We start from the raw sequence: 53359 nt of genomic DNA, 5'->3' as shown, positions 1-53359 counted from the left end.
TCACCACAGGCCCCACTCCGCGCTCGGAGCACTACCACCCATCAGCAGGATCGAGAACAACCTGCCTGGACATCACACCTAGCCGGCCGTACCAACGCGTCGCATCGGCACGTGGAGGATGCCTGCCTCCATGAAGTTCTCGCCGCACCGCTCGTATCCGAACGAGGCGTACCACTGCTCGAGGTACGCCTGGGCGCCGAGCCGGATCTCCTCGTCGCCCCATCGCTCGTGCACCGCGCGCAGCAACGCGCTGGACAGACCGCGGCCGCGATGTTCGCGACGCGTCGCCACGCGGCCCACTTTCCGCACACCGTCGGCGCCGACGTAGGTCCGCAGGTAACTGGTGGGGCCGAGGTCGTCGGCAAACCACAGATGGGTCGTCGTCGAAATCAGATCGAGGCCGTCGACGTCGGGTTCGTCGCACTGCTGTTCGACGGCGAAGACGATGTCGCGAATGCGCCAGATGCCGTACACGTCCTGGGCGGTGAGATCGTCGCCGTTCTTGACGTACGGCGTGCCGGTCATGCGGCCTCCTTGTGGGCGCGGGTGATGAGCGCATCGGCCTGGTCGATGAGGCGGCGGCGCAGCGGCTCCGCTCGACGGGCGAACTCGCGTTGGTGCCGGACGTACTCTGCCTTGCCCTCGGTGGTCTCGATCGCGATGGGCGCGTAGCCGTGGTCTCGCAGGTCGTAGGGCGAGGCACGCATGTCGACCTCCCGGATGTCCGACGCGAGCTCGAACGCGTCGGCCACGAGAGACGACTCGATGAACGGGAGCATCCGGAAGGCGATCCGGTACAGATCCATGTTGGCGTGCAGGCAGCCGGGCTGCTCCAGCTCGAGCTGACGCTCCCGCGTGGGAGTGGGGCGGTTCAACGGCCGGGCGGCGTCGGTGTAGAACCGGAACGCATCGGCGTGGGTGCAGACGAGCTTGTGCGACTCCACGACCTCGTCGGTACCGGCAGCCCCGAGCCGCAGCGGCACGGCGTGACGGCGCTCCTGCGGCTCGCGGTACACCATGGCCCATTCGTGCAGACCGAAGCACTGCAGCCGCGGAGTGCGGCCGGCGGTCCGGCTGAGCAGGTCGCGGGTCCACCGCAGCCCCGGAAGGCGCGCGGCGAGCCGGGAAGCGTCGACTGTCACGCTGTCGTCGTCCCGGACGATGTAGGCGCTGGCAGCGCGGTACTCCGGGGCATCCGCCAAGGCGACGTCGAGGCCGGGGTGCCACCGTTCCAGCGCGCCGGGGGAGAGGTTGTAGTACTCGAAGAGGAAGTCGTGGACCGGGTGGGACTCACCGCGCTCGCGTCGCTCCACGCGGGCGCGCGTCCAGGGGAGGACGCGTGCACGATGGGCCGCGGCGCGTTCGGTCCAGTCGGCGCGGCTTAGGACGCGCAATCCCCGCACGTCCCGAAGATCTCGAGCGTGTGCTCGACGTCGCGGAACCCGTGGTCCTCAGCGACCGCGTCGGCCCAGCGCTCGACCGTCGGGCCCTCGACCTCGACGGTGCGTCCGCACACCCGGCAGACGAGGTGGTGATGATGCCCGGAGCTGCACCGCCGGTACAGGGTCTCGCCATCGTCGTTGCGCAAGGCATCGAGCAGATCCGCGTCGGCGAGCGCCTGCAGGTTGCGGTAGACGGTGGAGAGCCCGACCGACTCGCCGCGCTGCTTGAGGATGTCGTGGATCTGCTGAGCGCTCGCGAAGCCCTCGAGGTCAGCCATGATCGCCGCGACGGCGCGGCGTTGGCGGGTGTTGCGCTGGGGCGACTCGCTTGTGGTGCTCATCGAGGCCAGTGTAGTCAGCGACCGCGCAACGCGGTCACCCCGCGAGCCAGAGCCGCCAGCGCGAACAAGCCGAGCGCGAGCACGACGATCGTCGGGCCCGGCTGCGTGTCGATCTCGTAGCTCGCGACGACGCCACCGGTCGCGGCCACGACACCGACGATCATCGACACGAGGTGGGTCGCCCGGAAGCTCCGCGTGAGTTGCTGCGCTGCCGCGACGGGCACCACCATGAGTGCCGAGACCAGGAGGAGACCCACGGTCCGCATGGCCACGGTGATGGTGATCGCCGCGAGCACGGCGACGAGGAGTGTGTAGAGCCGGACGGGCACGCCGCTGACCCGGGCGTGGTCCTCGTCCTGGCACACCGCGAACAACTGCGGTGACAGCCCGAGCGCCGCGACGATCACGACGACGCCCAGTACGAGCACCGCTACGAGGTCGCTCATCGAGATGGTGGTGATCGCCCCGAACAAGTAGCGGTTCAACGTCGCGGCGGATTCGCCGGCGAGGTTGGTCAGCAGCACGCCCCCGGCGATGCCGCCGTAGAAGAGCATGGCCAAGGCGACGTCTCCGCTGGTCTTGGCGTACATGCGCAGCAGCTCGATGACGACCGCCCCGATGATCGCGACGATGACGGCGGTGATGGTCGGTGTGACGTGGGTCAGCAGACCGAGCGCCACGCCGGTCAATGCCACGTGCCCCAGTCCGTCACCGAGCAGGGCGAGCCGCCGCTGCACGATGTATGTGCCGATCGCCGGCGCCGCGAGCCCGGTGACGACCGCAGCGGCGAGCGCGATGCGCATGAAGTCGTACGAGAGCAGCTCGCTCATCCGAGCGGTCCCTCCTCCTGCACCGGACGGATACGCTCGGGCGCTCCGGAGTGGGGGTGATCGTGCGGATGGTCGGAGGGGATGTCCTCGACCCGCCCCTCGTAGGCGACGCGGCCTGCGTCCACCACCACCGCGCGGTCGACGAGGGGGCGCATCGGACCGAGCTCGTGCGCCACGAGCAACACGGCCATCCCGTGATCGCTCACCAGGTGCCCGATGAGACCGGCCAGCACCTCAGCGCTCTCCGCGTCGACGCCGGCCGTCGGCTCGTCCATGACCAGCAGTTGCGGATTGGCGACCAGCGCGCGGGCGATGTAGGCGCGCTGCTGCTGGCCGCCGGACAACTCCGTGATCGGCTGGTCGGCCTTCGCGGTCAGCCGGACGTGCTCGATGGCCTCGGTCACGGCGACCCGGTCGGAGCGCGATGCGAAGCCCATGACGGGGCGGTGGGAGAGCCGGCCGCTCGTCACGATCTCGCGAACGGTAGCGGGCACGCCCGCTGCGCTCCCGGGCCGTTGCGGGACGTACCCGAGGCGCCAGCGTTCGCGAAACCGCGTCAAGGGCGTGCCGAACAGCTCGATCGTGCCGCGGGCCGGGATCAGGCCGACGAGCGCGCGGACGAGTGTGGACTTGCCCGAACCGTTGGCGCCGAGCAGAGTGACGAACTCGCCTGTTCCGACAGTGAGGTCGATGCCCTTCACGACCGGCCCTCCCGCGAGGTCGACTTCGACGCCACGGGCGAGCAGGGGCGGTGTCATCGGCAGTCGTTGGCCTTCTGGAGGGCGGCGAGGTTCGCGCGCATGATCGACAGGTAGTCCTGGTCGGAGGTCTCGTCGGCGAGGCCTTCGATCGGATCCAGGGTAGCCGTCGTGGCTCCGGTCTCGCGGGCGACCGTCTCGGCGAGCGCGGGCGAGGCGAGCGTCTCGGTGAAGATGGTCGTGATGCCCTCCGTCTGCACGAGTTCGGTGATCTCGCCGAGTTGGGCCGTCGTGGGCTCGGCGCCCGGATCGATGCCGGCGATGGGCAACTGGTGCAGGTCGTACGCGTGAGCCAGGTACGCGAAGGCCGCATGACTGGTGACGAAGTCGCGGCGCTCGCAGGTGGCGAGCCCGGTCGCGAACTCCTCGTCGAGGGCGGTGAGGTCGTCGACGAGCTCCTGAGCGTTCGCCGCGTACTCGTCGGCGTGGTCAGGATCGGCCTCGGACAGCGCGTCGGCGAGCGACTTGGCGGCCGGCTCGAGGTTCGCCGGGTCCAGCCACAGATGGGGATCGACGTCGCCATGATCGTGACCGTGGTCGTGCGATTCCTCGCTCTCGTGGCTGTGGTCGTGCGACTCCTCGCCCTCGTGGCTGTGCTCGTGGTCGTGGGGATCCTGGGCGTCGAGCAGGTCCACCCCCTCGGCGAGATCGACCGTCGTCGCGGCGTCGCGGTCCGCCTGCTCCACCGCCTCGTCGACGGCTGTCTGGAACCCGTCGAGGTACACCAGGACGTCGGCCGACTGCACCGCACCGATCTGCTTCGCGGTCAGTTCCAGATCGTGCGCCTCGCCGCCTGGCGAGGTCAGCGTCTCGATGTCGACGAGGTCGCCGCCGACGCGCTCGGCGATGAACTGCGCGGGGTAGAACGACGCGACGACGCGCACCCCGCCGCCTCCGTCCTCGCCGGACGTGCCGCCGCCGCAGGCGGACAGGGCGAGAGCAGACACGACGAGGGCAGGGAGGGCCGAACGCTTCATGGGAATCATCGTCACTACTGCCGGGAACGATTGTCAAATCCGTCTGGACCCGTCGACCGGCGGACGTCCTCGAGCCCGCGCCGAGTACGCTGGTCCGGCCAGGGGCGCGGAGCGTTACGACGCACCGCACACGCCCTCCGACACCCAGCCGGAACGGAAGTCCTCCCATGCCGAACTCAGTCCTCGACACCGTCATCAGCCTCTGCAAGCGCCGCGGCTTCGTCTACCAGTGCGGTGAGATCTACGGAGGTACCCGCTCGGCGTGGGACTACGGCCCGATGGGTGTGGAACTGAAGGAGAACATCAAGCGCCAGTGGTGGCGTTCGATGGTCCAGGGCCGCGACGATGTCGTCGGTCTCGACTCTTCGGTCATCCTCCCGACCCCGGTCTGGGAGGCCTCCGGACACCTGGCCGCGTTCGTCGACCCGCTCGTGGAGTGCCTCGCCTGCCACAAGCGGTACCGGCAGGACCACCTCCAGGAGGCCTACGCGGAGAAGAAGGGTCTGGACGACCCCGACGCGGTCCCGATGAGCGACATCGTCTGCGCGAACTGCGGCACGCGGGGGCAGTGGACCGAGCCGCGGATGTTCAACGGCCTGCTGAAGACGTTCCTCGGCCCGGTGGAGTCCGAGGAGGGCCTGCACTACCTGCGCCCCGAGACCGCGCAGGGCATCTTCATCAACTTCTCACAGGTCATGACGACCGCGCGGAAGAAGCCCCCGTTCGGCATCGGCCAGATCGGCAAGAGCTTCCGCAACGAGATCACGCCGGGCAACTTCATCTTCCGCACGCGCGAGTTCGAGCAGATGGAGATGGAGTTCTTCGTCGAGCCGGGCACGGACGAAGAGTGGCACCAGACCTGGATCGACACGCGCCTCGCGTGGTACACCGAGCTCGGCATCGACCCGGAGAACCTGCGTCTCTACGAGCACCCGGCCGAGAAGCTCTCGCACTACTCCAAGCGCACCGTCGACATCGAGTATCGCTTCGGTTTCGCCGGCTCGGAGTGGGGCGAGCTCGAGGGCGTCGCGAACCGCACCGACTTCGACCTGTCGACCCACAGCAAGCACTCGGGCACGGACCTCTCGTACTTCGATCAGCAGAAGAACGAGCGCTGGACGCCGTACGTGATCGAGCCCGCAGCCGGTGTCAACCGCTCGATGATGGCGTTCCTCGTCGACGCGTACACCGAGGACGAGGCTCCGAACGCCAAGGGTGGCGTCGACAAGCGCACCGTGCTCAAGCTCGATCCGCGGCTCGCCCCGGTCAAGGCCGCCGTCCTGCCGCTCTCGCGCAACGAGGACCTGTCGCCGAAGGCCCGCGATCTGGCCGCGGAGCTGCGCCGCAACTGGAACGTCGATTTCGACGACGCCCAGGCGATCGGCAAGCGCTACCGCCGTCAGGACGAGATCGGTACCCCGTTCTGCATCACCGTCGACTTCGACACACTCGACGATCAGGCCGTCACGATCCGCGAGCGCGACACGATGAGCCAGGAGCGGGTCGCGCTCGACCAGGTTCCGGCGTACCTCGCGGCGCGCCTCATCGGCGCCTGATCGGCCGTCGTGCACGCTGCTGTCGTGAGAAGGACATGGCGCGTCACCGGACCGGTGCTGACTGCGGTACTGCTCCTGACCGCCTGCTCGGGAGAAGACGAGGAGAAGGAACCGGCCGGTCTCGAGTTGCCCAAGGGCGTCACGCTGACCGAGGGTGGCACCGAGCTCGACCCGGGGGAGCCGGCCACGGTCGCCTACCCCGAGGACGAGAAGGGTGCCACGGCACTCACCGTCGCGGTCGAGAAGATCAAGCAGGGCCGCATCGAGGACTTCGCGCTCTTCTCGCTGACGCCCGAGGACGCGGCATCGACGCCGTTCTACGTCACGCTCTCCGTGGTGAACGAGGGGCCGGGCACGCCTGGAACGACGGCTCTGCCGGTGTTCGCCAACGACGGAGAGAACACGCTGATCTCGCCGAACGCGATCGTCGGGACCTTCGAGCCCTGCCCGCCGGCAGCGCTTCCCGCCGACCTGCCCGCAGGTGATGAGGCCTCCCAGTGCCTGGTGTACCTGATGCCGAAAGGCGCGTCGCTCGCATCGATCGATCTGCAGATAGCGGACGCGGCCGACGCAATTCGCTGGCGTCCGGAGCAGAACGCGCCGTAGTATGTCACGCAGCAGTGCGCGAGAAAGGCGACGACATGAGCTGGGTGACTCCCCGGATCGAACCGGGACACAGTCTGCGTGAGCAGATCGAGGAGTCGCTGACGGCGGCCATCATCGCCGGGCAGGTACCCCCGCACGAGTTGCTCACGGTGCCGGTGCTCGCACAGCAGTACGACGTCTCGGCCACCCCGGTCCGCGAGGCGATGCTCAACCTCGCGCGGCGCGGCTTCGTCGTCCCGGTGCGCAACCGTGGCTTCCGGGTGCGTGAGGTCAGCCGCGACGAGCTCGTGCACCTCGTCCACACCCGCCGCATGCTCGAATGCCCGCCGATGCACGAGGTTGCCCAGGTCTTCGACGCCTCCGTGCGCTCCCGCTTCGACGAGCTGGTCGCCGCCATCAACGACTCCGCTGAGGCGCGCGACTTCGCCACGTACGTGCGATCGGACAAGGCCTTCCACCTCGGACTGCTCGGCTTGCTCGGCAACCCGGTGCTGGTCGACGTCGTCGGCAACCTGCGCGATCAGACCCGCACGGTCGGCATCGCCTCGAAGATCACCCCTGAGCAGTTGCGTGCCTCGATCGACGAGCATGCGATGCTGCTCGATCTGCTCGAGGCGGGCGATGGTCAGGGGGCGGCCGATCTCATGGACCGCCACATCGGGCACGTCCTCGGCTGGTGGAGTGGCGAGGCCGAGGAAACGGCCGCCACCGCAACGAATTGACTTTCGGTGACTTTCGCTGAAATCGTTCCGTCACCTGCGTCACATGGTATGTAATGTGTCACATTGCAACTTCGTTGGCGCTGGCTCGGGGACGCGCCCGGCAGAAAGGCACACGTATGACCAGCATTCGCTCCACCCGCGGGTGGCAGCGCGCTCGCTTCGCCGCTGTGAGCGCCGCCGTGGCCACCGTCCTGGCCGGCTGCGCCGGCGGTGTCGGCGGTAGCGGTGACGACGCGTCCGGCGACACCCTCAAGTTCGGCCTCCTCGCCCCGTTCTCGGGCTCCGAGAGCGCGTTCGGCGAGTACATGAAGAACGGCGCCCAGATGGCCGTCGACGAGATCAACGCCGACGGCGGCATCGACGGCAAGGAGATCGAGCTCGTCACGGAGGACGACGCCTGCGACGCGACGACCGCCGTCTCGGCCGCGAACAAGCTCGTGTCCCAGGGCATCGTCGCCTCCGTGGGCGGCTACTGCTCGGGCGCGACCCTCCCGACGCTCCCGATCTTCCTGCAGGCCGAGGTCCCGATGGTGATCCCCGCGGCCAACTCCAATGCTCTGCCGGAGTCGGACCAGGAGAACGTCTTCCTCATCAACGGCACCGGAACGCAGCAGGCCGAGGCCGCGGTGAAGTTCGCGCAGAAGGAAGGCGCGACCAAGGTCGCGGTCATCGACGACTCGACCGACTACTCCGTCGACCTCGCGGACTCGTTCGCCGAGCAGGCGTCGGAGGCCGGCCTCGAGATCGTCGAGGACGCCACGGTCACGCCGAAGGAGAAGGACTACGCCGCCGAGGCGAACAAGATCGTCGGCTCCGGCGCGGACTTCGTCTACTGGACCGGGTACTACCAGGAGGGCGCGCTCATCAACCGCCAGGCGAAGGACGCCGGCTACGAGGGCACGTTCCTGGTCGGCGACGGCTCGGTCGACGCCAGCTTCGCCGAGATCACGGGCGAGGGCTACACCGAGAACGTCTACGGCACGTTCACGCAGACGCCGGACATGCTCGAGGGTGCCGGTGACTGGATCGCCGAGTACAAGGAGAAGTTCGGCGCTGAGCCCGGGCCGTACTCGACCCAGTCGTACGACGCCGTGCGCGTCGCGGCCGAGGCCATCAAGGAGGCCGGTACGACCGACATGGCCGAGGTGGTCGACGCGCTGCACGGGCTCGACGGCTTCGAGACCTTCGCCGGCCCGCTCACCTTCACCGATCAGGGAACGCGCGAGCAGGGTGGCTTCGCGATCGTGACGATCGGCGACGACGGCACGTTCGTTCTGCACGACGACCTGCTCGACGACTGATGACACCCAGGCACGGGACGCGGTGACCCCGCGTCCCGTGCCGCCCCCTGCATCGGAGCAACCACCACATGTCTCAGATCATTCTCAACGGGCTTTTCGTGGGCTCGTTCTACGCGCTCATCGCGCTCGGCTACAGCATGGTGTACGGCATCATCAAGTTGCTGAACTTCGCCCATGGCGACGTCTACATGATCGGCGCGTTCGTCGGTTTCGTGACACTGACGTCCTTCGGCGGACTCACGGCCGCCGCCACCGTGCCCACGCTCATCCTGCTCATCCTCGTCGCGATGATCTTCACGGGTCTGCTCGGCGTCGGCATCGAACGCGTCGCCTACCGGCCATTGCGGACCTCACCGCGGCTCGCGGTCCTCATCACCGCGGTCGGGATGTCGTTCACTCTCGAGTACGCCGTGCGCCAGATCTTCGGCCCCTCGCCGAAGGCTTACCCGGTCCGGCTCAGCGGCGGATCGCTCGACCTGTTCGGTGCCCGCGTCTCCACGGCGCAGCTCGCCCTCATGGGCGTCGCGGCGCTGCTCATGGTCGTGCTCGCGTTCTACGTCAACAAGACGCGCGAGGGCCGTGCGATGCGCGCCATCGCGCTCGACCCGCAGGCCTCGACCCTCATGGGCATCAACGTCAACGGCGTCATCGCGCGCGTCTTCTTCATCGGTTCGGCGCTCGCCGGAGCGGCGGGCGTCATGGCCGGCGCGTACTACGGTTCGATCGACTTCCTCATGGGCTTCGTCATCGGCCTCAAGGCCTTCACCGCTGCGGTCATCGGCGGTATCGGCAACCTCTACGGAGCGATGCTCGGTGGCCTGACGCTCGGCCTGCTCGAGTCGTTCGGGTCGGCTTGGCTCGGCGGCGAGTGGCGTGACGTCTTCTCCTTCGCCTGCCTCATCCTCTTCCTGTCCTTCAAGCCGACCGGGCTCCTCGGCGCCCGCGTCGTGGAACGGATGTGATCGCGTTGTCCACCACCTCCACCCGATCCCCGTTGCGGGCGCCGGCGCCCACGCGGGAGCGGCCACAGCGCCGCCGCGGCTGGCGCAGCGACGAGGGCTTCGTCAGGCTTCTCGGAGCCCTGGCGTTCGTCTTCGTGCTCGTGCTGCCGTTCATCAACGCCTCGCCCTACGTCATCTCGATCATGACCTCGGCGCTCATCTACGTGATGCTCGCGCTCGGGCTCAACGTCGTCGTCGGATACGCAGGCCTGCTCGACCTCGGCTACATCGCCTTCTTCGCCGTCGGTGCCTACACCTCGGGCATCCTCACGACACACTTCGGCTGGCCGATGCTGTTCGCGGTTCCCGGAGTGATCGTCGCCTGCATCGTGGCCGGCATCATCATCGGCGGACCGACGTTGCGCCTGCGCAGCGACTACCTGGCGATCGTGACGCTCGGCTTCGGCGAGATCATCCGTCTCACCGCCAACAACCTCGAGATCACCGGCGGGCCCTCCGGCATCCACGGCATCCCGTCCTGGTCGTTCTTCGGCTGGGACTTCGCCGACGGTGTGACGGTCGGCGGCATCTTCTTCAACGGCAAGATCGTCTTCTACTACTTCGTCGCCCTCATCGTGGGCGCCGTCGGCGTGGTGGTGGTCAGCCGTCTGGCTCGCGGCAAGATGGGCCGCGCGTGGAAGGCTGTGCGTGACGACGAGGACGCCGCCGAGGCGATGGGCATCAACACGTACGTCACCAAGATCACCGCCTACATCATCGGCGCGGTGTGGGCCGGTCTCGCCGGGCAGCTCATGGGCACGCACCTCACCGCGATCTCGCCCAACAGCTTCCAGTTCCTGTACTCCGCCCTCATCCTCATGGCCGTGGTGCTCGGCGGTATGGGTTCGACCCCGGGCGTCATCATCGGCGCGCTGTTCGTCTCGCTCGCGCCGGAGTTCCTCCGTGAGTTCTCCGAGTGGCGCTTCCTGCTGTTCGGTGTGCTGCTGGTCGTGACGATGATCTTCCGGCCCTCGGGCATCTGGCCGGCGACGGCGGTGTTGCCCTGGTCGAAGGACAAGCACGTCGATGACGACGACACGGACAACGACCAGGACCCGCGCGTGGTCTCGCGGGAGGGATTCGAGAAGGACGCCGGCGCCGAGGGCGCCGCCGACCTGCTCAGTGGACGAGAAGGGAAGGGACGATGACCGACGGCACCGTCACGCAGGGGGAGACCCTGCTCGAGGTCAAGGACCTCCATCTGGCCTTCGGCGGCGTCAAGGCCGTCGACGGGCTGAGCATGTCGGTGCACGCCGGCGAGATCGTCTCGGTCATCGGACCTAACGGGGCGGGCAAGACCTCGGCGTTCAACTGCATCACCGGGTTCTACCGGCCCACCAGCGGGTCGATCACCTTCGACGGTCGCTCGATCATCCGGTCGTTGCCGTCGACGATCACCAAGCTCGGCATGGCCCGGACGTTCCAGAACCTGCGCTTGTTCAAGGAGATGTCGGTCCTCGACAACGTCAAGACCGCCATGCACGCGGACCTGAGTCAGCGGTGGTTCGATGCGATGCTGCACACGCCGCGGTACCGCCGCAGTGAGGCGCAGTGTGTCGAGGATGCGCGCGGTTGGCTCGACTTCGTGGGCTTCCGGGGCGACGAGGACCTCTACGTGACGCAGCTGCCCTACGGCGAGCAGCGTCGTGTGGAGATCGCTCGCGCCCTCGCGACGTCGCCGCGGTTGCTGCTGCTCGACGAACCCGCGGCGGGCCTGAACCACAGCGAGAAGCGCCAGCTGATCGACCTCATCCGCCGGATCCGCGAGCTGGGGATCGGCATCGTGTTGATCGAGCACGACATGGGACTCGTCATGGACATCTCCGAGCGGATCATCGTGCTCAATTACGGCAAGGAGATCGCCGACGGCACGCCTGAGCAGATCAAGAACGACCCGAAGGTGATCGAGGCGTATCTCGGCACCGATGAGGAGGGAGCGGCATGAGCGGTCTCGTCGTCGACGGCGTCGACGTGCACTACGGCCGGGTCCACGCCCTGCGTTCGCTGAGCTTCGAGGTGGGGGAGGGGGAGATCGTCTCCCTCCTGGGCAACAACGGTGCCGGCAAGACCACCACGATGAACCTGCTGTCCGGACTCGTCAAGGCGACCCGGGGCACGATCACGTGGAACGGCACCGACCTGGGCAGTCTTCCCGCGCACGACCTCGTGACGCACGGCGTCGTCCACGTTCCCGAGGGGCGTCGGATCTTCAGCACGATGACCGTGCACGAGAACCTCATGCTCGGCGGGTACCGCGTCGCGGACGCGTCCCTCGTCGAGAAGCGGGTTCAGCAGGCCTACGACCTCATGCCGCGGCTGCACGAGCGCCGCAAGCAACAGGGCGGCACTCTGTCCGGCGGCGAGCAGCAGATGCTCGCGATCGGACGTGCTCTCGTGGCCGGTCCGCGTCTGCTGCTGCTCGACGAGCCGTCCATGGGTCTCGCGCCGTTGATCGTCAAGCAGGTCATGGAGATCATCGCCGAGGTCAATCAGCAGGGCACCACGGTGCTGCTCGTCGAGCAGAACGCCAAGGCGGCGCTACGTATCGCGCACCGGGCGTACGTCGTCGAGACGGGCCACGTGACGCTGTCCGGCCCGGCCGCCGAACTGGCCGACGATCCGAGGGTCGTCGAGGCCTACCTCGGCGCCTGACCGGCACCTCCCTCGGCCCACGCCGGGGGAGGTGCTGGGGCCGGTAGTATGTGATATATTACCCTCGAGAGGAGGAGATCTCATGCGCGTTGTCGTGATCGGCGCCGGCATCACCGGCGCTGCCTGTGCCCGGGTGCTCGCCCGCGCCGGCTATGACGTCACTGTCGTCGAGCGAGGCGCCGTGGCAGGCGGCACGTCGGCCATGTGCGAGGGCAATCTCCTCGTCTCGGACAAGACTCCGGGTCCCGAGCTCGACCTCGCGGTGGACGCAGCGGTTCGGTGGCCGCTCGTCGCCCGCGAACTGCAGGACGAGCTCGGGCCCGGCTTCCCCTCCATCGAGTTCGAGCCCAAGGGCGGCCTCGTCGTGTCGACGACGGCCGAGGGCGCCGATCCGCTGCGCGGCTTCGCTGCGTCACAGCGTGACGTCGGGATCGACGCGCGCGAGATCGGAGCGGACGACGCCCTCGAGCTCGAACCGCACCTCAATCCCGAGATCACTGCGGCGGTCTACTACCCGCAGGACGCGCAGGTTCAGCCGGTCGCGGCCGTCGAGGCGCTACTGGCGTCCGCGCGGCGCGCGGGTGCTCGCGTGATGACGTCGACCGAGGTCGTGGGGGCATTGCGCGACGCGACCGGCCGGATCGCGGGCGTACGCACGTCCCGCGGCGACCTCCACGCCGATCTCGTCGTCAACGCCGCTGGCCCCTGGGCGGGTGCGGTCGCGGGGACGCTCGGCGTCGAGCTTCCGGTGCTGCCGCGTCGCGGGATGGTGCTCGTGACCACGCGCATGCCGCACCGCGTCTTCCGCAAGGTGTACGACGCCGACTATGTCGGAGCGACCCAGTCCGGTGATGCGGACCTGCAGACCTCGACCGTTGTGGAGTCGACGGCCGCCGGCACGGTGCTCATCGGGTCCTCGCGCCAGCGGGTCGGCTTCGACGATCGGCTCGACGTCGAGGTCATCCGAGAGATCGCGATGAAGTCGTTGCGGCTCTTCCCGTTCCTCGAGGACATGCAGGTCCTGCGGACCTACGGCGGCTTCCGGCCGTACATGCCCGATCACCTTCCCGTCATCGGTGAGGACCCGCGGTTGCCGAACCTGTATCACGTGACGGGCCACGAGGGCGCGGGCATCGGCTTGTCGGTCTCCTCGGCCGAGCTGTTGCTCGCCCAGGTGATGGACACGGAGTCTCCGTTGGATCCCGCGCCGTTCGCGATCGATCGCCCCACGTTGGCTCCCCACCTGCAGGAGGTCGCCTCATGAGCGCGCGCGCCGTCGACCCGCGACGTGACCCCATCCAACCGGGCCCCACGGACCCCGTGACGATCACCTTCGAAGGCCGCGAGTACGTCGGTGTCCGCGGCCAGTCGGTCGCCGGTGTCCTGTTGGCCAACAACGTCCTCGACTGGCGCACGACCTCCACGCGCCACGAGCCTCGCGGCCTGTTCTGCGGCATCGGTGTGTGCTTCGACTGCGTCGTCACCGTCGACGGCCAACGTGACGTCCGCGCGTGCCAGCGCACCGCTCGTGACGGCGCGCAGGTCGAGCGTCAGCACGACGAACTGCCCCGACGCGTCGAGGAGGCGGGATCATGACCGACGTCCTCGTCGTCGGAGCCGGCCCGGCCGGCCTCGCGGCCGCTGCCGCCGCACGTCGGCGTGGCGCCATGGTCCGCGTCATCGACTCCGCCGAGCGCACCGGCGGCCAATACTGGCGTCATCTTCCCGAGAGCCGTCCCTCGGGACGCGAGTCGGTCCTGCACCATCAGTGGGGCGCCTACCAGTCGTTGCGCCAGGCCCTGGAGTCGGACTCGGGATGCACGATCGACACCGAGACTCAGGTCTGGGCCATCGAGCGGCGTGCCGATGGCAGCCTGCGCGTCAACCTCGCGTACGGCGATGTCGACGGCACCCGCGTCACCGAGACCGTCGTGCCCGACCGCCTCGTGCTCGCCACCGGAGCGCACGACCGTGCGCTGCCGGTGCCCGGATGGACCCTGCCGGGCGTCTTCACTGCGGGAGCCGCCCAGGCCATGGCGAAGGGGGAGCGGATCGCCGTCGGCGACCGCGTCGTCGTCGCCGGCTCCGGGCCGTTCCTGTTCCCCGTGACCGCATCGCTCGGACAGGCCGGTGCTCGGGTCGTCGGCGTCTTCGAGGCGTCCCGCCCCTCGCGCATGGCTCGTCATTGGCTCGCGCGCCCCTGGGAACTGATGGGGGCGTCCCACAAGGTCAGTGAGCTCGCCGGCTACGTCGCGCACCACCTGCGCGGCCGCGTGCCGTACCGCACCGGCTTCGGCGTCGTGGAGATCCACGGCACCGATCGCGTCGAAGCGGTCACGGTCGCGCGACTCGACGCGGACTGGGCCCCGGTGCCTGGAACCGAGCGGCGCATCGCCTGCGACGCCGTCTGCCTGGGCCACGGGTTCACCCCGCGTCTCGAACTCGCCGTCGCGGCAGGGTGCGAGCTCACCGACGAGCGCTTCGTACGCGTGGACGGCGAGCAGCGCACGAGCGTGGATGGCGTGTTCGCGGCGGGCGAGATCACCGCGATCGGCGGAGTCGATCTCGCGCTCGCCGAGGGCGAGATCGCCGGCTGGGTCGCCGCCGGCGGCCGGAGCGCCGACGCATCGGTGCGCGCGGCGCGGCGCGCTCGTGACCGCTTCGCTCGGTTCGCCGAGCGCATCGCGACGGCCCATCCCATCGGCGCGTCGTGGTCTACCTGGCTGCAGGACGACACCATCGTCTGCCGCTGTGAGGAGGTCGACGCCGGGACTCTCGCCCGCGTCGCGGAGTCGACCGCGTCGGTCGGGCTGCGGTCCCTCAAACTCACGACCCGTGCCGGGCTCGGGCTCTGCCAAGGCCGCATCTGCGGCCGTTCGGTCGAGCAGTTGCTGTCCGGCTCGTCAGGGTGCGCCGCGTTCGCCGACGGGGCCACCACCGATCGGCGTCCCATCGCCGCCCCTTTGCGTATCGGCGACCTCGCCCGTGCGCCTCAGTCCACCGAAACATCCCCTCACCACATCCCGTGAAAGGACTCATCATGTCGGAGCCCACGATCGACCTCGGCGGTGTCGTCGTCGCGACCGCGCTGGCCTTCAAGGAGGACGCCTCGGCGCCCGCCGGCCTCGCGGTCGACTACGACAAGTTCGGCGAGCACGTCGACTTCCTCATGAGCAACGGCTGCCGCGGCGTCGGGCCCAACGGCTCGCTCGGCGAGTACTCGTCGCTCACCGATGAGGAGCGCCGCAAGGTCATTCAGGTCGCCGTCGACGCCGTCGACGGTCGCGGCATCGTCGTCGCCGGTGCCCACGGCGTCGGCTGGCACCAGGCCCAGAAGTGGACCCGGTACGCGCAGGAGGACGGCGCCGACGGCGTCCTCGTCCTGCCTCCCACCCTGTACCGCGCCAACGACGACGAGGTCGTCGAGCACTACCGCAAGGTGGCCGAGGTCGGCATGCCGATCATGGCGTACAACAACCCGTTCGACACGAAGGTCGACGTCACGCCGCAGCTCGTGGCCCGCATCGCCGAGATCCCCGAGGTCGTCGCGATCAAGGAGTTCTCCGGCGACGTGCGCCGCGTGTACGAGATCAAGGAACTCTGCGACATCGACATCATCGCCGGTGCCGACGACGTGCTCTTCGAGCTCATGGTCAACGGCGCGGTGGGCTGGTTCGCCGGCTACCCGAACGCCTTCCCGAAGGAGGCCGTCGAGCTCTACAACCTCTGCGCCGAGGGCAAGTGGCACGAGGCCAAGGATCTGTACGAGCAGCTCGTCGCGGTGTTCCGCTGGGATTCGCGCACCGAGTTCGTCCAGGCCATCAAGCTGTCGATGGACGTCTGCGGCAACTCCTACGGCGGCCCGACGCGCCCGCCGCGCGGCCCGCTCACCGAGGCTCAGACGGCTCAGGTGAAGGCCGACACCGAGCGCGCGCTCGCTGCGATCGCCGCTCGCTGATGCGCTGAGGAGGACGTCCGGCGCCTGCGTTTGCAGTGCGCCGGGCGTCCTTCACCAGGTGCCGCACATACTCGATTCAGGAGGTCACATGCGATCGTCACGCGTCTTCCACGCCGTCGACTCCCACACTGAGGGAATGCCCACCCGGGTGATCACCGGGGGAGTGGGCGTCATCCCCGGTGCCACCATGAACGAGCGGCGCCTCTACTTCATCGAACACCTCGATCACATCCGCCGGCTGCTCATGAACGAGCCGCGCGGCCACGCCTCGATGTCCGGCGCCATCTTGCAGCCTCCGACGCGTGACGACTGCGACTACGGCATCGTCTACATCGAGGCCAGCGGCTGCTTGCCGATGTGCGGCCACGGGACGATCGGCGTCGCCACCGTGCTTGTGGAGACGGGCATGGTCGAGGTGACCGAACCGGTCACCGAGATCCGTCTGGACACGCCCGCCGGGCTCGTCGTGGCGAAGGTGCGGGTGGAGGACGGCCGCGCCGCCGCCGTCACCCTCGCGAACGTCCCGAGCTTCACCGAGCGCCTGGACGAGGTCGTCGAGGTGCCCGGGTACGGCAGCGTTCCGTACTCGATCGCCTTCGGCGGCAACTTCTACGCGATGGTCGATCTCGACGACGTCCATCTGCCGTTCGACCGTTCGCGCCAGCAGGACATCATCGCCGCCGGGCTGGCGATCATGGACGCCATCAACAGCACGGCGCCGCCCAAGCACCCCACGATCGAGGGCGTCGACCACGTTCACCACGTCGAGTTCATCGCGCCGGGTTCGGACGCGGTGCGCTCGCGCCATGCGATGGCGATCTACCCCGGCTGGTTCGACCGTTCGCCCTGCGGCACCGGTACCTCGGCTCGCATGGCCGAGCTCTACAGTCGCGGTGAGCTCGCGCTGCACACCGACTTCGTCAACGAGTCCTTCATCGGCTCGGAGTTCACCGGCCGCCTGGTGGGCACGGCGACGGTCGGCGAGTACGACGCGGTGCTTCCCGAGATCACCGGCCGTGCTTGGATCACCGGCACGGCGCAGTACCTGCTCGACCCGCACGACCCGTTCCCCGCCGGATTCGAATTCTGAGGAGCCCCATGAACGTCAACGCCATCCTCGAGGCGGCCGCGCAGGCCGCTCCCGCTTTCGCCCGCACCACCCCGCGCGAGCGCGCCGGCGCCCTCGTCGCCGTGGCCGAGGCCCTCGACGCCGCCCGCGACGAGATCATCGCGCTCGGGCAGGAGGAGACGGGCCTCACCGAGGCGCGGCTCCGCGGCGAGCTCAACCGCACGTCGCAGCAGCTGCGTCTCTTCGCCGAGGTCGTCGTCGAGGGCGTGTACCTCGACGCGCGGATCGACGAGGCCGACCCCGACTACGTCGTGGGTCCCCGGCCGGACGTGCGACGTGTCAACGTGCCGCTCGGCCCGGTGCTGAACTTCGCGGCCTCCAACTTCCCGCTCGCCTTCTCGGTCGCCGGCGGTGACACGGCCGCCGCGCTCGCGGCCGGCAACCCGGTGATCCTCAAGGCGCACGACGGTCACCCGCGACTCAGTGAGCTCACCGGCCGCATCGTGACCGAAGCGCTCACCAAGGCGGGCATGCCTGACGGCACGTTCGCCGTCCTGTTCGGACGCGAGGAGGGGGTCGAGGCGCTCCGCGACCCGCGCGTTCGCGCCGCGAGCTTCACCGGCTCGACGCACGTGGGCCGGATGCTCGCGGACATCGCGGCGTCGCGCCCGGTGCCGATCCCGTTCTACGGCGAGCTCGGCAGCGTCAACCCCGTCGTCGTGACGCCGCAGGCCGTCGCCGAGGACGCCGCCGGCCTCGCCCAGGCGTACGTCGCCAGCGTCGCCGGATCGGCCGGCCAGCTGTGCACGAAGCCCGGATTCCTGTTCGTCCCGAGCGCCGAGCCGCTGCGCGAGGCCGTCATCGCGGCCGCCCAGGACGTCCCGCCGCACCGTCAGCTGACCGCAGGCATCACCGCCGGGTACCAGGAGCGTCGCGAGGCCGTCCTCAAGGCCGACGGCGTCGAGGTGCTCGTGGAGGGCGACGTTCGCGTCGACGACGACGGCCTCGGCTGGGCGACGCCCACCATCACCGCGATCACGCTCGCGCAGCTCGAGGCCGCCGGGGAGTCCGTCCTCGACGAGGCCTTCGGGCCGCTGTCGGTGATCGTCGAGTATGGCGACGACACCGCCGTGCTGCCCGAGGTGCTGGAACGGCTCTTCCCGGGCAACCTCACCGCGACCATCCACCTGGCGGCCGATGAGGACCCGCAGGCCTGGGCCGCGTTGCTGGAGGTGCTGGCCCGCACCAGCGGTCGCGTCCTGTTCGGCGGCTGGCCGACGGGTGTCTCGGTGACCGCCGCGATGCAGCACGGTGGTCCGGTGCCGGCGACCACGCAGGACGCGACGTCCGTCGGCACGGCCGCGATCGGGCGTTTCCTGCGCGCGGTGGCCTTTCAGAACGCTCCGCAGGCGGCGCTCCCGCCGGCGCTGCGCGATGACAACCCGTGGGGCATCCCGCAGCGCCGTAGCGCTGCCGGCCTGTCCTCGTCCTGGGGCGAGCTGACGGGGCGTTACTGACGTGCCCTGGGACGAGCTCGTCCGGACCGTCGACTATCACACCGGCGGCGAGCCGTTCCGCATCGTCACCGACCCGCCCGTCGCTCTGACGGGCGGGTCGGTCGCGGATCGGCGCGTCCGTGCGATGGCGAACCCGGACGTCGAACAGCTGCGCCGTTTCCTCTGCCACGAGCCACGCGGTCACGCCGACATGTACGGCGGTTTCCTCACGCCGCCGGACGATGCGGGCGCCGACTTCGGCGTGCTCTTCTGGCACAAGGACGGTTTCTCGACGGCCTGCGGCCACGGCACGATCGCCTTGGGCGTGTGGGCCGTGGAGTCAGGGCGGATCTCCGCCCCTGACGACGGGGTCACGCCCGTGACCATCGACGTGCCCTCGGGCCGGGTGGCGGCGCGCGTGCACACCCGCGGCGGCCGGGTCGAGGGCGCGGAGTTCGTCAACGTCCCCAGCTACGCAGTCGCCCGCGACCTCGAGATCTCGACGAGCCGCGGCGCGCTCACCGTGCACGTGGGCTTCGGCGGCGCCATCTACGCGCACCTCGACGTCGCCCAGCTCGGACTCACCGTGGCACCGGAACACCTCGACGAGCTGACGGCCGTCGGCCGCGAGGTCAAATGGCTGCTCAACGATCACGAGGTCGCCCGGCACCCGAGCGACCCGCGGCTGAGCGGCATCTACGGCACGACGATCTACGAGCGGCTGGGCACGACGCCCGACGGGCATCTCCACCAGCGCAACGTCACCGTCTTCGCCGACGGCGAGGTGGACCGCTCGCCCTGCGGGTCCGGAACCTGCGCGCGGGTCGCCGTCCTCGCTGCCCACGGCGAACTGGCACCGGGCCAGACCCTCGTGCACGACTCGATCGTCGGCTCGCGATTCCTCGCGACCGTCGAGGAGAACGTGCCGGCCGACGGCCGGGAGGGCGTCGTCGTGGCCGTCCGCGGTACCGCCCACCGCACCGGAGAACACCACTTCGTCGTCGACCCTGCCGACGACCTGACCCCAGGATTCGTACTGCGATGACCGACACCCTCTCGTACCTCGACGCCGCTGCCGTCGCGCGGCTGCGGCCCCGCGATGCCGTGAACGCACTGGTCGCCTCGCTTCGTGACGGGCTCGACCCGTCGACGTCGACGCCGCGCACCTTCGTGCCGCTCACGCACGGCGACTACATCCTCATGCCGGCCGAGCACGGTGCGGACACCGGCGTCAAGATCGTCACCGTGGCACCCGGCAACCGCGAGCACGGTCTGCCGCGCATCCAGGGCCTCTACCTGCTGTTCGACGCCGTCACGCTCGCGCCCCGCGCCGTCCTCGACGGCATCGAACTGACGGCACTGAGGACGCCGGCGGTGTCGCTCGCCGGGGTCCGGCAGCACCTGCTCGCCGACACCTCGCCGCTTCACGTCGTAGCGTTCGGCGCCGGCATCCAGGCGATCCGCCATGTCACGACGACGGCAGATGTGGTCGACGGCATCCGCGAGATCGCGTCGGTCACCTTCGTCGTGCGCGACCCCGAACGTGCCGACCTCCCGGCTGAGCTGGCGGGCGTCGCGTGTGACGTCGTGCAGGTGGGCTCGGCCGAGGCCGACCGGGCCGTCGCGCAAGCCGGCATCGTCCACTGCGCCACGTCGGCTCGCGAGCCGGTGTTCGATTCCGCCCTGCTGCGCGACGACGCCATCGTCATCGCGGTCGGGTCGCACGATCCAGACGCACGTGAGGTCGACGAGAAGCTGGTCGGCCGCGCGCGGGTCATCGTCGAAGACCGCGACCCGGCACTGCGCGAGGCCGGCGACGTCGTCATGGCCATCGAGGCCGGGACGTTCGATCCCGACGACCTCGTCACGCTCGCCGACGTGGCCGCGGAGGACGTTCACCCGGCCGGCCGGCCGGTGTTCTTCAAGTCCGTCGGCATGGCGTGGGAGGACCTCGTCGTCGCGGCCGCCGTGATGGACGCCGACCGGTGAAGGTCGCGATCCTCGGTCTCGGGTCGATCACCCGGGGCATCGTGGCAGCCGTCGGCGCGGCGCCGGAGGTCACGGAGGTGGTGGCGACGCGTCGATCCGCCGGCGCGCGCGACGGCGACCCGGCCGACCTCCCGATCCTGTCGACGGAACACGACCCTCAGGCGAACGTCCGCGCGGTCCGCGGAGCCGGGGTGGTGTTCGTGTGCGTCAAGCCCTACCAGCTGCCGCAGCTGCTCGAGGAGATCGCAGAGGAGATCAGCGAGGGGACGGTCGTCGTCTCCGTCGCCGCAGGGGTGAGCTTCGAGACGCTGCGCCGCCACGCCGGTCCTCGGCCGCGCCTGGTCCGTCTCATGCCCAACACTCCGACGGGCGTCGGCGAGGGCGTGATCGGGCTGCTCGTCGAGCCGGACGCGTCCGGTGAGGAGCGACTGCTCACCGAGTGGTTCTCCCGCGTCGGGCTCGTCGTGCCGTTGCCCGACGAAGCCGGCGTCAACGTGCTGAGCGCGGTCTCCGGCAGCGGACCGGCCTACGTGTTCCGACTTGCCGAAGCGATGACGAACGCAGCCCTCGAGACCGGGTTGTCCGCGACGCATGCTGAGGCGGCGGTGCGCCAGACGATCATCGGTGCCGCGGCCCTGCTCCAGGAGTCCGACGTCTCCGCGCAGGAGCTGCGCCGGCGGGTGACCAGTCCCGGTGGGACCACCGAGCGCGCGGTCGCCGTCCTCGAGTCGGCGGCGCCCGACGAGCTCTTCGTTCAGGCATTCGCTGCGTCGATCCGCCGGGCCGTCGAACTCGACCGTCCCTGAACTCGTCGCGACCGCGCTGAGCGAGACGCACTCCCGAACGCCAGCGGCGCGGCCCGGGGAGCATCCCCGGGCCGCGCCACTGGCGGTAGCGGGCGCGATCGCGTCAGCCGACGACGACGCCCCCGTGGATCACCGTCCGGGGACGGGCGAGATCCCACATCACGCTGACGTCCTCGTAGGGGTCCGCCGAGAGCGCCACCAGGTCCGCGGGTGTCCCGACGTCCAGGGAGCCGAGCTCCGGACGTCCGATCAGCGCGGCGTTCACCACGGTGACGGAGCGCAACAGTTCCTGCGGTGTCTGCGCCTCGGACTGCAGTCGCAGACCGTGGAGCTGGTCGTCCTCGAGGTCGCCCATGAGGTCGCTGCCGAAACCGACGGGCACGCCGGCGCGCGCGGCGAGCTCGATGGCCCCACGACCGGCATGCAGGACCTCGGCGTTCTTGGCCTGGCCGACGGCCGAAAGTCCCGCTTCAGCACCGCGACGGCTCATGGAGTCGTAGGGCGCCAGGGTCGGTACGAGGGAGGCGCCGTGCTCAGCCATGATCCGTGCGGCCTCCTCGTCGATGAGGTTGCCGTGCTCGATCGACCGGACCCCGTTCGTGACAGCGTGGATGACCGCCTCGCTGGAGTACGCATGAGCCGCGACGTAGCTGCCCCGGCGAGTGGCCTCGTCGGTCACCGCCTGGATCTCCTCCGCCGAGTACTGCGGAACCCGCAGCGGGTCCGTGGGGGAGACGACACCGCCCGACGCCATGATCTTGATCGCGTGAGCGCCTTGTCGGAATCGGTCCCGCACGGCACGCCGCAGATCGTCGACACCGTCGACCACCTCGTTCATGTGGCCGTGTCCGAAGCACAGGTCGAGATCTCCCGGACGAGGGTCGCCGTGGCCGCCGGTCTGGCTGAGCGCCGCGCCGGTGTAGAGGTAGCGGGGCGCGACGAACAGACGCTCCTCGATGGCCGACGCGATCCCCGGGTCGCCGCCCGCGACATCACGGACGGTCGTGAACCCGCGCCGCACCGCCGCCCCGAGGCGAAGGGTGGCGTTGACGGCGACGTAGCTGAGCGGTCGCAGTTCGAGCTCCAGCCCACCGAGACACGTCGAGTACGCGTGGAAATGGGCATCGATGAAGCCCGGTACGACGGTGGCGCCGCCCAGGTCGACGACCTCGGCGCTGACGGTGCCGACGTTGCCGACCTCGGCGATCGTCCCGTTCTCGACGAGGAGATCGCCCTCCACGACGTCGCCGGTCGCGGGATCGAGGAACCGCCCCGAGCGCAGGACGAGATCGGTGCCGGTCATGCGGTCGCCCGGGCAGCCTCGCGGCGCTCGGCCGTCGCGGTGTGGTCGATCGTGAACGCGTCGTCGATCACCACGCCGTAGAGCTCAGCGGCCTTGTCCCGGCTGACGAACCCGTCGATGACGTCCTCCAGGACACGCGCCGGGTCACGCTCGAGCGGGTCGCCGTAACCGCCGCCACCACCGGTGATGTTGGCGAGCGTGGTGCCGGCAGGCCGCGGGTACGTGCCGCCCTGGAGCACGCGCTCCTCGCTGGTTCCGCCGTCGAGGACGATCCTGGCCGGCACCGCTTCCTGGCCACCCTCGAGTGCCCACGGCGCCGACTTGGTCTTGTACACCAAGCAGATGCCGGTGGAATCGGCCTCGAAGCGGTACGTGCGGTTGACGCCGACGCCGCCGCGGAAGCGGCCGGCGCCACCGGAGTCGGGCACGTACCCGTAGGACTCGATGAACAGCGGAGCCTTCATCTCCAGCACCTCGACCGGGTTGTTGCGGCAACCGGGCTCGGACAGGTGCATGATGCCGTCTTCGCCATCGCCGCCTGCGTGGGCGCCGAAGCCGACGGCCTCGTTGGTGGCCTCGAGCCACGCTTCTCCCGTGCGCGGATCGGTGCCCCAGCCCATCATCGACGAGACGTCACCACCCGAGCACGCCGGAATCCGGTCGGGCATGCCCTGTGCGAGCGCCTTCAGCACGACCTCGCCTGCCAGCAGACCGGTCCAGAGTGTGAACGTCGGCATCGGGTGCACGGCATGCATGACCGAGCCGGGTTCGGTGACGACCCGCAACGGGGCGAAATTGCCCGCGACCACCGGACTGTCGGGAGTCGTGATGGCCTTGAACACGAGGCTCGACAACGCCTCGGTCTGACCCACGGGCAGATTGATGGGGCCCTTGACGTCCGTCGCGCTACCCGTCCAGTCGACGATCATCTCGTCGTCGGTGATGGTGACCGTGGCCTTCATCTTGACGAGCGTGTCGCGGTCGATGCCGTCGCTGTCGACGAAGTCCTCCGCGCTCCAGGTGCCCTTCGGCAGCTTCGCGAGCGCGAGCCGAGCGAGTTTCTCACCGTGCTCGTTGATCGCGACCATGGCGTCGAGCAGTTCCTGCGTGCCGTACTTGGCAGCGACCTCTTGCATCCGCCGCACGCCCGTGACGCAGGCCGAGACCTGGGCCTGGATGTCGCCGATGGTCCGCTCGGGCATCCGGCTGTTGAACCGGATGAGGTTGAGGATGTCGTCGTTGGGTTCACCTGCGCGGTAAAGCCGGCTTGCCGGAAAGACCAGACCCTCTTCGTACGCGTCGACCGAGTCCAGCACGTAGCCGGGGTTCTTCTGCTTGAGATCCAGCACGTGGATGCGGCACGAGGAGAACCCGATCAGTTCGCCGTCGACGTGGATCGGCGCGAACACCAGCGGATCGAGGGTGTGGGCCGAGGACCAGTACGGGTGGTTGACGATGAACACGTCGCCCGGCGCCATGTTCTCGGCACCGACGTACTCGATCGACTTCTTGATGCCGTGATCATTGCCGCGCGTGAAGATCGCGATGCCCGGAGCGTCCGCGACGACGTCACCGTTCGCGTCGTGCAGGCCGATGCCGTAGTCGTGGATCTCGTAGACGACGGTGTTGTAGGCGGTGCGGCACAGGTTGCGCGCCATCTCCTCCGCGCCGGCCAGCAGACTGTGTCGGATGACCTCGAGGGTGATCGCGTTGCTGCTCATCAGTTCTCTCCTTCGGCCTTGATGTGAATGACGAGCTCACCGAGCGGACCGACCACGAGGCGATCACCCTCGTGCATGACGGTGGTCGCGGTGTGCTCGGCGATGACGGCAGGTCCGGCGATCTCGTCTCCGGCGAGCAGCGACTCGCGGCTGAAGACCCGGTACTCGCTCGGAACGCCGGTCGTGTGGACGTCGCGACGGCTGATGGGTTCCGGTGCGCCCTCCGAGCGCTGAGCCATCCGCGGCCACGACGGCTTCTCCACGACGCCGGTGGCCTTGAGCCGCAGGGTGGTGATCTCGACCGGATCGCTCATCGTGTGGCCGTAGAGGCGGTGGTGCAGCACCGCGAACTCCTCCTCGATGGCCGCGATGACGTCCGCCGCGTCCTCGGGGTAGACGACGGTGGCGGAGTGCTCCTGGCCGGCATAGCGCACGTCCACGGTGCGCTGATAGGTGCGGTGCGTCGGGCCGAAGCCCTCCCGGTCGAGCGCCTCGGCGGCCTCGACCTCCATGGCACCGAACGCGTCGGCGAAGAACGCGGGGTCGACCTCGCGCAGCGGCCGCACGGAGGTCCGCGCGAAGTCGTGCTGCACGTCTGCCATCAGCATGCCCAGCGCCGAGAACGCGCCCTGGCCCGGCGGCACGATGACGCGCGGGATGTTGAGTTCGCGGGCGACGTCGACGGCAACGAGGCCTCCGCCACCACCGAAGGACATGAGCGCGAAGTCCTGCGGATCACGGCCGAGTTCGACGGTGATCGCGCGGACGGCGCCCACGATCTTCATGTTGGCGATCTGGACTGCGCCGCGCGCCAGTTCCTCGACCCCCATACCGAGCCGCTCGGCCACCGTCGCCAGTGCCTTGTCGGCGAGCTGCTCGTCGAGCTGGAGGTCGCCACCGAGGGCGACGTCGGCACCGAGGTAGCCGAGCGCCACGGCGGCGTCGGTGAAGGTGGGTTCGGAACCGCCGCGGGCGTAGGCGGCCGGTCCCGGATCCGCCCCTGCGCTCTGCGGGCCGACCTGAAGGGCGCCGGCTTCATCGAGCGAGATGATCGAACCGCCGCCGGCGCCGATCGTGTGGATGTAGAGCGAGGGGGTGTTGATCGGGAGACCCTCGAACTCCGCCCCCTGGTACATGACCGGCTCGTGGTCGAGGACGAGCGAGGCGTCGAGGCTCGTGCCGCCCATGTCGATGGTGATGATGTTGGGCTCGCCGAGTTCGTGCGAGAGCGCAGCGGCGCCCACGACGCCGCCGGCGGGACCGGACAGGATCAGGTTGACCGGCTGTTCCGCCGCAGCCTGCGCGGTCATCGCCCCGCCGCCGGAGCGCGACATCAGGAAGCGGCCGTCGAAATCGCCGCCGGCCAGTTCGTCGGAGAGCTCACGCAGGTAGTTGCGAACGATCGGCTTGATGTAGGCGTCGAGGACCGCGGTGCTGGTGCGCTCGTACTCGCGGTACTCGCGGGAGAGCTCGTGCGACAGCGTCACCTCGACGTCGGGCGCCACGCGGGCGAGGACCTCGCCCATGGCGATCTCGTTGGCGGGATTCGCGTAGGCGTGCAGGAACCCGACGGCGACGGCCTCATAACCGCCCTCGGCGATCTCGCGGGCGACGCGTTCGGCGTCGGCGACGTCGAGCGTGGTCTTGACGGACCCGTCGTAGAGGGTCCGCTCGGTGACCTCGAAGGTGTCGCGACGGCGGACGAGCGGAGCCGGCTTGCGATAGGTGATGTCGTACATCGCCCGGCGATCCGTGCGCCCGAGCAGGTAGACGTCCCGGAAACCGCGCGTGCCGATGATCGCCACCCGAGCACCAGTGCGGGTCAGCAGGGAGTTGAGTCCGAGCGTGGTTCCGTGGTTGAACGAGGCCACCTCGTGAAGCGGGGCCTCGGCCTTGACGAAGGCGTCGAGGACGCCGCGCTTCGGGTCACGCGGGGTGGTGGGAACCTTCTCGAATCGCAGGACTCCCGTGGTGGGATCCAGTTTGACGACGTCGGTGAAGGTCCCGCCGACGTCGATGGAGATGCGGGTACTCGGGGACATGTTCCTCTCCCGGTCGGTGGTCACGATGTGAGTAATATGTCACACCGCACTAAGCCGTGGCGAGACCCGAAGCACGGTTTTTTACACGACTGTCACATGAGGAGCCCGCATGATCCGCACCATCTTGACCTTCCGGCCGGCGCCGGAGGCCATCGCCGAGATTGAGAAGATCTACGCCGCCGGCGACGTGCTGGCCTATTCGCTCGAGCAGACCCGCGCCCTCGCCTCCGAGCTCGCGGTCGGGATCGACGACGCCGATCGGCCCGAGGTCGTCGTGACCGCCCTGTGGCCCGACGAGGCCGCGTACCAGGAGTGGCTCGACCACCCGCGCCGGGCCGCGGTCGCCCCCGGCCTGCCCGAGTTGGTGGGACCCGTGGGCGCTGCCCGGCGCTATGAGGTGCGTCAGCGGGTCGTGAAGAACGAGGACGGCAGTATCGGCCGCGATGCCTGAGGAGCAACGAGGATTTAACACGAAAGTGGTGGTGCGATGACGTGTCGTAGGTAATATGTCACACACCAGTGGGTGAGGCCCACGCCACACGGAAGGTACAGAAAGCACTATGCGCAGACCGCACAGCATGGTCCTCGGGGCGTCCGCCTTGGTAGCGACACTCACTCTGAGCGCTTGTGGGGCCGACGGCGGGGGGTCGTCCGACGGGTACCAGATCGCATTCCTCGCCGCCTCGAGCCAGAACGGCTACAGCCAGGCCGTCTACGAGGGCATCAAGCAGGCCGCGGAGGACGCCGACGTCGATGTCTCGGTGAAGATCCTCGACGGCCAGTTCGACGCCAACACGCAGCTGTCACAGTTGCAGAACGCGACCACGACGGGTCAGTACGACGGCGTCATCGTCGTTCCGAACGACGGACCCAGCCTCGCTGCGGCGTTCCCGCTGCCCAACGACATGCCGGTCGCCACCGTGCTCGCGCCGATCGGTCCGGACATCAACGAGATGGAGCCGCAGGTCGAGGGCGTCACCACCACCGTGGCGGTTCCTCCGGTCGACGCGGCGACCAAGCAGGCCGAGCAGGTCGTGGACTACTGCGCCGAGATCGATCCGTGCAAGGTCGTACTGATGCTGGGTCAGCTGGACACGCCGCTCGACACGGCGCGTCGTGAGGCCTACGAGAAGGCCTTCGCCGGAAACGACAACATCCAGGTCGTGGCGACCGTCGAGGGCGGGTACGACCGCGACAAGGCGATGACCTCGATGGCCAACGTCCTGCAGTCCAACAGCGATTTCAACGTGCTGCTCTCGAACGCCGACCAGGACGCCCTGGGCGCGACGCTCGCAATCGAGGACGCGGGCATTGACCCCTCCAGTGTGTTCATCACCGGCGGCGGCGGCACGAAGGAAGCGGTCGAGAACGTCAAGTCCGGACGGTGGGCGGCTGACTACCTCAACTTCCCGGTGAGCATGGGCAGCGCCGCGATGGAGCAGGTCCTCAACGCGCTCGAGGGACGCGACGTGGAAAGCTACGTCAACGCCGACGAGGTCGGCGGCACCGAACCGTACGCGACCAAGGAGACGCTCGGTGACTTCGTCGGCGAGTGGAATGGCTGAGCAAGTCCAGCCGACGGCCGGGCCCTCCACGGAGGGCCCGGCCGCCTTGGTCGAGGTACGAGGCGTCTCCAAGCGTTTCGGGGGCACGCTCGCTCTCGATGATGTGAGTGTCGTCCTCCGCCCAGGCGAAGTGCACGCCTTCGTCGGTGAGAATGGTGCGGGAAAGTCCACGCTGGGAAAAGTGGTCGCCGGCATCTACACGCCGGACGCAGGAGAGGTCTGGGTCCGTGGCCAGCACGTCGACCGCTGGGACCCTGCCCGGGCGCAGTCGGCCGGGGTCGCGATGATCGCTCAGGAACTCGCGCTGGTTCCTGAGCTCACCGTCGCTCAGAACGTCTTTCTCGGCATCGAGGAGCACCGCTGGGGCATGCTCCGCGGGAGCCTCGCCTCGCGTTACCGCGCGCTCGATGCTCGAGTGGGGTTCGGGCTCGACGGAAGCGCCGTGGTCGCCGAGCTCAGCATCGCCGATCAGCAGAAAGTCGAGATCCTCCGGGCGCTGGCGCGTGACGCCAAGGTGATCGTCATGGACGAGCCGACGTCCTCGCTGTCGGCGCAGGAGACGGCCCGTCTTCACGACGTCATCGCCGCACTGTGTGCGCAGGGCTGTGCCGTCGTCTATGTCTCGCACTTCCTCGATGCTGTGCTCGAGGTCAGCGATCAGGTCACCGTATTGCGCGACGGCGTGCGGATCCTGTCCCGTCCGGTGGCCGGCATGTCGAAAGAGGACATGATCGAGGCGATGCTGGGGCGCAAGCTCGAGTCGGTGTTCCCACCCAAAGCGCCACGCCCCGAAGCCGTCGAGCCGGTGTTGCGCGTCGAATCGCTCGCCACCGACACCGGAGTGGTGGACGCGAGCCTCACGATCCGGCCCGGTGAGATCGTCGGTCTCCTCGGACTGGTGGGCAGCGGCCGCTCGGAACTGGCGCGTGCCCTGTTCGGAGCGGACGCCCGCACCGGCGGATCGGTGTGGTTCGACGGACGCGAGCTACCGCAGCGCTGGTCGATCTCCGACGCGGTCGGCGCGGGCATGGCGTTCGTGCCGGAGAGCCGCCACCACGACGGCCTCGTCCTGGACCGCTCGGTCCGCGAGAACGTCTCGCTCGCTCATCTGGACCGTTTCTCCTCGACGGGCGCCTTGTCGAGTCGCTCCGAGAAGGACGTCGTGCGCCGCACGATGGAGGACCTGGAGATGCGGCCCCTGGCGATCGAGTTGCCTGTCGGCGGGTTCTCCGGCGGCAACCAGCAGAAGGCTCTGCTGGGACGCTGGCTGCTCGGCGAGCCCACGCTGATGATCCTCGACGAGCCGACGCGCGGTGTCGACGTGGGAGCGAAGCGCACGATCTACCGCGCGATCGCGGACATGGCGGCTCGAGGGATGGCCGTCCTGGTGATCTCGAGCGAGCACGAGGAAGTGCTCGGTCTCGCCCACAGGGCGTACTTGGTGAGCGGCGGCCGCACTGTCGCAGAAGTCGACCCGGACGCCGTGTCGACCGACGAAATCGTGAGGACGTTGTTCTCCGTCGAGGACGAGGAGTAAGACCATGGCAACCACAACCGCTCCGTCGTCGCGTGCCTTCAGCGGTCGCGACGCCCTGCTGTTCATCCGCGACTACGCCGTCCTACTGCTCATCGCAGTGCTCGTCGTGGTGCTGGCGGTGGTGTCGCCGTCGTTCTTCTCGGCGGCCAACCTCATGAACATCGTCAACCAGAACGTGCCGCTCGCGATCATCGCGGCGGCCGGCACGTTCGTCATCATCTCGGGCAACTTCGACCTCTCGACCGGCGCGATCTTCAGCGTCGGCGCGGTGGTCGCGGCCTACGTCGCGGTGGAGACCCAGAACCCCTGGCTCGCCCTGGCCACCGCTCCGCTGTGCGGTCTCCTGCTCGGTCTGCTCAACGGCGTCGCCGTCACGACGCTGAAGGTGCATTCGTTCCTGGCGACGCTGGCGACCAGCATGGTGTTCAGCGCGATCGCCGTGCTCATCACGAAGGGCTCGCTCATCACCGTCTCGGTCGACGGGTTCAGCGAACTGGGCCGCGGCCGGATCGGGATCGTGTTCTACGCCGTCATCGTGATGATCGTGTTCGTGGCTCTGTTGTGGTTCCTGCTGAACGGGACCGTCTTCGGGCGTCATGTCTTCGCCGTCGGCGGCAACCAGCACGCCGCTGAGCTGTCCGGCGTGCGGGTCTCCCGGCTCCGGCTCTCGGTGTTCGCGCTGAGCGGTCTGGCGGCCGGACTCGCGGCAGCGATCGGCGTGTCGCGTATCGCGAGCGGTCAGCCGCAGGTGGGCCTGGGTATGGAGCTCGACGCGATCGCCGCCATCATCCTGGGCGGAACGAGCATCAACGGCGGCATCGGCGCCGTCTGGCGTTCGGTCGCCGGTGTGTTCCTCATCGCCCTCATCGGCAACGGGTTCGACATCATGAACCTCAACCCGCAGCTCAAGGATCTGGCGACCGGCGTCATCATCCTCGCGGCGGTCGGGTTGTCCGCGATCGGCGGCCGCCGCCGCTGAGCGGAGGCCCTGATCACGGCCGCGACCCTCGGCGAGGGTCGCGGCCGTCGCCGTTGTCTGCTCTTGCGACACTGGATCCCATGCCCACCGCCACCCTTCCCGACCGGCTCGTGCTCGGCGATGTCGAGGTCGACACGCCCGTCGTGCTCGCTCCGATGGCCGGTGTCACCAACGCCGCGTTCCGCCAGCTGTGCGCGGAGCAGGGGGCGGGGCTCTACGTCTGCGAGATGATCACCTCCCGCGGCATCGTCGAGGGCGACCGCACCAGCCTGTCGATGCTGACGTTCGCGCCGAACGAGAAGGTCCGGTCGGTGCAGCTCTACGGCGTGGATCCGCGCACGGTCGGTGAGGCCGTCCGCATCCTCTGCGATCAGCACGGGGTGGACCACGTCGACCTCAACTTCGGATGCCCGGTCCCCAAGGTGACCCGCAAGGGCGGGGGAGCGGCGTTGCCGTGGAAGGCCACGCTCCTCGGCCAGATCCTCACCGAGGCGGTCAGCGCCGCGGCACCGTACGGCGTGCCGGTCACGATGAAGACCCGCAAGGGCATCGACGACGACCACCTCACCTCCCTCGACGCCGGCCGCATCGCCGAGGACACGGGCGCCGCGGCGATCGCCTTGCACGGACGTACGGCCGCGCAGCACTACTCCGGGCGGGCCGACTGGTCGGCCATCGGTGAGCTGAAGGCCGCCGTCACTTCCATCCCGGTGCTCGGTAACGGCGACATCTGGGAGGCGTCCGACGCCATCGCCATGGTGGCGCAGACCGGTTGCGACGGCGTCGTCGTCGGGCGCGGGTGCCTCGGCCGGCCCTGGCTGTTCCGCGACCTCGCCGCCGCTTTCGCTGGAGAGACGGTGCAGGAGCTGCCCACGCTGGGCGAGGTCATGCAGGTCATGCGCCGCCATGCCGAATTGCTGGGGGACTGGCTGGGCGAGGAGCGCGGCTGCGTCGAGTTCCGCAAGCACGTGGCCTGGTATCTCAAGGGCTTCCGTGCCGGCAGCCGCGTGCGCGAGAGCCTCGGCAAGGTGTCGTCCTACGCTGCGTTGGACGCGCTGCTCGCCGAGCTCGATCCGACCGAGCCGTACCCGGTGTCGGAACTGGGCAATCCGCGGGGCCGGCAGGGGTCTCCCAAGAAGGTGCACCTGCCCGAAGGGTGGCTCGACTCGCGCGAGCTCGTGGGCAGCGTCGACGCCGCCGCCGAGGACGCCACCAGCGGCGGGTGACGCCTCGCCTGAGTCCTCAGTGCTCGTCGGTCACGACCGGGGGCGCGGAGGCGGCCGACGGTGGCGGGAGATCGCGGGCGCGGTCGAGCTGCTCGAGTGCGACCGCACGCGCGGTCGGCGCCTCGAGATGTTCGCCGACGGCGTCCACGGGACCGGGCGGGGTGTGGACCTCGACGCTGGCCACATTGCGCCAGCGCTGGAGCGGGCCCTGGCGCAACGCCACGGACTGCGTCTTGTGGTGCGGCACGAGATCGGTCGTGCGCTGAATCCACCCCTCCTGGGCGAGGAAGGTCCGCGGTGTGGCGCCGACCCATCGGAACCGCCATCCGATCGGCGCGAACAGCCACGAGCGGGGCGAGGCCGGAACGCGTAGGACCGCGTCGGGGTCCGACAGCGGGATGAGCTCCTCGGCGACGGCGCGGGCGAGCTGGGGGTCGGCGATCGGGAGCAGCGTCGTGTCGGAGACTCCGCTCTCCTCCTCCGAGGACACCCCGTATCCGGCGACGTCGACGGACAGCCGTTGCCACCCGATCTTGCGCCACAGGAAGGGTTCGACGACGGCGATGCCCTGGACGCGTTCGAAGGGGATCGTCTGGGAACTGCGGGACAGCAGCCCCCGTTCGATCCGCAGGCCGCGCGCGCCGCGCGACAGGGTGAAGTTCCACTGCGCGATGACGCGCGTGCCGACGATCTGCACCACCCAGAAGCCCGCCGGGATGATGCCGCCGAGCAGCGCCCACGCGTCGGGGATGATGAAGCCGGCCGCCAGTAGCAGGACGACGGCGCCGGCGGAGATGAGGAAATCGAGCGAGAGCAGCGTGCCGACGATGATGCGATCGGGGGAGACCACGGCGATGACCGTGCGTTGCTCCTCGGCGATCGGCTGGCCCTCGTGCACGTCGGTGCCGTGGGCCCGCGACAGCAGGACGCGGCGCAGTTGACGGGCTTCGTCGAGCCGCAGGAACCGCAAGGTGGTGCGCGACTCGCTGCCGCCGGCCATCTCCATGTGCAGCTCGGCGAGGCCGAAGAGACGCGCGAGGAACGGTTCGTCGATGTCGACCGACTGCAGGCGCTCGTAGGGGATGCGGCGCGACGTGCGGAACACGACCCCCGACTCGATCCGTGCCTCCATGCCGTCGATGAAATAGCGGGTGAAGCGCCAGCGCAGGTAACCGGCTACGAGTCCGATGACGAGGCCGCCGACGACCGCGGCCGCCAGGCTCAGCAGGCCGCGGACGACACCGAACCCCTCGCCGTTGAAGAAGGCGTTGAACAGGCCGATCGCGCCGCCTGCGGCCCACAGGCCGCCTTGGACGACCGCCGTCAGCGGGTGGGTCCGGCGACCCTCGGTCTGGGCGCCCTCGGGCACCGCGGGGGTACCGGAGGCCTCCGGGGGCCCCAGCGGCAGGTCGGTCTCGTCGTGCGGTTCAGACACCGGCGCCTCGCGAGTCGCCGAGTTCGGTCAGCCGGTTGCGCAGTCGGTTGGCCTCGTCGATCGGGACGCCCGGGATGCCCGCCGCCGTCTTGGTGCTGGCCGTGTGCAACGTGACGGTCGCGAAGCCGAAGTGCCGCGCGACGGGACCGGCCTCGACGTCCACGAACTGCATCCGGCCGTAGGGGACGGCGACGAGGCGGCGGAACATGATGCCGCCGCGGACCACGAAGTCCTCCGGCGCCTCCGTATAACCCCAGCTGCGCTGATTGCGCGGAGCCCACCACCACACCCAGACCGCGACCATCACGCCGACGACGACGAGCGGGATACCCGCCCACCAGGCGATCAGAATGGCGAGAACGACGCCGATCAGCGCCAGAACGGCGCCGACGATCGCGCCCACGATGGTGCGGGCGACGGCCAGGCGCGGCGAGACGCCCACCCAGTCGCCGGTCGGGGACGTGAACAAGTCAGACACCGTTCCACCCTATTTGACCGTCCTCGCGAGGCGGTGAGATACTGGCAGATGGCAGTCATCGCTGCCTTTCCATCTGCATCTTCCTGCAAAGGACAGTCATGGCCAAAGCGCTCGTCGGTTACCTGGCAGGCCCGTCGTACGATCATGCCGCCCCCGAGCTCGCCCGGCTTCGCCGCCGCGTCGCCGACCTCGAGAACGAGGTCGCCCGACTGAAGGCCGAGAACGACGGCCTCGTCGAGGCGCTCGGTTCGCGTGTGGACGATGTCAGCGAGCTGCTGGAGCCCGTCACGCGCTGATCGCTGCGGCGACACCCGGACGGCTCCCTGGAGCAGGGGGCGGTCCGGTCTAGGGTGAGCCCTAGCAGTCCAGTCCGCCGTCAGGAGCCGTGGTGTACCTCAAGACCCTCACGCTGCGGGGCTTCAAGTCCTTCGCGTCGTCGACGACGCTGCAGCTCGAGCCCGGTATCACCGCCGTGGTCGGTCCGAACGGCTCCGGCAAGTCCAACGTCGTCGACGCCCTCTCCTGGGTCATGGGAGAGCAGGGGGCCAAGTCCCTGCGCGGCGGCAAGATGGAGGACGTCATCTTCGCCGGCACCGCCGGCAGGCCGCCGCTGGGCCGAGCCGAGGTCGTCCTGACCATCGACAACTCCGACGGCGCCCTCCCCATCGACTACACCGAGGTCACGATCTCGCGGACGATGTTCCGCAGCGGCGGCTCGGAGTACGCGATCAACGGCAACACCTGCCGCCTCCTGGACGTGCAGGAGCTCCTCAGCGACTCCGGCATCGGCCGCGAGATGCACGTCATCGTCGGACAGGGACAGCTCGACAGCGTGCTGCGCGCGACCCCCGAGGAGCGGCGCGGCTTCGTCGAGGAGGCCGCGGGGGTGCTCAAGCACCGCAAGCGCAAGGAGAAGGCGCTCCGCAAGCTGGAGGCGACGCAAGGCAACCTGACCCGGCTCGGCGACGTGCTCACCGAGCTGCGCCGCCAGCTCAAACCGCTCGGCCGCCAAGCCGAGGTCGCGCGCAAGGCCGCCGTGATCCAGGCCGACGTGCGCGACGCCCGGGCACGACTCCTCGCCGACGACATCGTCGCGGCGCGCGACACGATGGCCACGGAGCTGGCTGACGAACAAGCCTTGAAGGAGCGCCGGACGGCGGCCGAGACCGCGCTGCGCGAGGCCCGCGAGGCAGAGGCGCAACTCGAACAGGCGTTGGCCGCCGACGCGCCGACCCTCGCCACGGCCCAGGAGACCTGGTACGCCCTGACGAGCCTGCGCGAGCGGTTCAACGGCATGGCCGGGCTCGCCCGCGAACGCATCCGGGTCGCGGAGTCCGAGGCGGACGACCGGGTGCCGGGGCGGGACCCCGACGAGCTCGAGGCCGACGCGCGCCGGGCCCAAGAGGAGTACGCGGCGCTGCAGCAGTCGGTCCAGCAGGCAGCGGAGGCACTCGACGCGGCCATCGCCCGTCGCACCTCGGCGGAGGAGGAGTACACCGCCGAGGAGCGACGGATCGCCGGGTTGTTGCGCGCCGCCGCCGACCAGCGCGAAGGCCTCGCCCGCCTGCATGGGCAGCTCAACGCGCTGAAGAGCCGTGCGGCCGGGGCCGACGAGGAGATCGGCCGGCTCGAGTCGTCGGCGGCCGCCGCGCGCGAACGTGCCGCGCAGGCGCACCGCGAGTTCACCGCTCTCGAGAGCCAGATCGCCGGTCTCAGCGCCGGCGAGTCGGGGCTCGACGAGGAGCTCGAGGCCGCCGAGACCCAATTGGCCGAGGCTGAAGCGACGGTCGAGTCGCTCACGGCGCGCCGCCACGAGGCCGAGCGCCGCCACGACGCGCTGCGGGCGCGCACAGAGGCGCTCGAACTCGGTCTCTCGCGCAAGGACGGCGCCGGCGCGTTGCTCGCCGAGCCCGACGCGCTCGACGGCCTCCTGGGTTCGGTCGCCTCGCTCATCACGGTTCACGCCGGCCACGAGGTCGCCCTCGCCGCCGCGCTGGGAGCCGCCACCGACGCCTTGGCCGTCGCCGACGTCGACGCCGCCATCGGTGCGATCGAACGCCTGCGCGGCGACGATCTCGGCCGCGCCCGCATCGTCGTCGGAGGGGCGGCGGACCACGCCGGCGCATGGCCGCAGCTTCCGTCCGGCGCCCAGTACGCGATCGACCTGGTCGATGCTCCCGCGCCTTTGCGTCCGGCCCTGCGACGGCTGCTCGACAGAATCGCCGTCGTCGACGACCTGGCCGCTGCCCGCCAGGTGGTCGCACAGGTGCCCGAGGTTCAGGCGGTCACCCGCGACGGTGATCGGCTCGGCTCCCATTTCGCCGAGGGCGGTTCGTCCGCGAGTCAGAGCCTCATCGAGGTCACGGCGGCGCTTGACGAGGCTGAGGCCGAGCTGACGGAGGTCAAGGCCACCCTGGACCGACTTCGCTTCGAGGGCGAGCAGGCGGACGAGGCGTTGACGCAGGCGCGCGAACGCGTCGACGCCGTCCTCGAGCGGCTGCACGAGTCCGACGCGACGATGTCCGCCGTCGCCGAGAAGCTCGGCGAACTCGGCACCACGAGCCGCGCCTCCACCGAGGAGGCTGAACGACTCGAAGCGTCCATCGCGCAGGCCAAGGCGGCACGTGAGCAGGCGATGAGCGGGCTCGCCGAACTCGAGGAACGGGTCGCGCTGGCCGAGCAGGCTCCCGACACCGAGCCCGACACCACCGAGATGGAGCGGTTGGCGGAGGAGGCGTCCGCTGCGCGGCGGGCCGAGACCGATGCGCGGCTCGCGTTGCGCACCGCCGAAGAGCGCGCCCGTGCGCTCGCCACACAGGTCGAGTCGATGCTCGCCGCGGCAGCTGCCGAGCGTGAGGCACGTCAGCGAGCAGCAGAGCGACGTGAGCGACGCCGACGGGAGGCCGCCGTCGCCGCAGCGGTGCTGCGCGGTATCGAGGTGGCGCTCTCACGCCTCGAATCGTCCATCGCTCTCGCGGCGGCACGGCGCGCGCAGATCGAGCAGGATCGTTCGGGGCGCGAGGAGCAGTTGCGGCAGACACGGTCGCGGCTGCGCGATCTCGAGGCCGAGCTCAAGCAGCTCACCGATTCGGTGCACCGCGACGAGATGGCGCGCTCGCAACTCGTGCTCAAGCTGGAGCAGCTGCACGAGCGTGCTCTGCAGGAGGTCGGCATCGAGCCCGACACGCTCGTCGCGGAGTACGGCCCCGATCAACTCGTCCCCGTGGTGGGGGAGGACGACGCCGAACCGGTCCCGTTCGTGCGGGAGGAGCAGGTCAGACGGCTGCGCAACGCCGAGAAGTCGCTCGCGATGCTGGGCAAGGTCAACCCGCTGGCGCTCGAGGAGTTCTCGGCGCTGGAGGAGCGGCACCAGTTCCTGTCCGAACAGCTCGACGACCTGAAGAAGACGCGGCAGGACCTCCTCGACATCGTCGACGAGGTGGACCAGAAGGTCGAGCAGGTCTTCACCGAGGCGTGGCAGGACGTCGAGCGGGAGTTCACCGACGTGTTCAGCCGCCTGTTCCCCGGCGGCGAGGGCAAGCTCGTGCTCACCGACCCGTCCTCCATGCTGACGACCGGCATCGATGTCGAGGCACGCCCGCCGGGCAAGAAGGTCAAGCGCCTCTCGTTGCTGTCCGGCGGCGAGCGATCGCTGGTCGCCGTCGCGTTCCTCGTCTCGCTGTTCAAGGCGCGGCCCAGCCCGTTCTACATCCTCGACGAGGTCGAAGCCGCGCTCGATGACACCAACCTGGGTCGTCTGCTGGAGATCTACGAGGAGCTGCGCGCCACCAGTCAGCTCATCGTCATCACGCACCAGAAGCGCACGATGGAGGTCGCCGACGCGCTCTACGGCGTCTCGATGCGCGGTGACGGCGTTTCGGCGGTCGTCAGTCAGCGCCTTCGCGAGGAAGAGGAGTCGGCGTAGTGGGGGAGGAGCGCCTCCGCGGCGACTACCCGGTCGTCCGCACGATCGGCACGCGATGGGAGGACGAGGACGTCTACGGACACGTCAACAACGTCAAGTACTACTCGTACTTCGACACGGCCGTGAACGGTTATCTCCTCGACGCGACCGGCATCGACATCCGAAGGCTGAACGCTTACGGCATCGTCGCGGAGACTGGCTGCCGGTTCCTGCGCGAACTGCGGTTCCCCCTTCCGGTCGAGGCGGGGCTGGCGGTCACGAAGCTCGGTCGTTCGAGCGTCGTGTACGAGATCGGTCTCTTCCAGGGCGGGTCGTCCGAGCCCGCCGCGGTGGGCAAGTTCGTCCACGTCTACGTCAGGGGAGCCGACCGCGCCGTCACCCCCGTGCCGGAACCGATCCGGTCCGTGCTGGAGCCCCTCACCCGCTGACCCCGCCGCGCGCCACACCACTCCCGGCCCCCGCCCACATTCCTGAACCGCGAGTGGCGCACATTCGCGGCTCCGCCAGCCGGATCGTCGCGAATCTGCACCACTCGCCGGCGTCACGTCGTCCCGGCTGCGGCGAACCCGCACGCCGCCTGCGGATAGCCCGCAGCAGGATCGGCACCGATCTGAGCACAGTACGGGCGTGGAGGTCCTCCGGCACGACACCCACCTCCCGAGCGCGACGCTGTTCGACGCTGAGTGGTGCAGATTCGTCATCGCACGGACCGACCGGGCGCCGAGGTGCACCACTCGCGGAGGTGTGCGGGCGCGCACTCGGCGAGTTGGTGAAGGACGTCACGACGGACTCGTGAAGAATGTCACAAGGGCTTTGAGAAGAATGTCACAAAGTGCCGTTTGTCCTGGCTTTCCAGTCTTTCACCGGCCTACGATCGAGGCGTAGTACAGCGTCGTGCTGCACGGTGAAAGGGAGGATCCGCGATGGAGGTTCTCGACCTCGCGCGCTGGCAATTCGGCATCACAACCGTCTATCACTTCTTCTTCGTCCCGATGACGATCTCGATGGCCTTCCTCGTGGCCATCATGCAGACCGCCTGGCGTCGGACGGGCAACGAGACCTGGCTTCGACTCACCCGGTTCTTCGGCAAGCTCTTCCTCATCAACTTCGCGATGGGCATCGTCACGGGCATCGTCCAGGAGTTCCAGTTCGGGATGAACTGGTCGAGCTACTCACGATTCGTCGGCGACATCTTCGGTGCGCCGCTGGCGATCGAGGGGCTCCTCGCGTTCTTCCTCGAGTCGACGTTCCTCGGGCTGTGGATCTTCGGATGGGACCGGCTCAAGCCCAGCCTGCACCTGGCATGCATCTGGATCGCCGCGATCGGCACGGCGATCAGTGCGTACTTCATCCTCGCGGCCAACTCGTTCATGCAGAACCCCGTCGGCTTCACCTACAACGCAGAACGCGGACGGGCGGAGTTGGAGAGTTTCGCGGAGGTACTCACCAACAAAGTCGTCCTCATCACGCTGCCGCACACGCTCTTCGGCGCGTTCATGGTCGGTGGCGGCTTCGTGGCCGCGGTCGCCTTCTGGAAGCTGGTCCGCAAGCCCGACGGCGACGGCGAGACGTACCGCGGTGCGGTCAAGCTCGGGGCGATCACCTTGCTCATCGCCGGCCTCGGCACGGTCATCACGGGTGACATCCAGGCCAAGGTGATGACCGAGGTCCAGCCCATGAAGATGGCGGCCGCCGAGGCGCTCTACGAGGACGAGCAACCGGCGCCGTTCTCCGTGCTGACGATCGGCACCCTGGACGGACGCGAGCCGATCTTCCAGCTCGAGGTGCCTCGCCTGCTGTCGTTCCTGTCGACCGGTTCCTTCGACGGGGAGGTCCGCGGCATCAACTCGCTCAACGAGGAGTACCGCGAGACCTACGCCGACTCCGGCATCGACGACTTCGCGCCGAACATCCCCCTCACCTACTGGAGCTTCCGCCTCATGATCACGGCGGGGGCGCTCGCCATGGTCGGCGGCGCCTGGGTGCTGTGGTCGATCCGCAAGGGCCGGACACCACGGCTCGGGGCCCGCTCCACGCGGTACCTGCTGTTCACGGCGGTGCTCCTGCCGCTGCTCCCGCTCGCGGCCAACAGCTTCGGGTGGATCTTCACCGAGATGGGCCGTCAGCCCTGGGTCGTCTTCGGCCTGATGCCGACCGCGGCGGGCGTGTCGCCGTCAGTCTCGGCAGCGCAGGTGTGGACGTCGATGCTCGGCTTCACCGCGCTGTACGGGATCCTCGCGATCGTCGAGGTCAAGCTGCTGCTGCGCTACATCCGCAAGGGACTGCCCGACGCGAACCCGCCGGCCGAACGTCCCGACGACGACGCCGACGCGCCTCTCGCGTTCGCGTACTGAGGAGGACACCCATGGAACTCACCACCGTCTGGTTCGTCGCCGTCGCATTCTTGTTCGTCGGCTATTTCGTCCTGGAGGGATTCGACTTCGGCGTCGGCATGCTCGTCGGCGTCCTCGCCCGAGACGACAAGGAACGCCGCGTCCTGGTCAACACCATCGGCCCGGTGTGGGACGGCAACGAGGTGTGGCTCATCGTCGCCGGCGGGGCCATGTTCGCCGCCTTCCCGGAGTGGTACGCGACCTTGTTCAGCGGCTTCTACCTCCCGCTGTTCCTCATCCTCGTCGCGCTGATCGTCCGCGGCGTGGCGTTCGAGTACCGCGGTAAACGCTCCGAGCCGGAGTGGAAGCGGCGCTGGGACGCGATGATCATCGTCGGCTCCGTCATCCCCGCCGTGCTGTGGGGCATCGCCTTCGCGAACATCGTGCGCGGCGTCCCCATCGACGCCGACTCCGAGTACGTCGGCGGTTTCTTCAACCTGCTCAACCCCTACGCGCTCCTCGGCGGCCTCGTCACGCTGAGCGTCTTCCTCGTGCACGGCGCACTGTTCGTCGCGCTGAAGACGGTCGGTGACATCCGCGCGCGGGCGCACCGGATGGCGCAGCGGGTAGGTGTCGTGGCGGCCGTCCTGGCGGTGGGGTTCATCGTCTGGACGGGCTCGATGCATGGCTCCACCGCCGTGTGGGTGCTGGGGGCCCTCGCCGCCGTCGCCTTCGTGGCGGGGCTGTCGGCCTCCCTGGCCGAACGTGACGGCTGGGCGTTCACCGGCACGGCGGTCGCGGTCGGGCTGGTTGTGGTCATGCTGTTCGTGGCGCTCTTCCCGGACGTCATGCCGTCGTCGCTCGATCCCGCGTACAGCCTCACGGTGGAGAACGCTGCGTCGACGTCGTACACCCTCACCATCATGTCGTGGGCGGCGGTGGCCTTCCTCCCGATCGTCATCGGCTACCAGGCGTGGTCCTACTGGGTGTTCCGCAAGCGCATCGGGACCCACAACATTCCGGCCGATGTCCATTGAGCCCCTCGACCCGCGGCTCGTCCGCCGGTCCGCGAGCGTGCGGCGCCACCTCGCGTGGAGCGTCGTGCTCGGGTCCATGACGGCCGTGCTCATCGTCGTCACCTCGTGGTTCGTCGCCGACGTCGTGGCCTCCCGGTTCGCCGGCGAACCGGTGGTGGCGTTGCCGCTGGGCATCGCGGTCGCGTTCGCTCTGCGCGCCACGATCGCGTGGGCGCATGGCGTAGTGGCCGAGCGGGCGTCGGTGCGCGTCAAGCGCGAGCTGCGCGACGAGCTGGTGGACGATCTGCTCGATCCGCGGCGGCTGGGGCCGCGTCCGGAGAGCTCGCGGGTGATGACGTTGCTCGGCCCCGGCATGGACGCCTTCGACGGTTACGTGGGTCGCTTCCTCCCGCAGCTCGCCCTCGCAGTGATCGTCCCGGGAACCGTGATCGCGGTGATCGCAACGGTCGATCTCCTGTCGGCGGCCATCATCGTGCTCACCCTGCCGCTGATCGGCATCTTCATGGCGCTCGTGGGCCTCATGACCCGCGACAAGGTTCAGCGACGCTGGGCGGCGATGGAACGTCTCGGACGTCATTTCGCCGACGTCCTCGACGGGCTCGTCGTCTTGAAGGTGTTCGGTCGCCGGCAGGAGGAGGGGCTGCGCGCGGTGGGAGAGAAGCACCGCAAGGAGTCGATGCGCGCGCTGCGGTTGGCGTTCCTCTCCTCCCTGGTACTGGAGCTGTTCTCGACGATCTCGGTGGCGCTCGTCGCCGTCAGCATCGGCTTGCGGGTGGTCGAAGGACACCTCGGCCTCGCCCCGGCGATGTTCGTGTTGCTGCTCGCCCCGGAGGCCTACCTTCCCGTGCGCCGCGTCGGAACGCTCTTCCACGACAGCACCGAGGGCGCACAAGCCACGGTGGACGTGCTGGAACTGCTCGACCACGAGCGTCACACCGGCAGCATCTCTCCGCCCGTGCACCCGGCCGAACTCGCCTTCGACGACGTCGAGGTGCGGTTCCCCGGTCGCGGCACGCCAGCGCTTCAGGTCGATCGACTCCGCGTGAGTCCGGGTGAATTCGTCGCGCTCGCCGGACCGTCGGGCGGCGGCAAGTCGACCGCGCTGCACGTACTGCTCGGATTCCTCGCCCCGGACCGCGGATCGGTGCGCGTCGGTGGCAGTGACCTTCGTGACCTGGACGTGACCGCGTGGCGCGAGCACGTGGCGTGGGTGCCTCAGGTGCCCGGGCTCGTCGCGGGAACGGTGCGCGACAACGTGACGATGGGGCTGCGGGCGGACGACGACGAGGTGCGCGAAGCACTCGACGCCGCCGGTCTGCCGTTCGAGCTGGACCGGCCGGTGGACGAGAACGCCGCCGACGTGTCCGCAGGCGAGCGGCGACGCCTTGCGGTGGCCCGCGCGCTGCTGCGGGTGCGTCGAGGAGCGTGGCTGTTGCTGCTCGACGAGCCCACGGCAGGGCTCGATGCCGCGCACGAATACGAGATCGTGCGCGCGATCCGCGCGTCCGGGGCGACCGCGGTCGTCGTCGCGCACCGGCCCGAGACCATCGCGGCGGCCGACCGGGTCGTCGCCGTCGCTGCCGCGGAGGAGGCCGCATGAAGGGACGTACTCGACGGCTGTCGCTGGGAATCGCGCTGGGCGTGGCCTCCCAACTCGCTGCGATCGGACTGCTGCTCGCCGCGGCCTGGCTCATCGTGCGCGCTGCGCAGCATCCGCCCGTCCTCTATCTGATGGTCGCGATCGTGGCGGTCCGCGCCTTCGGCATCGCGCGCGCGGTGCTGCGCTACGTGGAACGGCTGCTCACCCACGACGTCGCGCTGAGTGACGCGACCCGGACCCGCGTCGCGGTCTACCAGCAGTTGGACCGGGTGGCTCCGCGTGGTCTCGCCGGCCACCGCCGCGGCGACGTGGTGAGTCGTGTAGTGACTGACGTCGATCGGCTGCAGGACCGGCTGCTGCGGCTGCGGATGCCGTGGTGGACCGGGCTTGCCGCGGCGCTCGTCGTGGTCGGGGTGATCGGGACTATCGATCTGCGCTCGGGTTTCGTCGTCGGCGCCGCGGTGACGGTCAGTGCGGTGGCCATCCGGCTCGCCGTGCCGCGTCTTGCTGCCCGGCGCGGTGGAGGCGCATCGGCGCAAGCGCAAGGCGACCTCGCCGCCGAGGTGTCCCACCTCGTCCTCGCCGGCCCCGATCTGGTGGCCTACGGCGCGGGAGAGCAGGCTCGGGCGGCGGCCCACCGCGCCGTCACCACGCTCGCCTTCGCCCAGAAACGCGGGGCAGGTGCTGCCGGGCTCGCCTCGGCGCTCGTCCTGGCGGTGACCGGAATGGCGGTCGCGGCCCTCGCGGCCTGGTCAGCCGGCTTGCCGGTCGTCGTCGTGGGCGTGGTGCTGCTCGCGCCGATCGCGCTGGCCGAACCACTGGACGCGTGGGGGGACGCCGAGCGACGTCGGCCCGAGGTCGACGCTGCAGCGGAGCGCCTCGACGCGCTGGCGGGCATCCCGGCTCCGGTCCACGAGCCCGCGACCCCGCGCCCGCTTCCCGACGTCTGGGACCTCTCCCTCGCCGATCTCGCGGTCGGCTGGGACACCACGTTGGTGGAGGGGATCGATCTGGACCTGCCGCAGGGCTCGGCCGCTGCCATCACGGGGCCGAGCGGCACCGGGAAGTCGACCCTCGCGCTGACCCTGCTGAAGCTCGTCGAGCCGCGATCGGGGACGATCCGGCTGGGTGGCGTCCCCGTGGCCGAGCTCGCCGGCGACGACGTGCGCCGCCGCATCGGCTATCTGGGGCAGGACGACGTCGTCTTCGACACGACCATCCGAGAGAATCTGCGCATCGCCGCGCCGACCGCGAGCGACGAGGAGTTGCTGCGGGCCCTCGACCGGGCCGGCCTGGGCGCGTTCGTGCGGGCGCTTCCCGACGGACTGGACACCACGGTGGGTGAGCGCGGCGGACGCCTCTCCGGCGGGGAGCGTCAGCGGCTGTGCCTGGCTCGGCTGCTGCTTGCCGACCACCGGATCGTCATCGTCGACGAGCCGACCGAACACCTCGACCGGCCGACCGCGGACGCCCTGATGGACGACATCCTCGCGCTCGTGCCGCACCGCACCGTCGTGGTGATCACGCACGCGCCGGAGGTCCTCGCGCGGTTCGGTCAGGTGGTGACCCTCGGCGCGGAGGCGGTCCCCGCCGTGACGGCCGCGACCTCATAGGGTGGTCGTGTGACCACGGAACTGCTCATCGCCCTGCTCATCGGCGTCGTCGTGCTGGCCGGCGCCGGCATCGGACTTCTCGTCTCGCGCAAGAGCCGCGGCCTGCCGCCGCCGGACGAGCTCGACGCCATCACCGAGCGCACGATCGAGCATCCGGAGGAGCCCGAGCCCGGCCCCGTCGACGACGGGCTGCTCGAGGACGACTTCGTCGAGATCGTCGAGGTGCCGGCCGAGCCGGAGACTCCCGCGGCTCCGGCCGCGCCCGCGATCGAGCGTCCCGAGGCGCCGCAGGGCCGGCTCGTGCGCCTGCGCGCCCGTCTCGCCCGTTCGCAGAGCAGCCTCGGTCGCGGACTGCTGAGCCTCCTCGGCGGCGGCGACCTCACCGAGGACGACTGGGAGGAGCTCGAGGACACCCTGCTGGCGGCCGACGTCGGCGTCGAGCCGACGCGCGAGCTCGTCGACAACCTCCGCAACCGCCTTCGCGTCGAGGGCGTGTCCGACCCGGCACGCGCGCGCGAGATCCTCCGCGAGGAGCTCATCGGCGTGGTCGGTCCCTCGCTCGACCGCTCCCTGAAGTCCACCGGCGATGACGGCAAGCCGGGCGTGGTGCTCGTCGTCGGCGTCAACGGCACGGGCAAGACCACGACCGTCGGCCGCCTCGCGCGGGTCCTGGTCGCCGAGGACAAGACCGTCCTGCTCGGCGCGGCGGACACCTTCCGCGCGGCGGCCGCCGACCAGCTCCAGACCTGGGGCGAGCGGGTCGGCGTCCCGACCGTGCGCGGCCCGGAGGGCGGCGACCCCGCCAGTGTCGGGTTCGACGCCGTCAAACAGGGCATCGCCGACGGCACGGACGTGGTGCTCGTCGACACCGCCGGCCGCCTGCACACGAAGGCCGGCCTCATGGACGAACTCGGCAAGGTCAAGCGGGTCATCGAGAAGCAGGCGCCGGTCACCGAGGTCCTGCTGGTCATCGACGCCACCACCGGGCAGAACGGCCTCACCCAGGCACGCGTGTTCTCCGAGGTCGTCGACGTCACCGGCATCGTCCTGACGAAACTCGACGGCACCGCGAAGGGCGGCATCGTCATCGCCGTCCAGCGTGCCCTCGGCGCCCCGGTCAAGTTCGTGGGCCTGGGGGAGGGCGCGGACGACCTCGCGCCGTTCGACGCCGAAGAGTTCGTCGACGCGCTGCTCGCCTGACATCGAGCCGTAACATCGGCCGCTCGCTCGTCACGTGATCGCAACAGACGCGTGCCGATCGCGAAACGGCGGAACCCCACTGTGGGACAGGGCGCAATCGCGTCCCTGTCGTCCCAAGGGGAGGTTCCATGGATACCGGCCACGCCGCCTGGATGCTGGCGTCGAGTGCGATGGTGCTGTTGATGACGCCCGCGTTGGCGTTGTTCTACGGCGGCATGACGCGCTCGAAGTCCGTCCTGAACATGATGATGATGTCGTTCGGCGCGATGGGCGTCGTCGTCCCGATCTACATCCTGTGGGGCTGGTCCGCGTCCTACGGCACCGACCTGTTCGGTGACGGCGCGGCCGGACTCATCGGCAACCCGTTCGAGATGTTCGGTCTCGCCGACGTCCAGGGCGCGATCGGCGAGGACGGCTCGGGCGCACTGATCAGCGTCGCGTTCCAGATGACCTTCGCGATCATCACCGTGGCGCTCATCAGCGGTGCCATCGCCGACCGCGCCAAGTACGCCACGTGGCTCGTGTTCGCCGGCATCTGGGTCACGCTCTCGTACTTCCCGCTGGCGCACATGGTGTGGGGCGGCGGCTTCCTCAGCGGCGAGGACGGCAGCCTCGCGAGCCTGCTGTACGACGGCGTCGCGCCGATCGACTACGCCGGTGGCACCGTCGTCCACATCAACGCGGGCGTGGCCGGGCTGGTGCTCGCGCTCGTCATCGGCGCCCGGCGCGGCTTCGGCAGCGAGCCCATGCGGCCGCACAGCCTGCCGCTCACGATGCTGGGAGCCGGAATCTTGTGGTTCGGCTGGTTCGGGTTCAACGTCGGCTCCTTCGTCTCCTACGACGACCTCGACTTCGCCGCGTCCTGGGTCGACGAGACCGGGCTGGTCTGGGTCAACACCACCGCGGCGACCGCCGCCGCCATCCTCGGCTGGCTCGTGGTGGAGAAGATCCGCGACGGCAAGGCCACGAGCCTCGGTGCCGCCTCGGGCATCGTCGCCGGCCTGGTCGCGATCACCCCCGCGTGCGGCGCCCTGAGCCCGGTGGGCTCGCTCGTGCTCGGCCTGGTCGCGGGCGCCCTGTGCGCGCTGGCCGTCGGCCTCAAGTACCGCTTCGGCTTCGACGACTCGCTCGACGTCGTCGGCGTGCACCTCGTCGGCGGCCTCGTGGGAACGGTCGGCATCGGCTTCCTCGCGACCTCAGGCGGTCTCTTCTACGGCGACGGGGTGGCGCAGCTGGTGGTCCAGACGGTCGTGGCGCTCTTCGCCGTCGTCTGGTCCGGCGTCGTGACCTTCGTGATCGCGCTCGCGCTCAAGGCCGTGATGGGCTGGCGGGTCGATCCCGACGACGAAGTCGCGGGCATCGACTTCGCCGAGCACGGCGAGTCCGCATACGATCTGGCCAGCACTGGCGGAACCACGTTCAAGACGGGAGCCTGACGATGAAGCTCGTGACAGCGGTCATCAAGCCGCACAAGTGGGAAGAGGTGCGCGAAGCCCTCGCCGCCGCCGGCGTGGCCGGCATGACGGTCACCGAGGCCAGCGGCTACGGCCAGCAGAAGGGCCACACCGAGGTGTACCGCGGCGCGGAGTACGACGTCTCGCTCGTCCCCAAGATCCGGCTCGAGATCGTCGTGGACGACGTCGACGTCGAGACGGTCGTCAGCACCGTCACGTCCGCCGCGCAGACCGGCAAGATCGGCGACGGCAAGGTCTGGGTCGTGCCGGTCGAGTCGGTCGTCCGGGTGCGTACCGGCGAGACGGACGAGGCCGCCCTCTGACCGAGGTCCCCTGGTCCTCGGACCTCTCCACCCAGCTGGCGCAGCAGCGACGCGATCGGTCCGATGAGGCCGACCGGCTGCTGCGCCAGCTCTTCATGGAGACCACCGGCTCCAGCGAGTCAGGCGGCCTGGCCCTCGTGGCCATCGGCGGGTACGGGCGGCGCGAGCTCTCACCGTTCAGCGACCTCGACGTGGTACTCCTGCACGATCCTGCCGTGTCCCCCGTGCGCGTGGAGGAGGTGGCGAACGGCATCTGGTATCCGCTGTGGGAGCGCCGCGTCGCCCTCGATCACGCGGTCCGGTCGACTCCGCAGATGCGGGCGCGCGCCGACGACGACTACCGCGCCGCCATGGGCATGCTCGACGCCCGCAGCGTCGCCGGCGATGAGGACCTCGTCACGGCGTTGCGCGCCGACGTGCTCCGCGCATGGCGGCGTCGTGCCCGCGAGCGCGTCGCGGAGGTGCGGGCGGCCCGCGCAGCGCGCATCGGGCGTGCGGGATGGCTCGCGCACGACGCGATGCCCGATCTGAAGGAATCCGGCGGGGGCCTGCGTGATTCGGTGACGCTGCGCGCCCTGCTCGCCACGTGGCTCGTCGATCTGCCGCGCAAGGACGCCGAACGACTGCGGGCGCGACTGCTCGATGTGCGCGACACCGTACACGAGGCCGCGGGGCGTCGGACCGACAAGCTGATCCCCGAACTGGTACCCGAGTTGGCCGAGCGCTGGTCGCTCGCACCGACCGACTTCGACGTCGGGGTCCGCGACGTCGGACGACGCATCGCGCACCTGGCCGCCGTCACCTGGCATCGCCTCGACGAGTCGCTGGAGCGTGATCGACACCGCCGCGTCGGGCGTCGGGGTCCTCGGATCGAGACGGAGGCACCCGGTGTCGGCGTCCTCGATCGCGAAGTGGTCATCACCCGCGATGCCGATCCGCGAACCGACCCCGAGGTCATGCTGCGGTTCGCCGCGACCGCCGCGCGTCGTCGTCTCCCGATGAACGCCGCCGCGGTGCAGCGACTCGTGCAGGATCTCGGAGAACTGCCCGAGCCGTGGCCGGAGACGACGCGCCGCTGGTTCGTCGAGCTGCTCAGCGCCGGCAGGGGCGCGGTCGAGGTCTGGGAGGAACTCGATCTCGCCGGCCTCATCGACCGGCTCCTTCCCGAGTGGTCCGGCATCCGACTGCGAGGTTCGTCGTCGCCGGTCCACCGGTTCACGATCGACCGGCACAGCCTGGAGGCCTGCGTGCAGGCCGACGCGCTGAGCCGGGACGTCGCCCGGCCCGATCTCCTCGCGGTCGCCGCCCTTCTGCACGACATCGGCAAGGGACGCCGCGGCGATCACAGCGAGGTCGGAGCGGTGCTGGTTCGAAACATCCTGCGCCGGTGGGGTTTCCCCGACGACGAGGTCGACGTCGTGTCGCGCCTCGTCCGTTGGCACCTGCTGCTCCCGACCGTCGCGACTGGACGCGACATCGAGGACCCGCTGACGGCGGCGAACGTCGCGGAGATCGTGCGCTCCTCATCGTTCCTGGATCTGCTCGCCGCACTCACCGCATGCGATGCGATGGCGACGAGCGACCAGGCGTGGAGCGGTTGGCGACGCGGACTGGTGCTCGGGCTCGTCGAGAAGGTGCGGTCCGTGCTCGCGGGGACGGACGACGAACGGCCCGGATACGAGGGGTGGCCGCCGGATCGGCCGATGCCCGAGCTCTCGGGAGTCACCGAGCAGACGGTCCGCGTCGCCACCGAGAACCATCACGACGGGTCGCTGGTGACGATCGTCTCGGGCGACCGGCCCGGACTGCTCGCCGATCTCGCCGGAGCGTTGTCGACCGCAGGCCTGTCCATCCGCTCCGCACGCATCGTCACCGAGGCGAACGTGGCCGTCACCTTGTGGGAGGTCAGCAGACCCGACCTCGACGCGCAGGTCCTCCAGCAGCGCGTCCGGCGCGTCCTCGACGGGGCGGTCGACCTCGCCGCGCGGCTCACGGCCGTCGAGGACCACCCGCGGGTGGGGGTGCTCGACGCGATGGAGCAGACGGCGACGCTGATCGAGGTCCGGGCCCTGGATCGCCGGGGGCTGATGTGGACGGTCGCCCGCACGATCACCGACGCCGGCCATCTGATCCGCTCGGCCCACACGAGCACGTACGGCGACGAGGCGCGCGACGTCTTCTACGTCGTCGACGCCGACGGCGCCCCGCTGGCGCCTGCGACCGCGTCCGGCCTCTGCGATGCGATCACCGCCGCGCTCACCGCCGGACCGTCTGCACGACGAGGAGACTGAACGCTGCGGCACCGGGGAGGTCGGCCGGGGGACTGCGCACCCTCGGATACCCTGGAGCCCTATGTTCGATTCGCTCCAAGACCGGCTCCAGTCGGCGTTCAAGACGCTCCGCGGCAAGGGCAAGCTGTCCGACGCCGATATCGACCAGGTCGCCCGGGAGATCCGGGTCGCGCTGCTCGACGCCGACGTGGCCGTGCCCGTGGTGCGCGAGTTCATCGCGAACGTCAAGGAGCGGGCGCGCGGCGCCGAGGTCAGCCAGGCGCTCAACCCGGCGCAGCAGGTCATCAAGATCGTCAACGACGAGCTCGTCGGCATCCTCGGCGGTGAGACGCGGCGCATCCGGTTCGCCAAGAACCCGCCGACCGTCATCATGCTCGCCGGCCTCCAAGGTGCCGGTAAGACGACCCTCGCCGGCAAGCTCGGCAAGTGGCTCAAGGAGCAGGGCAACTCGCCCATGCTCGTCGCGGCCGACCTCCAGCGTCCGAACGCCGTCAATCAGCTTCAGGTCGTCGGTGAACAGGCCGGGGTCACCGTCTACGCGCCCCAGCCGGGCAACGGCGTGGGCGACCCGGTGCAGGTCGCCCGCGATGCGATCACCGAGGCCAAGCGGACGCTGCATGACGTCGTCGTGGTCGACACCGCGGGCCGCCTCGGCATCGACGCCGAACTCATGCAGCAGGCCGCCGACATCCGCGCTGCGGTCAACCCCGACGAAGTGCTGTTCGTCATCGACGCGATGATCGGTCAGGACGCGGTCGGCACCGCGCAGGCCTTCCTCGAGGGCGTCGACTTCACCGGCGTCGTCCTGTCCAAGCTCGACGGCGACGCCCGAGGCGGTGCCGCGCTGTCGGTCCGCTCGGTCACCGGACGGCCGATCATGTTCGCCTCGACCGGTGAGAAGCTCGACGACTTCGACGTCTTCCACCCGGACCGGATGGCCTCGCGCATCCTCGACATGGGCGACGTCCTCACCCTCATCGAGCAGGCGGAGAAGGCGTTCGACGCCGAGGAGGCGGCCAAGGCCGCCGAGAAGGTCGCCGGCGGAACATTCACCCTCTCGGACTTCCTCCAGCAGATGGAAGCCCTCGCCAAGATGGGCTCGATGACCAAGTTGCTGGGCATGATGCCCGGCATGGGCCAGTTCAAGGACCAGCTGGCCAACTTCGACGAGCGCGAGGTCGACAAGATCAAGGCGATCATCCGCTCGATGACGCCGGCCGAGCGCGAGAACCCGAAGATCATCGACGGCTCCCGCCGCGCCCGTATCGCCCGGGGCTCGGGCACGCAGGTCAGCGACGTGAACCAGCTCGTCACCCGGTTCTTCGAGGCCAGCAAGATGATGCAGAAGATGGCCAAGGGCGGCGGGATGCCGCAGATGCCCGGGATGGGCGGGATGCCCGGTCTGCCCGGCGTCAGCAAGCGGGCCGGCGCCAAACAGAAGCCGCAGTCCAAGAAGGGCAAGAAGGGCAAGAAGGTCTCGGGTAACCCGGCCAAGCGCGCCGCCCAGGCGCAGCAGGCGCCGGAGAAGAAGCCCGATGGTGCGGCTGCGTTCGGCTACGACCAGTCCGCCGGTGGCGACTTCGAGCTGCCCAAGGAACTGCGCGACCTGCTCTGATGACCCCTCGCGGGCGCGTCCTCATCAGCGGCGTCGTCGTTCTCGTCGCTCTCACGGTCGTCGGGGCGCTGGCGGCGTGGACCGAGCGTGACGCCGGACCTCGCAGCACGCCTGCCGGTGCCGCACCCGGCGTGGTGGCCGCCGACACCCGCTTCCTCGACCGTCCCGACGGCGCCGAGGTCACCGTCGTGGAGTTCATCGACTTCGAGTGCGAGGTGTGCCGCGCGTTCCACCCGGAGGTCGAGCGACTCCGCGGCGCGTACGGCGATCGGATGGCCTTCGCCCTGCGCTACTTCCCGATGCCCGGACATTCCAACTCGGTTCCTGCGGCGCTCGCAATCGAGGCGGCCGCGCAACAGGACCGGCTCGAGGACATGTATCGGATGCTGCTGAACCGGCAGGCCGAATGGGCCGAGGCCGGTGACGTGGACAGGGCGCCGGTGTTCCGTGAGTACGCGGTCGAACTCGGGCTCGATATGGCGGCCTATGACGCCGCGGTGGCCGACGATGCGACGGTGCTGCGCGTCGCCGCCGACTTCGAGGCCGGACGCGCCCTCGGCGTCGACGGCACGCCGACCTTCTTCGTCGACGGCAAGCCGGTCGAGCTCACGTCGCTGGGCGACCTCGAACGCGCCATCGTCGCGGCCCTGGAGGACTGACCACCGTACTTCGGCCGCCGTGCATTCACGCCCTTCCCCGCGAATGGCGCAAAGTGGTGACCCAGTGGCGCAATCTGGGGCTGTTCGAGCCCGAAAAGGCCCCATATTGCGCCACTCGCGGAACCGGGTCGCGTGACCGGAGCGGCCGGTCTGGCGTCCGCGGTCGAGTCGACCTAGGGTCGTCACCATGACCGCACCGCCCCTCGTCGTCGTCATGGGGATCTCGGGCACGGGCAAGTCCGCCGTGGGCCACGCGGTCGCCGACCTGGTCGACGTGGAGTACGCGGACGGGGACGACTTCCACCCGGCCGCGAACGTCGAGAAGATGTCGCAAGGGATCGCGTTGACCGACGAGGACCGTTGGCCCTGGCTCGAGGACATCGGTCGCTGGCTTGCCGATCATGACGAGCGCGGCGGAGTCATCAGTTGCTCGGCCCTGCGGCGGGTCTATCGCGACGTGCTGACGCGTCACGCGCCGCGCACCATCTTCCTGCATCTCGTGGGCGACCACGAGCTCATCCGTGAGCGGATGGAGCACCGCGATCACTTCATGCCGGCCTCGCTGCTGCAGTCACAGCAGGACACGCTGGAACCGCTCGAGCCCGACGAGAACGGCGGCGTCTTCGACATCACGCTGACACCGGAGGACATCGCGCGTGCGTTCCTGCGGCGCTACCAGATCCCCGAACGGACGGTCTGATCCTCGTTGTCGGCACGGGGTCGTAGTCTGACGAGGTGCTGATCGGACTGCTGCGTCGCCACCTGCGTCCGTACCGCTGGCAGGTCGCGGTCGTATGCCTGTTCCAGCTCATCCAGACCATGGCGACGCTCTACCTGCCTGGGCTCAACGCCGACATCATCGACGACGGCGTCGCCCAGGGCGACACCGGTTACATCTGGCGGGTCGGCGGTCTGATGATGGCCGTCACCGTCCTGCAGGTCGTCTGCAACGTCGTGGCGGTCTACATCGGCTCCAAGGTCGCCATGGCGGTCGGACGCGATCTGCGCTCGGCCGTCTACGGCGCCGTCGAGGGCTTCGGGTCGCGCGAGATGGCCCAGTTCGGCGCCCCCACGCTCATCACCCGCTCCACGAACGACGTCCAGCAGGTGCAGCTGCTGCTGTTCATGGGACTGACGATGCTGGTCGCCGCTCCGATCACCGCGGTCGGCGGGCTCGTCATGGCGCTGCGCCAGGACGTCGAGCTCTCGGGCGTCCTGCTGATCGTGCTGCCGGTCCTCATCGTGAGCCTCGCCCTCATCATCCGGCGGATGCAGCCGCTCTTCCGGCTCATGCAGACCCGTATCGACGCGATCAACGGCATCATGCGCGAGCAGATCGCCGGCATCCGCGTCATCCGGGCCTTCGTCAAGGAGCGGCACGAGATCGAGCGGTTCGCGGAGGCCAACGCGCAGTATCGCGATGTCGCGATCTCCGCCGGCCGGCTGATGAGCACATTCTTCCCGTTGCTCATGGGGATCATGAACCTCTCGGTCGTCCTCGCGATCGGCTGGGGCGCTC

Annotated in this window: 48 protein-coding genes (1 of these 48 running past the window's edge); 37 read left to right on the top strand and 11 right to left on the bottom strand. The window is 69.5% G+C overall.

Annotated features, from left to right (window positions below; all coding sequences use genetic code 11):
- Nucleotides 1-78: 78 nt before the first annotated feature.
- The 6 genes from EHW97_RS09015 to EHW97_RS08990 all read right to left on the bottom strand — a co-directional run bounded on the left by EHW97_RS09015 (nt 79) and on the right by EHW97_RS08990 (nt 4348).
- Entirely contained in the window at nt 79-525 is a 447-nt protein-coding gene (locus EHW97_RS09015; protein ID WP_124236836.1) for a GNAT family N-acetyltransferase, read from the bottom strand.
- Nucleotides 522-1313 carry a 3-methyladenine DNA glycosylase gene (locus EHW97_RS09010; RefSeq protein ID WP_243696364.1) on the bottom strand — a complete coding sequence of 264 codons (792 nt, stop codon included), beginning with the start codon at nt 1311-1313 and terminating at the stop codon, nt 522-524. The genes EHW97_RS09015 and EHW97_RS09010 overlap by 4 nt, the downstream gene beginning before the upstream one ends.
- A 68-nt stretch (nt 1314-1381) precedes the next feature.
- Nucleotides 1382-1783 (bottom strand): Fur family transcriptional regulator, encoded by a 402-nt coding sequence (locus EHW97_RS09005; protein WP_124236834.1) that lies wholly within the window; start codon nt 1781-1783, stop codon nt 1382-1384.
- Between the two features lie 14 nt (nt 1784-1797).
- Nucleotides 1798-2613: a metal ABC transporter permease gene (locus EHW97_RS09000; protein ID WP_124236833.1), complete on the bottom strand. Its 816-nt coding sequence runs from the start codon at nt 2611-2613 to the stop codon at nt 1798-1800.
- Nucleotides 2610-3371, bottom strand: coding sequence for a metal ABC transporter ATP-binding protein (locus EHW97_RS08995; protein WP_124236832.1), 762 nt, complete (start codon nt 3369-3371; stop codon nt 2610-2612). Before EHW97_RS08995 ends, EHW97_RS09000 begins: the two co-directional genes overlap by 4 nt.
- Nucleotides 3368-4348 (bottom strand): metal ABC transporter substrate-binding protein, encoded by a 981-nt coding sequence (locus tag EHW97_RS08990; RefSeq protein WP_124236831.1) that lies wholly within the window; start codon nt 4346-4348, stop codon nt 3368-3370. The genes EHW97_RS08995 and EHW97_RS08990 overlap by 4 nt, the downstream gene beginning before the upstream one ends.
- Before the next feature lie 167 nt (nt 4349-4515).
- On the opposite strand from EHW97_RS08990, the gene EHW97_RS08985 reads away from it, so the two are divergent.
- The 17 genes from EHW97_RS08985 to proC all read left to right on the top strand — a co-directional run bounded on the left by EHW97_RS08985 (nt 4516) and on the right by proC (nt 21504).
- Complete coding sequence (locus EHW97_RS08985; RefSeq protein ID WP_124236830.1) at nt 4516-5904, top strand: glycine--tRNA ligase; 1389 nt, start codon at nt 4516-4518, stop codon at nt 5902-5904.
- A gap of 24 nt (nt 5905-5928) precedes the next feature.
- Complete coding sequence (locus EHW97_RS08980) at nt 5929-6510, top strand: hypothetical protein (protein ID WP_124236829.1); 582 nt, start codon at nt 5929-5931, stop codon at nt 6508-6510.
- A gap of 35 nt (nt 6511-6545) precedes the next feature.
- Nucleotides 6546-7232 (top strand): GntR family transcriptional regulator, encoded by a 687-nt coding sequence (locus EHW97_RS08975; RefSeq protein ID WP_124236828.1) that lies wholly within the window; start codon nt 6546-6548, stop codon nt 7230-7232.
- Nucleotides 7233-7348: 116 nt separating this feature from the next.
- Nucleotides 7349-8533, top strand: coding sequence for a branched-chain amino acid ABC transporter substrate-binding protein (locus tag EHW97_RS08970; protein ID WP_124236827.1), 1185 nt, complete (start codon nt 7349-7351; stop codon nt 8531-8533).
- Between the two features lie 68 nt (nt 8534-8601).
- Complete coding sequence (locus EHW97_RS08965) at nt 8602-9495, top strand: branched-chain amino acid ABC transporter permease (protein WP_124236826.1); 894 nt, start codon at nt 8602-8604, stop codon at nt 9493-9495.
- Nucleotides 9496-9500: 5 nt separating this feature from the next.
- A complete protein-coding gene (locus tag EHW97_RS08960) occupies nt 9501-10682 on the top strand; it encodes a branched-chain amino acid ABC transporter permease (RefSeq protein ID WP_208001967.1) in 1182 nt (393 codons plus the stop codon).
- The gene (locus EHW97_RS08955) at nt 10679-11479 is read left to right on the top strand and encodes an ABC transporter ATP-binding protein (protein WP_124236825.1); all 801 of its coding nucleotides are present in this window, start codon (nt 10679-10681) and stop codon (nt 11477-11479) included. The genes EHW97_RS08960 and EHW97_RS08955 overlap by 4 nt, the downstream gene beginning before the upstream one ends.
- Nucleotides 11476-12186, top strand: a complete 711-nt coding sequence (locus EHW97_RS08950; RefSeq protein WP_124236824.1) for an ABC transporter ATP-binding protein — start codon at nt 11476-11478, stop codon at nt 12184-12186. Before EHW97_RS08955 ends, EHW97_RS08950 begins: the two co-directional genes overlap by 4 nt.
- Nucleotides 12187-12268: 82 nt before the next feature.
- Complete coding sequence (locus EHW97_RS08945) at nt 12269-13450, top strand: NAD(P)/FAD-dependent oxidoreductase (RefSeq protein ID WP_124236823.1); 1182 nt, start codon at nt 12269-12271, stop codon at nt 13448-13450.
- Nucleotides 13447-13782, top strand: a complete 336-nt coding sequence (locus EHW97_RS08940; protein WP_124236822.1) for a (2Fe-2S)-binding protein — start codon at nt 13447-13449, stop codon at nt 13780-13782. Before EHW97_RS08945 ends, EHW97_RS08940 begins: the two co-directional genes overlap by 4 nt.
- Nucleotides 13779-15215 carry an FAD/NAD(P)-dependent oxidoreductase gene (locus EHW97_RS08935; RefSeq protein ID WP_124236821.1) on the top strand — a complete coding sequence of 479 codons (1437 nt, stop codon included), beginning with the start codon at nt 13779-13781 and terminating at the stop codon, nt 15213-15215. The genes EHW97_RS08940 and EHW97_RS08935 overlap by 4 nt, the downstream gene beginning before the upstream one ends.
- An 11-nt stretch (nt 15216-15226) precedes the next feature.
- A complete protein-coding gene (locus EHW97_RS08930; RefSeq protein ID WP_124236820.1) occupies nt 15227-16144 on the top strand; it encodes a dihydrodipicolinate synthase family protein in 918 nt (305 codons plus the stop codon).
- An 88-nt stretch (nt 16145-16232) separates the two neighbouring features.
- The gene (locus tag EHW97_RS08925) at nt 16233-17234 is read left to right on the top strand and encodes a proline racemase family protein (protein ID WP_124236819.1); all 1002 of its coding nucleotides are present in this window, start codon (nt 16233-16235) and stop codon (nt 17232-17234) included.
- Between the two features lie 8 nt (nt 17235-17242).
- A complete protein-coding gene (locus EHW97_RS08920; RefSeq protein ID WP_124236818.1) occupies nt 17243-18730 on the top strand; it encodes an aldehyde dehydrogenase (NADP(+)) in 1488 nt (495 codons plus the stop codon).
- A 1-nt stretch (nt 18731) separates the two neighbouring features.
- Nucleotides 18732-19754 (top strand): proline racemase family protein, encoded by a 1023-nt coding sequence (locus EHW97_RS08915; protein WP_124236817.1) that lies wholly within the window; start codon nt 18732-18734, stop codon nt 19752-19754.
- Entirely contained in the window at nt 19751-20698 is a 948-nt protein-coding gene (locus tag EHW97_RS08910) for an ornithine cyclodeaminase family protein (protein WP_124236816.1), read from the top strand. The genes EHW97_RS08915 and EHW97_RS08910 overlap by 4 nt, the downstream gene beginning before the upstream one ends.
- Nucleotides 20695-21504 carry a pyrroline-5-carboxylate reductase gene (gene proC / locus EHW97_RS08905; protein ID WP_166367458.1) on the top strand — a complete coding sequence of 270 codons (810 nt, stop codon included), beginning with the start codon at nt 20695-20697 and terminating at the stop codon, nt 21502-21504. Before EHW97_RS08910 ends, proC begins: the two co-directional genes overlap by 4 nt.
- 103 nt (nt 21505-21607) lie before the next feature.
- Here the strand turns inward: proC and EHW97_RS08900 are convergent, their stop codons facing one another.
- Genes EHW97_RS08900 through EHW97_RS08890 form a run of 3 tightly spaced genes read right to left on the bottom strand, consistent with a single transcriptional unit; the run spans nt 21608 to nt 26570 of the window.
- Nucleotides 21608-22807, bottom strand: coding sequence for a metal-dependent hydrolase family protein (locus tag EHW97_RS08900; RefSeq protein ID WP_124236814.1), 1200 nt, complete (start codon nt 22805-22807; stop codon nt 21608-21610).
- Entirely contained in the window at nt 22804-24528 is a 1725-nt protein-coding gene (locus EHW97_RS08895) for a hydantoinase B/oxoprolinase family protein (RefSeq protein WP_124236813.1), read from the bottom strand. The genes EHW97_RS08900 and EHW97_RS08895 overlap by 4 nt, the downstream gene beginning before the upstream one ends.
- Nucleotides 24528-26570 carry a hydantoinase/oxoprolinase family protein gene (locus EHW97_RS08890; protein ID WP_124236812.1) on the bottom strand — a complete coding sequence of 681 codons (2043 nt, stop codon included), beginning with the start codon at nt 26568-26570 and terminating at the stop codon, nt 24528-24530. Before EHW97_RS08890 ends, EHW97_RS08895 begins: the two co-directional genes overlap by 1 nt.
- 109 nt (nt 26571-26679) lie before the next feature.
- On the opposite strand from EHW97_RS08890, the gene EHW97_RS08885 reads away from it, so the two are divergent.
- From EHW97_RS08885 to dusB, 5 genes are all read left to right on the top strand, one after another.
- Nucleotides 26680-27021 carry an antibiotic biosynthesis monooxygenase family protein gene (locus EHW97_RS08885; RefSeq protein WP_124236811.1) on the top strand — a complete coding sequence of 114 codons (342 nt, stop codon included), beginning with the start codon at nt 26680-26682 and terminating at the stop codon, nt 27019-27021.
- Nucleotides 27022-27130: 109 nt separating this feature from the next.
- Nucleotides 27131-28135 (top strand): sugar ABC transporter substrate-binding protein, encoded by a 1005-nt coding sequence (locus EHW97_RS08880; RefSeq protein ID WP_124236810.1) that lies wholly within the window; start codon nt 27131-27133, stop codon nt 28133-28135.
- Nucleotides 28128-29672: a sugar ABC transporter ATP-binding protein gene (locus tag EHW97_RS08875; protein ID WP_124236809.1), complete on the top strand. Its 1545-nt coding sequence runs from the start codon at nt 28128-28130 to the stop codon at nt 29670-29672. Before EHW97_RS08880 ends, EHW97_RS08875 begins: the two co-directional genes overlap by 8 nt.
- A gap of 4 nt (nt 29673-29676) precedes the next feature.
- The gene (locus EHW97_RS08870; RefSeq protein WP_124236808.1) at nt 29677-30651 is read left to right on the top strand and encodes an ABC transporter permease; all 975 of its coding nucleotides are present in this window, start codon (nt 29677-29679) and stop codon (nt 30649-30651) included.
- Nucleotides 30652-30731: 80 nt separating this feature from the next.
- Entirely contained in the window at nt 30732-31877 is a 1146-nt protein-coding gene (dusB, locus tag EHW97_RS08865) for a tRNA dihydrouridine synthase DusB (protein WP_166367457.1), read from the top strand.
- Between the two features lie 16 nt (nt 31878-31893).
- Here the strand turns inward: dusB and EHW97_RS08860 are convergent, their stop codons facing one another.
- Nucleotides 31894-33312 (bottom strand): PH domain-containing protein, encoded by a 1419-nt coding sequence (locus EHW97_RS08860; protein ID WP_124236806.1) that lies wholly within the window; start codon nt 33310-33312, stop codon nt 31894-31896.
- Complete coding sequence (locus EHW97_RS08855; RefSeq protein ID WP_124236805.1) at nt 33305-33790, bottom strand: PH domain-containing protein; 486 nt, start codon at nt 33788-33790, stop codon at nt 33305-33307. Before EHW97_RS08855 ends, EHW97_RS08860 begins: the two co-directional genes overlap by 8 nt.
- A 98-nt stretch (nt 33791-33888) precedes the next feature.
- Here EHW97_RS08855 and EHW97_RS08850 point away from each other — a divergent pair, with 98 nt between their 5' ends.
- The 15 genes from EHW97_RS08850 to EHW97_RS08785 form a co-directional block, all read left to right on the top strand.
- Nucleotides 33889-34086: a hypothetical protein gene (locus tag EHW97_RS08850; RefSeq protein ID WP_124236804.1), complete on the top strand. Its 198-nt coding sequence runs from the start codon at nt 33889-33891 to the stop codon at nt 34084-34086.
- Nucleotides 34087-34178: 92 nt separating this feature from the next.
- Complete coding sequence (gene smc / locus EHW97_RS08845) at nt 34179-37715, top strand: chromosome segregation protein SMC (protein WP_124236803.1); 3537 nt, start codon at nt 34179-34181, stop codon at nt 37713-37715.
- A complete protein-coding gene (locus EHW97_RS08840; RefSeq protein WP_124236802.1) occupies nt 37715-38143 on the top strand; it encodes an acyl-CoA thioesterase in 429 nt (142 codons plus the stop codon). Before smc ends, EHW97_RS08840 begins: the two co-directional genes overlap by 1 nt.
- Before the next feature lie 495 nt (nt 38144-38638).
- Nucleotides 38639-40069 (top strand): cytochrome ubiquinol oxidase subunit I, encoded by a 1431-nt coding sequence (locus EHW97_RS08835; RefSeq protein WP_124236801.1) that lies wholly within the window; start codon nt 38639-38641, stop codon nt 40067-40069.
- Nucleotides 40070-40080: 11 nt separating this feature from the next.
- Nucleotides 40081-41085, top strand: coding sequence for a cytochrome d ubiquinol oxidase subunit II (cydB, locus tag EHW97_RS08830; protein ID WP_124236800.1), 1005 nt, complete (start codon nt 40081-40083; stop codon nt 41083-41085).
- Nucleotides 41075-42685: a thiol reductant ABC exporter subunit CydD gene (gene cydD / locus EHW97_RS08825; RefSeq protein WP_243696362.1), complete on the top strand. Its 1611-nt coding sequence runs from the start codon at nt 41075-41077 to the stop codon at nt 42683-42685. The genes cydB and cydD overlap by 11 nt, the downstream gene beginning before the upstream one ends.
- Entirely contained in the window at nt 42682-44298 is a 1617-nt protein-coding gene (cydC, locus tag EHW97_RS08820; RefSeq protein ID WP_124236799.1) for a thiol reductant ABC exporter subunit CydC, read from the top strand. Before cydD ends, cydC begins: the two co-directional genes overlap by 4 nt.
- A gap of 9 nt (nt 44299-44307) precedes the next feature.
- Nucleotides 44308-45498 carry a signal recognition particle-docking protein FtsY gene (gene ftsY / locus EHW97_RS08815; protein WP_124236798.1) on the top strand — a complete coding sequence of 397 codons (1191 nt, stop codon included), beginning with the start codon at nt 44308-44310 and terminating at the stop codon, nt 45496-45498.
- Nucleotides 45499-45626: 128 nt separating this feature from the next.
- Entirely contained in the window at nt 45627-46934 is a 1308-nt protein-coding gene (locus EHW97_RS08810; RefSeq protein ID WP_208001966.1) for an ammonium transporter, read from the top strand.
- A 2-nt stretch (nt 46935-46936) separates the two neighbouring features.
- Nucleotides 46937-47275 carry a P-II family nitrogen regulator gene (locus tag EHW97_RS15310; RefSeq protein WP_166367456.1) on the top strand — a complete coding sequence of 113 codons (339 nt, stop codon included), beginning with the start codon at nt 46937-46939 and terminating at the stop codon, nt 47273-47275.
- Nucleotides 47209-49566, top strand: coding sequence for a [protein-PII] uridylyltransferase (locus tag EHW97_RS08805; RefSeq protein WP_243696366.1), 2358 nt, complete (start codon nt 47209-47211; stop codon nt 49564-49566). The genes EHW97_RS15310 and EHW97_RS08805 overlap by 67 nt, the downstream gene beginning before the upstream one ends.
- A gap of 61 nt (nt 49567-49627) precedes the next feature.
- Nucleotides 49628-51181 (top strand): signal recognition particle protein, encoded by a 1554-nt coding sequence (gene ffh / locus EHW97_RS08800; protein WP_124236796.1) that lies wholly within the window; start codon nt 49628-49630, stop codon nt 51179-51181.
- The gene (locus tag EHW97_RS08795; RefSeq protein WP_124236795.1) at nt 51181-51840 is read left to right on the top strand and encodes a DsbA family protein; all 660 of its coding nucleotides are present in this window, start codon (nt 51181-51183) and stop codon (nt 51838-51840) included. The genes ffh and EHW97_RS08795 overlap by 1 nt, the downstream gene beginning before the upstream one ends.
- Before the next feature lie 187 nt (nt 51841-52027).
- The gene (locus tag EHW97_RS08790) at nt 52028-52540 is read left to right on the top strand and encodes a gluconokinase (protein ID WP_124236794.1); all 513 of its coding nucleotides are present in this window, start codon (nt 52028-52030) and stop codon (nt 52538-52540) included.
- A 35-nt stretch (nt 52541-52575) separates the two neighbouring features.
- A protein-coding gene (locus tag EHW97_RS08785; protein ID WP_124236793.1) for an ABC transporter ATP-binding protein crosses the window boundary here: on the top strand, nt 52576-53359 show its 5' end (the start). The gene runs 953 nt beyond the window's last position; the window shows 784 of its 1737 coding nt (coding positions 1-784); its start codon is at nt 52576-52578; its stop codon lies off the right edge, out of view.

The sequence above is a fragment of the Aeromicrobium camelliae genome (genome assembly GCF_003850045.1).
Taxonomy (GTDB): Bacteria; Actinomycetota; Actinomycetes; order Propionibacteriales; family Nocardioidaceae; genus Aeromicrobium; species Aeromicrobium camelliae.
This window is presented reverse-complemented; position numbering and strand designations above follow the sequence as displayed.

Bases quoted from the DNA above. Each gene is read 5' to 3' on its own strand.
- EHW97_RS08965 (WP_124236826.1), top strand. From the start codon at position 8,602: ATGTCTCAGATCATTCTCAACGGGCTTTTCGTGGGCTCGTTCTACGCG.
- EHW97_RS08870 (WP_124236808.1), top strand. From the start codon at position 29,677: ATGGCAACCACAACCGCTCCGTCGTCGCGTGCCTTCAGCGGTCGCGAC.
- EHW97_RS08955 (WP_124236825.1), top strand. From the start codon at position 10,679: ATGACCGACGGCACCGTCACGCAGGGGGAGACCCTGCTCGAGGTCAAG.
- EHW97_RS08835 (WP_124236801.1), top strand. From the start codon at position 38,639: ATGGAGGTTCTCGACCTCGCGCGCTGGCAATTCGGCATCACAACCGTC.
- EHW97_RS08990 (WP_124236831.1), bottom strand. From the start codon at position 4,348: ATGAAGCGTTCGGCCCTCCCTGCCCTCGTCGTGTCTGCTCTCGCCCTG.
- EHW97_RS08895 (WP_124236813.1), bottom strand. From the start codon at position 24,528: ATGAGCAGCAACGCGATCACCCTCGAGGTCATCCGACACAGTCTGCTG.
- EHW97_RS08940 (WP_124236822.1), top strand. From the start codon at position 13,447: ATGAGCGCGCGCGCCGTCGACCCGCGACGTGACCCCATCCAACCGGGC.
- EHW97_RS08875 (WP_124236809.1), top strand. From the start codon at position 28,128: ATGGCTGAGCAAGTCCAGCCGACGGCCGGGCCCTCCACGGAGGGCCCG.
- EHW97_RS08880 (WP_124236810.1), top strand. From the start codon at position 27,131: ATGCGCAGACCGCACAGCATGGTCCTCGGGGCGTCCGCCTTGGTAGCG.
- EHW97_RS08910 (WP_124236816.1), top strand. From the start codon at position 19,751: ATGACCGACACCCTCTCGTACCTCGACGCCGCTGCCGTCGCGCGGCTG.
- EHW97_RS08850 (WP_124236804.1), top strand. From the start codon at position 33,889: ATGGCCAAAGCGCTCGTCGGTTACCTGGCAGGCCCGTCGTACGATCAT.
- EHW97_RS08945 (WP_124236823.1), top strand. From the start codon at position 12,269: ATGCGCGTTGTCGTGATCGGCGCCGGCATCACCGGCGCTGCCTGTGCC.
- EHW97_RS08885 (WP_124236811.1), top strand. From the start codon at position 26,680: ATGATCCGCACCATCTTGACCTTCCGGCCGGCGCCGGAGGCCATCGCC.
- EHW97_RS15310 (WP_166367456.1), top strand. From the start codon at position 46,937: ATGAAGCTCGTGACAGCGGTCATCAAGCCGCACAAGTGGGAAGAGGTG.
- EHW97_RS08930 (WP_124236820.1), top strand. From the start codon at position 15,227: ATGTCGGAGCCCACGATCGACCTCGGCGGTGTCGTCGTCGCGACCGCG.
- dusB (WP_166367457.1), top strand. From the start codon at position 30,732: ATGCCCACCGCCACCCTTCCCGACCGGCTCGTGCTCGGCGATGTCGAG.
- EHW97_RS08920 (WP_124236818.1), top strand. From the start codon at position 17,243: ATGAACGTCAACGCCATCCTCGAGGCGGCCGCGCAGGCCGCTCCCGCT.
- EHW97_RS08970 (WP_124236827.1), top strand. From the start codon at position 7,349: ATGACCAGCATTCGCTCCACCCGCGGGTGGCAGCGCGCTCGCTTCGCC.
- EHW97_RS08925 (WP_124236819.1), top strand. From the start codon at position 16,233: ATGCGATCGTCACGCGTCTTCCACGCCGTCGACTCCCACACTGAGGGA.
- EHW97_RS08900 (WP_124236814.1), bottom strand. From the start codon at position 22,807: ATGACCGGCACCGATCTCGTCCTGCGCTCGGGGCGGTTCCTCGATCCC.
- EHW97_RS09000 (WP_124236833.1), bottom strand. From the start codon at position 2,613: ATGAGCGAGCTGCTCTCGTACGACTTCATGCGCATCGCGCTCGCCGCT.
- EHW97_RS08975 (WP_124236828.1), top strand. From the start codon at position 6,546: ATGAGCTGGGTGACTCCCCGGATCGAACCGGGACACAGTCTGCGTGAG.
- cydC (WP_124236799.1), top strand. From the start codon at position 42,682: ATGAAGGGACGTACTCGACGGCTGTCGCTGGGAATCGCGCTGGGCGTG.
- EHW97_RS08810 (WP_208001966.1), top strand. From the start codon at position 45,627: ATGGATACCGGCCACGCCGCCTGGATGCTGGCGTCGAGTGCGATGGTG.
- EHW97_RS08995 (WP_124236832.1), bottom strand. From the start codon at position 3,371: ATGACACCGCCCCTGCTCGCCCGTGGCGTCGAAGTCGACCTCGCGGGA.
- EHW97_RS09015 (WP_124236836.1), bottom strand. From the start codon at position 525: ATGACCGGCACGCCGTACGTCAAGAACGGCGACGATCTCACCGCCCAG.
- EHW97_RS09005 (WP_124236834.1), bottom strand. From the start codon at position 1,783: ATGAGCACCACAAGCGAGTCGCCCCAGCGCAACACCCGCCAACGCCGC.
- EHW97_RS08935 (WP_124236821.1), top strand. From the start codon at position 13,779: ATGACCGACGTCCTCGTCGTCGGAGCCGGCCCGGCCGGCCTCGCGGCC.
- EHW97_RS08890 (WP_124236812.1), bottom strand. From the start codon at position 26,570: ATGTCCCCGAGTACCCGCATCTCCATCGACGTCGGCGGGACCTTCACC.
- EHW97_RS08985 (WP_124236830.1), top strand. From the start codon at position 4,516: ATGCCGAACTCAGTCCTCGACACCGTCATCAGCCTCTGCAAGCGCCGC.
- EHW97_RS08795 (WP_124236795.1), top strand. From the start codon at position 51,181: ATGACCCCTCGCGGGCGCGTCCTCATCAGCGGCGTCGTCGTTCTCGTC.
- EHW97_RS08790 (WP_124236794.1), top strand. From the start codon at position 52,028: ATGACCGCACCGCCCCTCGTCGTCGTCATGGGGATCTCGGGCACGGGC.
- cydB (WP_124236800.1), top strand. From the start codon at position 40,081: ATGGAACTCACCACCGTCTGGTTCGTCGCCGTCGCATTCTTGTTCGTC.
- EHW97_RS08950 (WP_124236824.1), top strand. From the start codon at position 11,476: ATGAGCGGTCTCGTCGTCGACGGCGTCGACGTGCACTACGGCCGGGTC.
- ffh (WP_124236796.1), top strand. From the start codon at position 49,628: ATGTTCGATTCGCTCCAAGACCGGCTCCAGTCGGCGTTCAAGACGCTC.
- cydD (WP_243696362.1), top strand. From the start codon at position 41,075: ATGTCCATTGAGCCCCTCGACCCGCGGCTCGTCCGCCGGTCCGCGAGC.